Source organism: Lentzea alba (genome assembly GCF_011067745.1).
Classification (GTDB): domain Bacteria; phylum Actinomycetota; class Actinomycetes; order Mycobacteriales; family Pseudonocardiaceae; genus Lentzea; species Lentzea alba.
On record NZ_JAAMPJ010000005.1, the window covers coordinates 173,015 to 230,685 of the forward strand.

Annotated in this window: 53 protein-coding genes and 3 tRNA genes (2 of these 56 running past the window's edge); 36 read left to right on the top strand and 20 right to left on the bottom strand. The window is 68.9% G+C overall.

Annotated features, from left to right (window positions below):
• Positions 1–277 carry the 3' end of a lysine N(6)-hydroxylase/L-ornithine N(5)-oxygenase family protein gene (locus G7043_RS19715; RefSeq protein ID WP_166047406.1) on the top strand. 974 nt of this gene lie to the left of the window's left edge, so the window shows 277 of its 1,251 coding nt (coding positions 975–1,251); its start codon lies beyond the left edge, outside the window; it ends in the stop codon at positions 275–277.
• A gap of 10 nt (positions 278–287) precedes the next feature.
• On the top strand, positions 288–1,829 hold the full coding sequence (locus G7043_RS19720; protein WP_313887974.1) for an amidohydrolase: 1,542 nt from the start codon (positions 288–290) through the stop codon (positions 1,827–1,829).
• A 108-nt stretch (positions 1,830–1,937) separates the two neighbouring features.
• Here G7043_RS19720 and G7043_RS19725 read toward each other — a convergent pair whose 3' ends face one another.
• The 3 genes from G7043_RS19725 to G7043_RS19735 are packed head-to-tail and all read right to left on the bottom strand — an operon-like array spanning position 1,938 to position 3,527.
• Positions 1,938–2,249: an ArsR/SmtB family transcription factor gene (locus G7043_RS19725; protein WP_166047408.1), complete on the bottom strand. Its 312-nt coding sequence runs from the start codon at positions 2,247–2,249 to the stop codon at positions 1,938–1,940.
• On the bottom strand, positions 2,246–2,680 hold the full coding sequence (locus G7043_RS19730; protein WP_207311429.1) for an SRPBCC family protein: 435 nt from the start codon (positions 2,678–2,680) through the stop codon (positions 2,246–2,248). The genes G7043_RS19725 and G7043_RS19730 overlap by 4 nt, the downstream gene beginning before the upstream one ends.
• Before the next feature lie 37 nt (positions 2,681–2,717).
• Positions 2,718–3,527, bottom strand: a complete 810-nt coding sequence (locus G7043_RS19735; RefSeq protein WP_166047412.1) for a hypothetical protein — start codon at positions 3,525–3,527, stop codon at positions 2,718–2,720.
• Positions 3,528–3,679: 152 nt separating this feature from the next.
• Here G7043_RS19735 and G7043_RS19740 point away from each other — a divergent pair, with 152 nt between their 5' ends.
• Positions 3,680–5,152 carry a CYTH and CHAD domain-containing protein gene (locus G7043_RS19740; RefSeq protein WP_166047414.1) on the top strand — a complete coding sequence of 491 codons (1,473 nt, stop codon included), beginning with the start codon at positions 3,680–3,682 and terminating at the stop codon, positions 5,150–5,152.
• A gap of 216 nt (positions 5,153–5,368) precedes the next feature.
• Positions 5,369–6,934: a beta-N-acetylhexosaminidase gene (locus tag G7043_RS19745; RefSeq protein ID WP_166047416.1), complete on the top strand. Its 1,566-nt coding sequence runs from the start codon at positions 5,369–5,371 to the stop codon at positions 6,932–6,934.
• Positions 6,935–6,949: 15 nt separating this feature from the next.
• Here G7043_RS19745 and G7043_RS19750 read toward each other — a convergent pair whose 3' ends face one another.
• Complete coding sequence (locus tag G7043_RS19750; protein WP_166047418.1) at positions 6,950–8,287, bottom strand: aldehyde dehydrogenase family protein; 1,338 nt, start codon at positions 8,285–8,287, stop codon at positions 6,950–6,952.
• 197 nt (positions 8,288–8,484) lie between these two features.
• Here G7043_RS19750 and G7043_RS19755 point away from each other — a divergent pair, with 197 nt between their 5' ends.
• The 8 genes from G7043_RS19755 (at position 8,485) to G7043_RS19790 (ending at position 14,578) form a co-directional block, all read left to right on the top strand.
• Positions 8,485–9,840, top strand: coding sequence for a GAF domain-containing protein (locus G7043_RS19755; RefSeq protein ID WP_313887975.1), 1,356 nt, complete (start codon positions 8,485–8,487; stop codon positions 9,838–9,840).
• Between the two features lie 56 nt (positions 9,841–9,896).
• The gene (locus tag G7043_RS19760; RefSeq protein WP_166047422.1) at positions 9,897–11,186 is read left to right on the top strand and encodes an FAD-dependent oxidoreductase; all 1,290 of its coding nucleotides are present in this window, start codon (positions 9,897–9,899) and stop codon (positions 11,184–11,186) included.
• Positions 11,164–11,706, top strand: coding sequence for a DUF402 domain-containing protein (locus tag G7043_RS19765; RefSeq protein ID WP_166047424.1), 543 nt, complete (start codon positions 11,164–11,166; stop codon positions 11,704–11,706). Before G7043_RS19760 ends, G7043_RS19765 begins: the two co-directional genes overlap by 23 nt.
• Positions 11,703–12,290: a uridine kinase gene (locus G7043_RS19770; protein ID WP_166048195.1), complete on the top strand. Its 588-nt coding sequence runs from the start codon at positions 11,703–11,705 to the stop codon at positions 12,288–12,290. Before G7043_RS19765 ends, G7043_RS19770 begins: the two co-directional genes overlap by 4 nt.
• A gap of 63 nt (positions 12,291–12,353) precedes the next feature.
• Positions 12,354–12,899 (top strand): RNA polymerase sigma factor, encoded by a 546-nt coding sequence (locus G7043_RS19775; RefSeq protein ID WP_166047426.1) that lies wholly within the window; start codon positions 12,354–12,356, stop codon positions 12,897–12,899.
• The gene (locus G7043_RS19780) at positions 12,896–13,624 is read left to right on the top strand and encodes a hypothetical protein (RefSeq protein ID WP_166047428.1); all 729 of its coding nucleotides are present in this window, start codon (positions 12,896–12,898) and stop codon (positions 13,622–13,624) included. Before G7043_RS19775 ends, G7043_RS19780 begins: the two co-directional genes overlap by 4 nt.
• A gap of 10 nt (positions 13,625–13,634) precedes the next feature.
• On the top strand, positions 13,635–13,919 hold the full coding sequence (locus tag G7043_RS19785; RefSeq protein WP_166047430.1) for a DUF6412 domain-containing protein: 285 nt from the start codon (positions 13,635–13,637) through the stop codon (positions 13,917–13,919).
• 41 nt (positions 13,920–13,960) lie between these two features.
• Entirely contained in the window at positions 13,961–14,578 is a 618-nt protein-coding gene (locus G7043_RS19790; protein WP_166047432.1) for a YidC/Oxa1 family membrane protein insertase, read from the top strand.
• Here G7043_RS19790 and G7043_RS19795 read toward each other — a convergent pair.
• On the bottom strand, positions 14,560–16,068 hold the full coding sequence (locus tag G7043_RS19795; RefSeq protein WP_166047434.1) for a PucR family transcriptional regulator: 1,509 nt from the start codon (positions 16,066–16,068) through the stop codon (positions 14,560–14,562). The genes G7043_RS19790 and G7043_RS19795 overlap by 19 nt on opposite strands.
• 106 nt (positions 16,069–16,174) lie before the next feature.
• Here G7043_RS19795 and pruA point away from each other — a divergent pair, with 106 nt between their 5' ends.
• Both pruA and G7043_RS19805 read left to right on the top strand, forming a co-directional pair.
• Entirely contained in the window at positions 16,175–17,800 is a 1,626-nt protein-coding gene (pruA, locus tag G7043_RS19800; RefSeq protein WP_166047436.1) for an L-glutamate gamma-semialdehyde dehydrogenase, read from the top strand.
• Between the two features lie 87 nt (positions 17,801–17,887).
• On the top strand, positions 17,888–18,811 hold the full coding sequence (locus tag G7043_RS19805) for a proline dehydrogenase family protein (RefSeq protein ID WP_166047438.1): 924 nt from the start codon (positions 17,888–17,890) through the stop codon (positions 18,809–18,811).
• On the opposite strand, the gene G7043_RS19810 is transcribed toward G7043_RS19805, so the two are convergent.
• Entirely contained in the window at positions 18,798–21,200 is a 2,403-nt protein-coding gene (locus G7043_RS19810) for a tetratricopeptide repeat protein (RefSeq protein WP_166047440.1), read from the bottom strand. The two genes, G7043_RS19805 and G7043_RS19810, sit on opposite strands and share 14 nt — an antisense overlap.
• A gap of 175 nt (positions 21,201–21,375) precedes the next feature.
• On the opposite strand from G7043_RS19810, the gene G7043_RS19815 reads away from it, so the two are divergent.
• The 6 genes from G7043_RS19815 (at position 21,376) to G7043_RS19840 (ending at position 26,816) form a co-directional block, all read left to right on the top strand.
• Positions 21,376–23,016, top strand: a complete 1,641-nt coding sequence (locus G7043_RS19815) for a bifunctional 3'-5' exonuclease/DNA polymerase (protein WP_207311492.1) — start codon at positions 21,376–21,378, stop codon at positions 23,014–23,016.
• A 124-nt stretch (positions 23,017–23,140) separates the two neighbouring features.
• The gene (locus G7043_RS19820; protein WP_166047444.1) at positions 23,141–24,514 is read left to right on the top strand and encodes a carbohydrate-binding protein; all 1,374 of its coding nucleotides are present in this window, start codon (positions 23,141–23,143) and stop codon (positions 24,512–24,514) included.
• A 55-nt stretch (positions 24,515–24,569) separates the two neighbouring features.
• Positions 24,570–24,641, top strand: a tRNA-Val gene (locus G7043_RS19825).
• A 217-nt stretch (positions 24,642–24,858) separates the two neighbouring features.
• The gene (locus tag G7043_RS19830) at positions 24,859–25,785 is read left to right on the top strand and encodes a glycoside hydrolase family 16 protein (RefSeq protein ID WP_242642465.1); all 927 of its coding nucleotides are present in this window, start codon (positions 24,859–24,861) and stop codon (positions 25,783–25,785) included.
• Positions 25,786–26,039: 254 nt separating this feature from the next.
• Positions 26,040–26,111: transfer RNA gene (locus G7043_RS19835), tRNA-Val, on the top strand.
• A 63-nt stretch (positions 26,112–26,174) separates the two neighbouring features.
• The gene (locus G7043_RS19840) at positions 26,175–26,816 is read left to right on the top strand and encodes a helix-turn-helix domain-containing protein (protein WP_313887976.1); all 642 of its coding nucleotides are present in this window, start codon (positions 26,175–26,177) and stop codon (positions 26,814–26,816) included.
• On the opposite strand, the gene G7043_RS19845 is transcribed toward G7043_RS19840, so the two are convergent.
• Positions 26,798–27,625 (bottom strand): hypothetical protein, encoded by an 828-nt coding sequence (locus G7043_RS19845; protein WP_166047448.1) that lies wholly within the window; start codon positions 27,623–27,625, stop codon positions 26,798–26,800. The two genes, G7043_RS19840 and G7043_RS19845, sit on opposite strands and share 19 nt — an antisense overlap.
• A gap of 149 nt (positions 27,626–27,774) precedes the next feature.
• On the opposite strand from G7043_RS19845, the gene G7043_RS19850 reads away from it, so the two are divergent.
• Genes G7043_RS19850 through G7043_RS19865 form a run of 4 tightly spaced genes read left to right on the top strand, consistent with a single transcriptional unit; the run spans position 27,775 to position 30,873 of the window.
• Positions 27,775–28,191 carry a hypothetical protein gene (locus tag G7043_RS19850; RefSeq protein WP_166047450.1) on the top strand — a complete coding sequence of 139 codons (417 nt, stop codon included), beginning with the start codon at positions 27,775–27,777 and terminating at the stop codon, positions 28,189–28,191.
• A 16-nt stretch (positions 28,192–28,207) separates the two neighbouring features.
• Positions 28,208–28,780: a DUF3558 domain-containing protein gene (locus G7043_RS19855; protein WP_166047452.1), complete on the top strand. Its 573-nt coding sequence runs from the start codon at positions 28,208–28,210 to the stop codon at positions 28,778–28,780.
• Positions 28,781–28,785: 5 nt separating this feature from the next.
• Positions 28,786–30,084, top strand: a complete 1,299-nt coding sequence (locus tag G7043_RS19860) for a PPE domain-containing protein (RefSeq protein WP_166047454.1) — start codon at positions 28,786–28,788, stop codon at positions 30,082–30,084.
• A gap of 9 nt (positions 30,085–30,093) precedes the next feature.
• Positions 30,094–30,873, top strand: a complete 780-nt coding sequence (locus G7043_RS19865; protein WP_166047456.1) for an ESX secretion-associated protein EspG — start codon at positions 30,094–30,096, stop codon at positions 30,871–30,873.
• 57 nt (positions 30,874–30,930) lie between these two features.
• Here the strand turns inward: G7043_RS19865 and G7043_RS19870 are convergent, their stop codons facing one another.
• The 6 genes from G7043_RS19870 to rox all read right to left on the bottom strand — a co-directional run bounded on the left by G7043_RS19870 (position 30,931) and on the right by rox (position 37,436).
• Positions 30,931–32,091 carry a lactate 2-monooxygenase gene (locus tag G7043_RS19870; protein WP_166047458.1) on the bottom strand — a complete coding sequence of 387 codons (1,161 nt, stop codon included), beginning with the start codon at positions 32,089–32,091 and terminating at the stop codon, positions 30,931–30,933.
• A 12-nt stretch (positions 32,092–32,103) separates the two neighbouring features.
• Complete coding sequence (locus tag G7043_RS19875; RefSeq protein WP_166047460.1) at positions 32,104–32,475, bottom strand: VOC family protein; 372 nt, start codon at positions 32,473–32,475, stop codon at positions 32,104–32,106.
• Positions 32,476–32,485: 10 nt separating this feature from the next.
• Positions 32,486–34,606 carry a protein translocase subunit SecD gene (secD, locus tag G7043_RS19880; protein WP_313887977.1) on the bottom strand — a complete coding sequence of 707 codons (2,121 nt, stop codon included), beginning with the start codon at positions 34,604–34,606 and terminating at the stop codon, positions 32,486–32,488.
• 80 nt (positions 34,607–34,686) lie between these two features.
• Entirely contained in the window at positions 34,687–35,013 is a 327-nt protein-coding gene (locus G7043_RS19885) for a hypothetical protein (protein WP_166047464.1), read from the bottom strand.
• The gene (locus tag G7043_RS19890; protein WP_166047466.1) at positions 35,013–35,963 is read right to left on the bottom strand and encodes a tetratricopeptide repeat protein; all 951 of its coding nucleotides are present in this window, start codon (positions 35,961–35,963) and stop codon (positions 35,013–35,015) included. Before G7043_RS19890 ends, G7043_RS19885 begins: the two co-directional genes overlap by 1 nt.
• 45 nt (positions 35,964–36,008) lie before the next feature.
• Positions 36,009–37,436 (bottom strand): rifampin monooxygenase, encoded by a 1,428-nt coding sequence (gene rox, locus G7043_RS19895; RefSeq protein ID WP_166047468.1) that lies wholly within the window; start codon positions 37,434–37,436, stop codon positions 36,009–36,011.
• 176 nt (positions 37,437–37,612) lie between these two features.
• Here rox and G7043_RS19900 point away from each other — a divergent pair, with 176 nt between their 5' ends.
• Positions 37,613–38,722 carry an MFS transporter gene (locus tag G7043_RS19900; RefSeq protein WP_166047470.1) on the top strand — a complete coding sequence of 370 codons (1,110 nt, stop codon included), beginning with the start codon at positions 37,613–37,615 and terminating at the stop codon, positions 38,720–38,722.
• Here the strand turns inward: G7043_RS19900 and G7043_RS19905 are convergent, their stop codons facing one another.
• The 3 genes from G7043_RS19905 to G7043_RS19915 form a co-directional block, all read right to left on the bottom strand.
• Complete coding sequence (locus G7043_RS19905) at positions 38,723–40,573, bottom strand: glycoside hydrolase family 97 protein (RefSeq protein WP_166047472.1); 1,851 nt, start codon at positions 40,571–40,573, stop codon at positions 38,723–38,725.
• Between the two features lie 62 nt (positions 40,574–40,635).
• Positions 40,636–41,022 carry an NUDIX hydrolase gene (locus G7043_RS19910; RefSeq protein ID WP_166047474.1) on the bottom strand — a complete coding sequence of 129 codons (387 nt, stop codon included), beginning with the start codon at positions 41,020–41,022 and terminating at the stop codon, positions 40,636–40,638.
• A gap of 10 nt (positions 41,023–41,032) precedes the next feature.
• Positions 41,033–41,614 carry an FMN-dependent NADH-azoreductase gene (locus G7043_RS19915; protein WP_166047476.1) on the bottom strand — a complete coding sequence of 194 codons (582 nt, stop codon included), beginning with the start codon at positions 41,612–41,614 and terminating at the stop codon, positions 41,033–41,035.
• Between the two features lie 82 nt (positions 41,615–41,696).
• Between G7043_RS19915 and G7043_RS19920 the strand changes: the two genes are divergently transcribed.
• Complete coding sequence (locus G7043_RS19920; RefSeq protein WP_166047478.1) at positions 41,697–42,167, top strand: MarR family winged helix-turn-helix transcriptional regulator; 471 nt, start codon at positions 41,697–41,699, stop codon at positions 42,165–42,167.
• Here the strand turns inward: G7043_RS19920 and G7043_RS19925 are convergent.
• Positions 42,164–43,351, bottom strand: a complete 1,188-nt coding sequence (locus G7043_RS19925) for an NAD(P)/FAD-dependent oxidoreductase (RefSeq protein WP_166047480.1) — start codon at positions 43,349–43,351, stop codon at positions 42,164–42,166. The two genes, G7043_RS19920 and G7043_RS19925, sit on opposite strands and share 4 nt — an antisense overlap.
• A gap of 176 nt (positions 43,352–43,527) precedes the next feature.
• Between G7043_RS19925 and G7043_RS19930 the strand changes: the two genes are divergently transcribed.
• From G7043_RS19930 to G7043_RS47655, 3 genes are read left to right on the top strand one after another with little or no spacing between them, the layout of a single operon-like run.
• Positions 43,528–43,728, top strand: coding sequence for a hypothetical protein (locus G7043_RS19930; RefSeq protein ID WP_166047482.1), 201 nt, complete (start codon positions 43,528–43,530; stop codon positions 43,726–43,728).
• Between the two features lie 52 nt (positions 43,729–43,780).
• Positions 43,781–45,280, top strand: coding sequence for an AMP-binding protein (locus G7043_RS19935; protein ID WP_166047484.1), 1,500 nt, complete (start codon positions 43,781–43,783; stop codon positions 45,278–45,280).
• A 27-nt stretch (positions 45,281–45,307) separates the two neighbouring features.
• Complete coding sequence (locus tag G7043_RS47655) at positions 45,308–46,636, top strand: helix-turn-helix domain-containing protein (RefSeq protein ID WP_207311432.1); 1,329 nt, start codon at positions 45,308–45,310, stop codon at positions 46,634–46,636.
• A gap of 237 nt (positions 46,637–46,873) precedes the next feature.
• On the opposite strand, the gene G7043_RS19945 is transcribed toward G7043_RS47655, so the two are convergent.
• Positions 46,874–48,112 carry a helix-turn-helix domain-containing protein gene (locus G7043_RS19945; protein ID WP_166047486.1) on the bottom strand — a complete coding sequence of 413 codons (1,239 nt, stop codon included), beginning with the start codon at positions 48,110–48,112 and terminating at the stop codon, positions 46,874–46,876.
• Between the two features lie 307 nt (positions 48,113–48,419).
• Here G7043_RS19945 and G7043_RS19950 point away from each other — a divergent pair, with 307 nt between their 5' ends.
• From G7043_RS19950 to G7043_RS19960, 3 genes are read left to right on the top strand one after another with little or no spacing between them, the layout of a single operon-like run.
• Positions 48,420–48,902, top strand: coding sequence for a PH domain-containing protein (locus tag G7043_RS19950; RefSeq protein WP_449279970.1), 483 nt, complete (start codon positions 48,420–48,422; stop codon positions 48,900–48,902).
• Positions 48,899–50,422 carry a PH domain-containing protein gene (locus G7043_RS19955; protein ID WP_313887978.1) on the top strand — a complete coding sequence of 508 codons (1,524 nt, stop codon included), beginning with the start codon at positions 48,899–48,901 and terminating at the stop codon, positions 50,420–50,422. The genes G7043_RS19950 and G7043_RS19955 overlap by 4 nt, the downstream gene beginning before the upstream one ends.
• On the top strand, positions 50,419–52,743 hold the full coding sequence (locus tag G7043_RS19960; protein ID WP_166047488.1) for an AfsR/SARP family transcriptional regulator: 2,325 nt from the start codon (positions 50,419–50,421) through the stop codon (positions 52,741–52,743). Before G7043_RS19955 ends, G7043_RS19960 begins: the two co-directional genes overlap by 4 nt.
• On the opposite strand, the gene G7043_RS19965 is transcribed toward G7043_RS19960, so the two are convergent.
• On the bottom strand, positions 52,722–53,657 hold the full coding sequence (locus tag G7043_RS19965; protein WP_166047490.1) for a GlxA family transcriptional regulator: 936 nt from the start codon (positions 53,655–53,657) through the stop codon (positions 52,722–52,724). The genes G7043_RS19960 and G7043_RS19965 overlap by 22 nt on opposite strands.
• Positions 53,658–53,728: 71 nt before the next feature.
• Between G7043_RS19965 and G7043_RS19970 the strand changes: the two genes are divergently transcribed.
• Complete coding sequence (locus G7043_RS19970; protein ID WP_390827505.1) at positions 53,729–54,994, top strand: MFS transporter; 1,266 nt, start codon at positions 53,729–53,731, stop codon at positions 54,992–54,994.
• Here G7043_RS19970 and G7043_RS19975 read toward each other — a convergent pair.
• The gene (locus tag G7043_RS19975) at positions 54,926–56,440 is read right to left on the bottom strand and encodes a helicase HerA-like domain-containing protein (protein ID WP_166047492.1); all 1,515 of its coding nucleotides are present in this window, start codon (positions 56,438–56,440) and stop codon (positions 54,926–54,928) included. The genes G7043_RS19970 and G7043_RS19975 overlap by 69 nt on opposite strands.
• Before the next feature lie 72 nt (positions 56,441–56,512).
• On the opposite strand from G7043_RS19975, the gene orn reads away from it, so the two are divergent.
• From orn to G7043_RS19990, 3 genes are all read left to right on the top strand, one after another.
• Positions 56,513–57,118, top strand: a complete 606-nt coding sequence (orn, locus tag G7043_RS19980) for an oligoribonuclease (protein ID WP_166047493.1) — start codon at positions 56,513–56,515, stop codon at positions 57,116–57,118.
• A gap of 66 nt (positions 57,119–57,184) precedes the next feature.
• A tRNA-His gene (locus G7043_RS19985) sits at positions 57,185–57,257 on the top strand.
• Between the two features lie 154 nt (positions 57,258–57,411).
• Positions 57,412–57,671, top strand: partial view of an ABC-F family ATP-binding cassette domain-containing protein gene (locus G7043_RS19990; RefSeq protein WP_166047495.1) — the 5' portion only. It continues 1,366 nt past the right edge of the window; only the first 260 of its 1,626 coding nucleotides appear in the window; it begins with the start codon at positions 57,412–57,414; its stop codon lies off the right edge, out of view.

Sequence of the window (57,671 nt, forward strand, 5' to 3'; positions counted from 1 at the left end):
CACGGACCTCGTGCTGCTCGCGACCGGGTACGACGAGGCCGCGCCGATCCTCGGTTCGCTCGACGAGACCTGCGCACGTGACAATGCGGGCCGTCTGGTCGTTGGTCGTGACTACCGCGTGCAGTCCACCCTGCGCGGCGGCATCTACCTGCAGGGCGGCACCGAGCACTCGCACGGCATAACGTCGTCGCTCTTGTCCAACGTCGCGGTGCGTTCCGGTGAGATCCTCACGTCCGTGCTGACCAACACTCCTGTGCCGGTCCTCGCGACGGCGTAAGACTCATCGGGTGAAACTCGATCTCAAGCTGACGGGCTGCCGGGCCCTCACGATGGACCCGGCACGCCCCGCCGCGCACACGATCGGCATCTGGCAGGGCCGCATCGCCGGGCTGGACGAGCAGGTCGCGGACCTGCCCGCCACCGAGACCGCGGACCTCGGCAACGCCGTGGTGCTGCCCGGTTTCATCGATGCCCACACGCACCTCGCGTGGAACGGCCGTTCGCGCCGGACCATCGACGTGACGGGGCTGACCACCGCGGCCCAGGTGCGCGAACGACTGTCCGGCGCGCCGGGTGAGGACTGGATCGAGGCGTCCGGCTACGACCGGCGGATCATGGACCGCCCGCTGACGGCCGCCGACCTCGACCCGGTCACCGGCGACCGGCCGCTCTACCTCGCGGACATCTCCGGGCACGCGTGCGTGGTGAACTCCGCGGTACTGCACCAGCTCCCGGAGATCACCAGCGACGGCTGGCTGACCGAGAACGAGCAGTTGGCCGCGCGGTCGTTGCGGCTGCCGTACTCGATCGAGGAGATCACCGCCGACCTGCACCACAGCGCGCGGCAGGTGCTGGCCGAGGGCGTGACGATGTGCGCGGAGGCGGGCATCGGGGCGGGCCTGATCGCCAGCAGCCCGCTGGAGGCGGCCGCCTACCAGCGCGCTCAGCTGCCGATCCGCGTGCAGCTCATGGCTTCCGCGTACGTGCTGCACGACGTCGCCGCCGATCCGGCGGACGGGATTGCGCGGGCGATCGACCTCGGCCTGCACACCGGGTTCGGCGACGACATGCTGTCGCTGGGCGCCATGAAGCTGTGGACCGACGGCGGGATGATCGCGCGCACGGCCGCGTTGTCGGAGCCCTACGCCGGCACGGACAACTCCGGCCAGCTCGCGGAGTCCGAGGAGTTCATGCGGGCGGCGATCATCGACGGCCACCACGCGGGATGGCAGCTCGCGATCCACGCGATCGGTGACCGCGCGATCGACTTCACCCTGGACGCGGTGGCCGAAGCCCAGCGGCAACGACCGCGCGCCGACGCCAGGCACCGCATCGAGCACTGCGGTCTCGTCCGGCCCGACCAGCTCGAACGGATCGCGGCTCTCGGCCTGATCCCCGTTGTCCAGCCGACGTTCCTGTGGTCCTACGGCGACGACTACAGCGTGATCATGGGCGAGCGGCGGGCACCCTGGATGTACCGCGGGCGGTCGTTCCTGGACCACGGCATCACCGTCGCGGGCAGCTCGGACCGGCCGGTCGCGGACGGATCCCCGTTGCGCGCCATCGAGTTCATGGTGCGGCGCCGCTCCTCCGGCGGCCGGGCGGTGGGACCGGACGAGGCGATCACCGTCGAGGAGGCGATCCGTACCTACACGCTCGGCAGCGCCTACGCCTGCCGCAAGGAGCACGTGCTGGGCAGCCTCACGCCCGGCAAGCTCGCGGACCTCGTGGTGCTCGGCGACGACCCGCGCACCAGCGACGCGATCGCGGACATCCCCGTGCTGGCCACGATGGTCGGCGGCACGTTCAGGTTTCAGCGTTCCGCCTGATCGCGCCCCACCCGGCGCCTGGCCACAGCGGTCGGCGGCACGATCACGCCTCAGCGTTCCGCCTGATCGCACCCACCCAGCGCCTGACCACTGCGGTCGGCGGAGGACTCACCCCTCCGCGATCTTCTTGATCGCGGCCAGCCTCTTGTCCCACTGCGAGGCGAGCGACGCCATCCAGGTGGCGGTGGCGTCCAGCGCGTCGGACCGGACGGAGAAGTTGTTCTCCCGGCCGGCCCGAACGGATGCCACCAGCTCCGCCTTCTCCAGCACGCCCAGGTGCTTCACGATCGCCTGACGGCTCACCGGCAGCTCGGTCGCGAGCGCCGACGCCGACACCGGCCCCTTCGCCGCCACGAGATCGAGCACCCGGCGCCGCATCGGATCAGCGAGCGCGGCCAAGACATCGTCGACCTGACTCACGTCTCCAGGTACTCCCGCAGCTCGTCCAACTCGTGGCCCCACCCGCCGAAGTTGCCGGACGCGTACTTCTCCTGGCCCTCCGACGGCAGGTCGAGCCCCGTGAACCCGCTCTCCACGACCTGCAGCAAGGTGCCGCCGTCGGTGGGCGTGAGCGTGAACTCGACCAGCGTCGCGTTGCCGGGCACCGGATCCGGCCCCAACGGACCGGACCAGCGCCACGAGAAGAACGACTCGGGCTCGACCTTCTCGATGATCGCACGCCCGGTGCCGTGCTCGGCCCACGTCAGCGTGACCTCACCGCCGGGCTCGAGCGCCGACACCGTCGCCCCCGCGTCGCCGAACCACGTGCCGAGGTGCTCGGCCGAGGTCAGCGCGGCCCAGACGCGCCGCGGTGACGCGTTGATCAGCACATCGCGTTCGATCCGATCCACGCGCACCTCCTTCTGCAACCCAGCGGTTGCAGTAAGGCTACTGCAGGTGGAACGTGGCGGCCAGCGTCGTGAGCCGGTCCGTGATGTCCGCGTAGACGTTCGTGCGCCGAACCCAGTTCTCACAGCCGGACGACGCCGACGGCGGCGTGCCGAGCGGCGAGACCGCGTCCGTCACCCCGTACTCGAGCCGGTACGCGAGCACCGCGATCGCCGACTCCAGCCAGAACGACGGATCGGGCGTCGGTATCTCACCCAGCCCGACCCGGAACCACACCGGCATCCGCGCGTACTGCCCGAGCGCCACCGAGATGCGCCGCGCGGCCGCGTCCTTGATCTCCCCGCGAGCCTTGCCACCCGCCAGCACCGCCTCGGTGCGCCACTCCTCCGCCATGGCGTCCTCGTCGGCGTCCAACCGCTCGGCCGCCCGCTTGGCGCCGGCCTCGTTCGCGTTGATCAGCCACTCCATCTGGCGGACCTCGTGCGACAACGCGTCCCGCTCGAACCGCGGCACCCGTCCACCGTCCAGTTTGGACCGAGCCTCGTCCCGCCGGGCCTTGAGCCCCTCGAACTCCAGCACCTCCTGCCGCAGTTCGACACGAGCCGGGTCAGCGAGGATCTCCTTCTCCGCGTCCCACGCCTTGCGCAACGCTTCGACCAGCGGCGCGATGTCGTCGGCAACCGCGTCGAGGTCGACCAGCGGACCATCACCAGCACCGGACAGCCGCCGTTCCAGCACCGTCAGCCGAGCCGTGACGCGTTCCAACTCCGCGCTCAACTGACCGACATGACTGATCAACGTGGCGACCTGCGGCTCGACCACGTCAAGCCGTTCCTTCTCCGTGGGCACGCAACCAGCGAACCGGACACCGCAGACCCTGAAAAGCGGGTACCCGTCGAATGCACGCATTAGAGGCCACGTTCCGCCCGCCCGTGGCACCTGCCCCTCACGCACCGTCACCACACTGGGTGAACTCGGACAAAACGAGGTATTAATAGAAAATGGCGACCTCTGTTACTGAGACCGAACGCAAGTACGAGGCACCATCGGACGCGAGCCTGCCGGACCTCACAAACATCACCGGTGTGGCCACCGGCCCGGAAGTCTTCGACCTCGAAGCCACCTACTTCGACACCGACGACTACCGCCTGGCCCGCGCCGGCGTGACCCTTCGCCGCCGCGTGGGCGGCGACGACGAGGGCTGGCACCTCAAACTTCCCGCAGGCGAAGACACCCGCCAAGAGGTCCGCGCCCCACTGGGCCGCGCGGTGAAGCACCCCCCGAAGGACCTCTCCTCCCTGGTCCGCGCCCACACCCGAGGCTCCGGCCTGGCCCCGGTGGCCGAAATCCGCACCAACCGCCGCCGCTGGCAACTGACCAACAACAACGGCCAACTCCTGGCAGAAGTGGTCGACGACGTGGTCACCGCCCAAACCATGGGCTCCTCGACGACCACCACCTCGTGGCGCGAGATCGAAGTAGAACTGGGCGAAGGCGGCGACCGCAAACTCCTCGACACCGTCGAACAACACCTGGGCGAGGCAGGCATCACCCCGTCTTCCTCAAAATCCAAACTCTCCCAGGTGATCGGCGTGAAACGAGACGCCATCCCCACCATCACCAAGAAGTCCACCGCAGGCGAGGTAGTCCTCGCCTACCTCCACGAACAACGCGCGGCCCTGCAAAACCAGGACCCCCGAGTCCGCCGCAACGAAGACGACGCCGTCCACCAAATGCGAGTGGCCACCCGCCGCATGCGCTCGGCCCTCCAAGCCTTCGGCAGAATCGTCGACCGCGAAGCCACCCGCGCCCTCACCGACGAACTGAAGTGGCTGGCCTCAGTCCTGGGCACCTCCCGCGACCTGGAAGTACTCCGCATGCGCTTCGAGGACGCCCTGCACGCCCTCCCACCCGAGTTGGTCCTGGGCGACGTGGCCGCCCGCATGACCCGCCACTTCGCCCCGCTGGAAGCCAAGGCCCACAAGGACTCCGTAGCCGCCCTGGACGACAAGCGTTATTTCGCCCTCCTCAACGCCATCGACACCCTCCTGACCTCTCCCCCGCTGACCAAACTGGCCTCCGGCAAGGCCAAAGACGTCCTCCCCCGCCTGGTGGAAAAAGCCCGCCACCGCCTGGACGTCCGCGTAGAAACCGCCCTGGCCACCTCCAACAGCGACGAACCGCTGCACGAGGCCCGCAAAGCAGCCAAACGCCTCCGCTACAGCGCCGAGGTGGCCGAACCAGCCCTGGGCAAGCACGCCACCCACCTACGCAAACGCGCGAAGGACGTGCAAACCCTCCTGGGCGAACACCAGGACTCGGTGGTAGCCCGCCCCGTCCTCCTGGACTTGGGCCGAGGCGACGAGAACGGCTTCACCTTCGGCCTGCTGTACGGCAAAGAGGTAGAGCTGGCACACAAAACAGAGGCGGAACTCCCCACCCTGTGGCGCAAGCTGACCAAGGAACACCTCTAGCCCCCAGCGGCTTTTAGCGACGGCGGAGGCGAGCTGCCTGAACCGCAAGGTTCCGATGGGGTGGTCCCGTCACGACTCGCGACGGGACCACCCCACCCACTCGCGTCTCGCAAGGTGACCACCCCAATTGGTCTAAACCTTGACAGCCAAACCCGCCGCCTGAAACCGTGACCCTTCGCCGCCACCACAAGGTCCCCCCTTGCCCTGGAGGATGGCGTGACATCAAAAAGACTGCGGGCCGCACTAACGGCTCTGCTGCTCGCCGGATCAGGAGTACTGGTGACCGGAATCGCCGCAGAGGCCGCAACCCCTCTAAACGAACTGGTCCCCCAACCAGTCCAGCTCCAGCCCCACCCGGACATCACCTTCACCCTCACCGCATCAGCAAAAATCCAGCTGGGCCCGGAAACCGCCCGCAAGCCCGCGGAACTACTGGCCGGCATCCTCCGCCCCTCAACCGGATTCGCACTCCCGATCACAGACGGGGTAACCGGCGAAGGCATCGTCCTGCTCAACAACGCCGACCCGAAAACAGGCCCAGAGGGCTACCAACTGGACGTCACGCCCAAACAGGTGGTCATCCGAGCGAACACGACAGCCGGCCACTTCAACGGCATCTCCACCCTGCGCCAACTCCTGCCGCCAAAGGCAGAAGCCAAGACCAAGCAACCAGGCCCGTGGACCGTCCCCGGCGCGAGCATCCTCGACCACCCGAGGTACCAGCACCGCGGCGCCATGCTCGACGTGTCCAGGCACTTCTTCACCCCCGACCAGGTGAAGCGCTACATCGACCAGATCGCCACGTTCAAAATCAACTACTTCCACCTCCACCTGAGCGACGACCAGGGCTGGCGACTGGAGATCAACAGCTGGCCCGAACTCACCAAGATCGGCGGCAGCACGGAGGTCGGCGGCCGCAAGGGCAAGCTGTTCTACACCCAGGACCAGTACAAGGACCTCGTGCAATACGCACAGAACCGGGGCATCACCGTCATCCCCGAGTTCGACATGCCAGGCCACACCAACGCAGCCCAGGCGAGCTACGCCGAACTGAACTGCGACAACAAGAAGCGCCCGCTCTACACCGGCACCGAAGTGGGCTTCTCCTCCCTCTGCATCAGCAAGGAGATCACCTACAAGTTCATCGAGGACGTGGTCAGGGAGGTCTCCGCGATCACCCCGGGCCCGTACTTCCACATCGGCGGCGACGAGGCCCTGAGCACCCCTGACGCGGACTACGTCAAGTTCATGACCAGGGTCCTGCCGATCGTCAAGAAGTACAACAAGACCACCGTCGGCTGGCACGAGTTCATCAAGACCACCAAGGACACCTCGCTGGTCCCGCAGTTCTGGGGCACCACGACGTCAGACGCCAACGTCGCTGCGGCGGCCCAGCGCGGCAACAAGGTCCTGATGTCGCCGGCCAACCGCATCTACCTCGACATGAAGTACAACAAGAACACCAAGCTCGGTCTCGACTGGGCCGGTCTCGTCGAGGTCAAGGACGCCTACAGCTGGAACCCCGGCGCCTACCTCAACGGCGTGACAGAGGCCGGCGTCCGCGGCGTCGAAGCTCCACTGTGGACGGAGACCATCAGGACCTCCGCCGACATCGAGTACATGGCGTTCCCGCGCCTCGCCGTGGCCGCCGAGCTCGGCTGGGCACCGGCGAGCGTCCACAACTGGGACAGGTTCGCCCCGAGGCTCGGCGCGCAGGCACCCCGCTGGAAGGTCCAGGGCATCAACTTCTACGCGAGCACTCAGGTGCCCTGGAAGAAGTAACCCTCCAAGCAGCCCCTAGAAGTAGCCCTGCGCGCGGTCCGAGTAGCTGACCAGCAGGTGCTTCACGCGGCGGTAGTCGGCGAGCACGGCGGTGTTCGCCGGGTACGCGTAGTAGTTGTTGACCCACACCCGCTCGGCGCGCAGTTCGTGGCCGACGTTGTGCGCCCGCGCGACGTCGCGGCTCCAGATGCCGGCGCCGAGCTGGGCGGTGGCCTCGTTCGCGATCTTCAGCGCGTCGTCGCGGTCGTCGAACCTGGTCACCGAGACGATCGGGCCCAGCACGGCGTCGGCGAACACGGCGGAGCGGTGATCACCCTCGAAGATCGTGGGCTGGACGTAGTGGCCGGAGGCCTCGCCGCCGGTCACCAGGCGTGCGCCCTCGGCCTTGCCGCGTTCGACGTACGCAAGAACTCGATCGCGCTGCGCAAGACTGACGACAGCGCCGACCATGGTGTCGGTGTCGAGCGGGTCGCCCATCCGGAGCTGCTGGGTGCGAACGGTGGCCAGGTTCAGCAGTTCCTCGTAGGCGGCGGTCTGGATCAGCGCGCGCGAGGGGGCCGTGGTGATCTGGCCCTGGTTGGCCGCGAACATCGCGAAACCCTCCAGCGCCTTGTCCAGGAAGCCGTCGCGGCGCGCGATGACGTCGGAGAAGAAGATGTTCGGGCAGCGGCCGGACACGACCGGGTGGTCGTCGGACCCGGTGACCACGTTCACCACACCGGGCGGCAGCAGGTCCGCGATCACACCGAGCAGCACGTGGATCGACGCCGGCGTCTGCAGGGCGGGTTCCAGGACCACGGCGTTGCCCGCGGCGAGCGCGGGGGCGAGCACGCGGCCGGCGTTCATCAGCGGGAACGTCCACGGCAGGCGCTCGTGCACCACGCCGAGCGGCTGGAACGAGCGGTAGTCGCAGGTGTCGCGGCCGATCTGCTCGACCTCGCCCACCTCGGTGCGGATGATCGCGGCGACCTGGCGGAACTGCTCGATCAGCATCGGCACGTCGGCGACCAGGGCCTCGCGCAACGGCTTGCCGTTGTCCCACGTCTCAGCCACGGCGAGCTCGGTCGCGTGCTCCTCCACCCGGTCCGCGATCTCGCCCAGGACGGTGGCGCGCTCCCGTGGCGTGGTGCTCCCCCACGCCCGCGCGGCGCCACTGGCCGCGTGCAGTGCGCGGGCCCGGTCGGCGTCGGTACCGCGCGCGACCTCCGTGAAGACGTCACCGGTCACCGGCGTGACGTTCTCGACGTACTCACCGGACACGGGCGGCACGTAGTCGCCGCCGATGAAGTGGTCGTACCTCGGCCGGTACGCGACCACGCTGCCGGGCTGACCCGGTGCCGCGTACTGCGTCATTCTCGACTCCTGTGGATGAACGGCCCGCTGACTGGCATGAGTAGGGGAAATGCGAAAATAGGCAGCAGAACGTTGCATGCTCGTTGCAAGCCGTGGATGGATCAGTGGCCCACGAACCCGGGCAACACGCACTGTTGCTGAGTCGAGTCAGAGATGCCGTGTTGAGTGGTACTCGCACGGTGAATTCGCCACGCTCAGTGATTTCCGCGTCGTGGCAACGGTCACTCGCCGCCAACGTGGATCCCGACCTGCACACCGCGCCCACGGTCTTCGCCGCCGACGAACTTCCCGATCTGCGCGAACGGCATCCGCTGCACCCCAGCCTGCCGGTGCTGCGCGAGACCCTGCTCGGCTTCGCGGAAGAAGCGAAGCACATCATGATCGTCGCGGACGCGCAGGGCCACATCCTGTGGTGCGAGGGCTCCCACGACACCCGCGGCAGTGCCGAGGACGTCGGCCTCGCGGCAGGAACCCTCTGGTCGGAGGACGCGGCGGGCACGAACGGGATGGGCACGGCGCTGGCGGTGAACTCCGCCGTCACGGTGCACTCGGCCGAGCACCTCGTGCGGACCTACCACCACTGGACGTGCGCGGCGAGCCCGATCCACGACCCCGACAGCGGCTCCACGATCGGAGTCGTCGACCTGAGCGGCCCGATCGAGACCGTCCATCCCTCGATGGTGGCATTGGTGTCGGCGTCGGCCCGGCTCGCCGAGTCGGAGATGCTCGCGCGGATGCACACGCAGGACGAAGAGCTGCGCGCACGCAACATGCGGCACCTGATGGCGCTGCGCGGCGAGCCCGGCGCCCTGCTCAGCCCGACCGGCCGGGTCGTCGCGGTCGAGCCGTACGGGCTGCTGCCGTCCCGCGTCGACGTCACCAGCGACCGCGTCCAGCTCCCGGACGGCCGCGAGGCGGTGCTGGAACCACTCGCCCAGGGCTACCTGCTGCGCGTGCCCCGGCAACGCCACGTCCGGCGGAGCGTGCTCTCGCTGTCGTTCCTGCTCCCCGAACCCAAGGTCGTCCTGGACGGCCGCGAGGTGCCCATCTCCTTGCGGCACGCGGAGATCCTGAGCGCGCTGACGTTGGACGGCAGGCTGTCCGCCGACCAGCTCGCACTCCGCCTCTACGGCGAGCGCGGCAACCCGACGACCGTGCGCGCCGAGCTGCACCGGCTGCGCGCCCAGCTGGGCACCGACGTGCTGTCGACCAGGCCGTACCGGCTCACCGCCGACGTCGAGGCGGACTTCCTGGCGGTGCGGGCCGCACTCAAGGACTGCGACGTGCCGCTGGCCGCCTCCCGGTACCGAGGTTCCCTGCTGCGCCGCTCCGAAGCCCCGGTCGTCCGGGACGAACGGGACAACCTCGCGACCAGCGTGCGGAAGGCCGTCCTGGCCCGCGGAGACGCGAACGCGCTGTGGACGTTCACCCAGACCGACTCCGGCGAACACGACGTCGAGGCACTGGAACAGCTGGTCAGGCTGCTTCCGGCGAACGACGTGCGGCTCGCCATCGCCACCGCGCGCCTGAGGAGACTCAGTCAGGACGATTGACAAGAGTCTCACCAACTGAATATCTTTCCCCCTAAGAGACTTAGTAGGGGGTCATAATGCGCGTACTCATCATCGGAGCGGGGACCGGTGGCCTGTGTCTGGCGCACGGGCTGAAGAAGGCCGGCGTGGACGTGGCGCTGTTCGAACGCGACCGCACGCCGCGCAGCATGCTGATCGGCTACCGGGTCGGGATCAGCCCGGACGGCAGCAGGGCGCTGCACAGCTGCTTACCTCCGGACGTGTTCGCGGAGTTCGTCCGCACCACCGCGAGGCCTGCCGTCCGGATCAACATGCGGACCGAGAAGTACAAGGAACTGCTGGTCGCCGAGCTTCCCCGGAGCGCGGACCGGGCCCACAACGAGAACTCGGTCAGCCGCATCGCGATGCGCACGGCCCTGCTCAACGGCCTGGAGGACGTCGTCCGGTTCGACAAGACGTTCACGCACTTCAGCCGCAACGACGACGGCTCGGTCACCGCGTTCTTCGACGACGGCACGTCCGAGACCGGTGACGTGCTGGTCGGCGCGGACGGCGCGCAGTCCAAGGTGCGCAAGCAGTACCTGCCGCACGCGAAGATCGTGGACACCGGCATCACCACCATCGCGGCCAAACTGCCGTTCACGCCGGAGAACGCGGCGCTGCTGCCACCGCAGGCCGACGGCGGCGTCACGCTGCTCTACGGCCCGAAGGGCATGTTCGTGATCATCCACGTGATGCGCTTCGATCGCCAAGAAAAAGGTGACAGTGGTGTCGAGGACGACTACATCATGTGGGGCTACGCGGCCTCGCACGACAAGTTCCCGGACATGACGGGCATGACCCAGGAACAGCTCAGGCAGGTCGTGCTGGACATGACGCCGAAGGTCCACCCGAACCTGCGCGAGCTCTTCCGCCGCGGCGACCCCGAGACGCTGTTCCAGATCAAGGTCCGCACGTCCGAGCCGCTGCCGCCGTGGAAGGCGAGCAACGTCACGATGATCGGCGACTCGGTGCACCTGATGACACCCGGCCGCGGCATCGGCGCGAACACCGCGCTGCGGGACGCGGAACTGCTCACCCGCAAGCTGACCGAAGCCCACCACGGCAAGGAGATCGTGCAGGCGATCTCCGAGTACGAACGGGAGATGGTCGAGTACGGGTTCGAGGCCGTGCTGGCCTCGCGCGAGCAGATGGACGGCAACGGCGTGATCCACAAGCCCGTGATCGGCAGGATCGCGCTGGCGTTCATGAGGACGTTCCTGCGCGTCACCAACGCCGTGCCCGCGCTCAAGCGCAGGATGATGGCCCAGGACGCCGCCCGCCGTGATCACGTAAATTCGGCGCATGAGGTTGTTCACGCCGGGTGAGGTGGTCGTGCGGCGTGAGGTGCTGCACGGCAAGGTCTGGTCGGAGATGCCGACCAGGGTGATCGTCGACGAGCCGGGGCTGCTCGCGGTGTTCGTGGAACCGGGCACCCGGCTCACCTACCCCGACCATCACCACCCGCACCCGTGGGACAAGCCGGAACGAGGCTTCTGGCGCGGTCACGGCAAGCTCATGCTGCACCGCCCGCAGGACGCCTACTCCGTCGACCTGTTCTGGAAGGGCGACGACCGGGTGTTCGGCAACTACTACCTGAACCTGCAGGCGCCCTACCGCCGCGTCGAGGACGGCTTCGAGACCCTCGACCACGCGCTCGACTACACGCTGGCGCCGGACGGCACCTGGGCACAGCGCGACCTCGACGAGTTCGAGGAGCAGGTCGCGTCGGGCAAGTACACGGCGGAGGAAGCCGAGTCGATCAGGGCAGAGGGCCTCAAGATCGAGAAGATGCTGGCCTCGGGCGAGATCTGGTGGGACACGGCCTGGGCGGACTGGAAGCCTTGAAAGTACGTCCGCTCACGTTCGACGCGCTCGTCGCCGAGATCGTCACCCGCATCAGCGCGATGGACGGCCGCACGCGGGTGCTGATCGACGGCGCACCCGCGTCCGAGCCGGGCAGGCTCGCGGACGCCGTCGTCGAACCGTTACGCACCTTGGGCCGCGCGGTGCAGCGGGTGTCCACTGAGGACTTCCTGCGCCCGGCGTCGGTGCGGCTGGAACACGGCCGCACCGACCCGTACTCCTACCGGCACGACTGGTTCGACCTGGGCGGCCTGCAACGCGAGGTCCTCGATCCCGCCCTGGACGGCAAGGTGCTGCCGTCGCTCTGGAACGCGGCCACCGACCGCGCCAGCCGCGCGGAGTACGTCTCCCTGCCGGAGAACGGCGTCGTGATCGTGGACGGCACGCTGTTGCTCGACCGCTGGCTGCCGGCCGAGCTGACCGTGCACCTGTGGCTCTCCCCCGGCGCTTTGAAACGCAAAACCACCGAGCAGTGGACGCTGCCCGCCTTCGAGGACTACGAACCGGTGGCAGACCTCTTCGTCCGCTACGACCACCCGGAACGGCCAGGCCTGGTCGAGTCGTGAACCCCTGCCTCGAATGAACCGCGGTTCCCCCTGCGGACATAGACGGGGCAGAGAGGAGGGTCCGTGACCGACGAAGAACTCTGGGGGCAGGTCCGGGCCGGTGACGGCGAGGCGTTCGGGCAGCTGTTCGAACGCCACGCCCAAGCCGTGTTCGCCTACTGCCTGCGCCGCACCGGCGCGTGGTCGGTTGCCGAGGACCTGTTGTCCGTGGTGTTCCTGGAAACCTGGCGCAAACGCGCCTCAGTGGTGGTCGAGGGGTCGTTGCTGCCGTGGTTGTACACAGTCGCGCTCGGAGTGACGCGAAACCACCAACGCGCTCGCACGCGGTACGAGGCCGCGCTTGGCAGGGTTCCGCCGCACGACGCGGACGACGACCACGCCGATGACGTGGCACGGCGGGTGGACGCGGAAACCAGGACCAGGGCGGTGATCGCCGAACTGGAGAAGCTGTCTGCCGGGGATCGGGAAGTGCTGGAGATGTCCGCGTGGTCGGACCTGAGCCAGGCGCAGATCGCCCAGGTGCTCGGCATCCCGGTCGGCACGGTGAAGTCCCGACTCGCTCGCGCCCAGCACACCGTGCGCGGCGCATTCGTCGAGGAGGCACTGTGAGCAACACTCCTGGGGTCACGCCCGAAATCCCGCAGCTGGACCCGATGCGCGTGCAGGTCCGCAAGCACGCGATGCTCAACGCGATCGAGGAAGAGCCGCGCCGGCGGTGGTGGCGGATCGCCGTACCCGCGAGCGTGCTGGCCGCGGCCGTCGTCGCCACGACCGTGCTGTGGACGCCGACCAATCCGTCCGCCTATGCGTCCTGGACCGCCGAGCCACGTGCTCCCGGCCCTGGTGCGGATTCGGTGGTCGAGAAGTGCCGCAAGCTGATCGCCGAGTCCCCCACCGCCGACATGCCGGACTGGCCGGAGACGCCGACCGACCTGACGATCGTGGACCAGCGCGGCGACCTCACGATGGTGCTGTTCACCGGCCCGGAGAGCGAGCAGTCCTGTCTGGGCTCGCCGAAGGGCATCGAGATGGCCGGAGGCGGTGGCAGTCCCAACGGCCGGCCACCGCTCGGTTCCGCCCGGTTCCGCATGGGAAGTCTGGGCACGAGCGATCCCGATCCCGGCCAGGGCGAGCCACGCCGGACGCTGGTCGCGGAGGTCGGCGCCGAGGTGGCCAAGGCTCGCGTCAGCACCGACGACGGCAAGCAGGTGACCGCGACGGTCGACAACGGGTGGATGGTCGCGTGGTGGCCGACCAAGGCGAAGGCGATCTCGGTCACGCTGTACAACAGTGCGGGCGAAGTGATCGGGACGGAAAGCGCCGAAATCAAGTAACCTCGGCGACATGTGGCGGCCGGAGACCAGGAACCGAGCGATGCTGGTGCTCGCGGTCTTCCTGCCTGCCCTCTACGCCTTCACGTTGTTCTCCTCGCCGACCGAGGTCGTCGCGGCCGTGACCGCGCTCGCCCTGGCGTTGATCGTGGTCGTCGCGCTGGTGCCGCGGACAGCAGCACCAGCGCGATCGCTGTCGATCCGCGAACGCGCCCAACGCACAGCCCAACTACGGCTGCGCAACCCAGATGCCGCTGGTCGGCCCCGTCCTCGAGCACCGGGATGCCGGACGTTCTGACACGTCCGCGAAATCCCCAACTCGATACGGAGAACCAACCCTTGTTCGCTGACCTGGGCGCTGCCCTGGCGAGCTTCGGCATGCCCGCGCTCGCCATCATCGTGTTCACCATGGCGGTGCGGCTGATGCTGCACCCGCTGGCCCGCGCCGCCGTGCGCGGCGAGAAGGCCAAGGCCAAGCTCGCCCCGGAAATCCAGAAGCTGCAGAAGAAGTACGGCAAGGACCTCGTCCGGTTCTCGGAGGAGTCGCAGAAGGTCTACAAGCGCAACGGCGTGTCGATGTTCGCGGGCATGCTGCCGATGCTCGCCACCGCACCGTTCTTCATGGTCATGTACCAGGTCGTCACCACCCCCAACCCCCTGTTGGCGGGGACGATTTTCGGGGTTCCGCTAAGTGCTCATTTCCTGAGCACTTTCAGCTGGGCGTTCTTCGTGCTGTTCGCCCTGCTCGCGGTGGTGGCCTACGTGACCGTGAAGTGGCAGCAGTCGCGGATGACCACCACGCCTCAGCCGGGGTTCATGACCGGGTTGATCAAGGTGCTGCCGTTCGGCACGATCCTGGTGGCCGCGTACCTGCCGCTGGCCGCCGGTCTGTACCTGCTCACCACGACGACGTGGACGATCGCGGAACGCGCGCTGCTCTACCGCATCCTGAGCTGAAGCTGCGCGATGAGCCGGACGAGCGGGTCGTCGAGGTCCAGGTCGATCCGCTTCAACCGGTACCGCAACGTGTTCGGGTGGACGTGCAGCCGTTCCGCGGCGGCCCGCACGTCACCCAGCGCGTCGAGGTACGCCAGCAACGACTTCGCGAGCTCCGGGTCGAGCGCCTCGATCCGGGGATCGCGGATGCGCGGATTGTCCTGCAACAAAGCCAGGATCTCGCTCACCAGCACCTGTGACCGGACGTCGGCGAGCGTCGCCACCTCGGCGTCGAGGTCGCGGGCCATCGCGTCCAGCACGCGTTCGGCTTCCTGCCGGGAGATCCGCACCTCGTCCAAAGTGGACACGGTGGAGCCGACCGCGGCCTGCACGGACGTGTGCAGGTGTCGCCGAGCCGTGGTGACGATCTCCCGCGTCAGGTTCAGCAACTGGGCGTGAGGGGCCAGGTCCGGCAACAACACGTAGGTGCGGCCACCGGACTCGCTGACCAGGGCGCTGCGCCGGTACGCGGCGGCGTGCACGGAGATCAGGCCGGTCATCTCGGCGCGGCGGAGTTCGTGTTCGCTGCGGTCGCCTTCGCCGCCGCGCAACGCGAAGACCACGACCGCGGCGGGTTTGCCGGGGTCGGCGCCGATCTGACCGGCGACCGTCGTGGCGTCCATCCGACCGGTCAGCAGCGCGGCGAGGAGGTTCTCGCGGAACCTCGACGTGGGCTGGTTGCGCTGCTGGATCAGGTGCGGGGCGGTGACGCGGGCGGCACCGAGCAGCGCCCGTTCCGCCTGCTCGGTCAGCGGCTGGTCGCCCTCCTGCACCCAGATCGTGCCGAGCGGCTGGGCGCCGGCGTGGATGCCGACGGCGATGCGGCGGCGGATGCCGAGCTCCGGGCGTTCGTCGATCCGCACCACTTCTTCCGAAGAGCGGAGCAGGTTGTAGACGCCCCACTCGCGCAGCATCTTCAGGTACGGCTCGGGGCCCTGGCGGCCGAGGATGGAGAGCCGGCGCAGTTCGTCGACCTCGTCGGACGACCGGGAGTAGGCGAGCACGCGGCTCGCGGTGTCCTCGATGCTGACGATGCCGCCGGTCAGGGTCGCAATCGTTTGCGCGAGCGCGAACAGGTCGCCGAGGACCTCGCCGTCGTCGGTCGTGGTCGTCAGCACGCCCTTGGCCAGCGACTCCAGGTGTCCCCAGCGCACCTCGGGCCGGACCTCCAGCAACGCCACCCCGGCGTCGACCGCGGCCTGTTCGAGAGCCTGCGACGACTCCTTGACCGCGACGGCGGCTGCTTTCGCCCGTCCGGCGGCCCTGACCAGCGGCAATGCGGCTCGGCCACGTGCCCCGATCAGCAACGCCAGATCTCCGGCGGCGACGTCCGGCGGGTCGTCCGGATCCATGATCACGACATCGCGCACGTCGACCTCCAGGCCGTTGGGGGCGACCTGCAGTTCGACGAGTGGATCGCCGAGCGCGATCAGGATGTGCCGGAGGCTCATAACTGTCCGATCGTACATCCGGAGAGGTGAATCTTGGCCTGTTGCACAACGGGCGGTGACCTGCGCGGACTTACGGTTCAGGCACCGATCAGAAGAGGAGTTGCGAGTGGACGCGGTCACCCAGGTTCCCGCCCCGGTCAACGAGCCGGTCCTGCAGTACGCCCCCGGCACCCCGGAGCGCGCTGAGCTGCAGGCCAAGCTGGCCGAGCTGCAGAAGGAGCCGCTCGAGCTGACGTTGACCATCGGTGGCGAACAGCGCATGGGTGGCGGTGAGCGTTTCGACGTCGTCCAGCCGCACAACCACCGCTCGGTCCTCGGCACCCTGGCCGGCGCGACCCAGCAGGACGCTCACGACGCCCTGCGCGCGGCCCGCGAGGCCGCCCCGGCGTGGCGCGCGATGTCGTTCGACGACCGCGCGGCGATCCTCCTGCGGGCCGCCGACCTCCTCGCCGGACCGTGGCGGCAGACGCTCAACGCCGCGACCATGCTCGGCCAGTCGAAGACGGCGATCCAGGCCGAGATCGACTCCGCGTGCGAGCTGATCGACTTCTGGCGCTTCAACGTGCAGTTCGCCCGCAACCTGCTGGCCGAGCAGCCGATCTCCTCCCCCGGCGTGTGGAACCGCACGGACCACCGTCCGCTCGAGGGCTTCGTCTACGCGATCACGCCGTTCAACTTCACCGCGATCGCCGGCAACCTGCCGACCGCACCCGCGCTGATGGGCAACGTGGTGCTGTGGAAGCCGTCGCCGACGCAGTCGTTCGCGGCGCACCTCACCATGCGGCTGCTCGAAGAAGCAGGCATGCCGCCCGGCGTGATCAACCTGCTGCCCGGTGACGGCCTGGCCGTGTCCGAGGTGGCGCTGAACTCCCCGGACCTCGCGGGCATCCACTTCACCGGTTCCACCGCGACGTTCCAGAAGCTGTGGGCACAGGTCGGCGCGAACATCGCGAACTACCGCTCGTACCCGCGGATCGTCGGTGAGACCGGTGGCAAGGACTTCATCCTGGCGCACCCGTCGGCGGACCCGGACGTGCTGCGCGTCGCCATGATCCGCGGTGCGTTCGAGTACCAGGGCCAGAAGTGCTCCGCCGCGTCGCGCGCGTACGTGCCGCGCTCGGTGTGGAACAAGATCTCCGACCAGTTCCTGGCCGAGGTCGAGGCGCTGATCTACGGCGACGTCACCGACTTCTCGAACTTCGGCGGCGCGGTGATCGACCGCCGTTCGTTCGACAAGCTCTCGGGCGTGCTGCAGTCCGCGCGGGCCGACTCCACGCTGGAGATCGCCGCCGGTGGCACCGCGGACGACTCGGACGGTTTCTTCGTGCGGCCGACCGTGCTCGTCGGCTCGGACCCGACGAACTCCGTGTTCACCACCGAGTTCTTCGGCCCGGTGCTCGCCGTCCACGTGTTCGAGGACGCCGACTACCTGACCGTGCTCAAGCAGATGGAGAGCGCGGCGCCGTACGGCCTGACCGGCTCGATCATCGCCCGTGACCGCACCGCCGTGGCGCACGCGCAGGAAGAGCTGCGGTTCGCCGCCGGCAACTTCTACGTCAACGACAAGCCCACCGGTGCCGTCGTGGGCCAGCAGCCGTTCGGCGGCGGCCGCGCGTCCGGCACGAACGACAAGGCGGGGTCGGTCCACAACCTGCTCCGCTGGGTCAGCCCGCGCTCCATCAAGGAGACCTTCGCGGCGCCCACCAACCACCTCCACCCGCACCAGGGCTGACCCAGCCCTCAAAAACCATGGGGGGCACATTCATGGACCACAAGTCCATGAATGTGCCCCCCATGGTCCTCACCCGAGGAAGTGATCTTGATGCGTAGTGTGCTGCTCGCTGCGTCCCGGAGTGCGGGGGCGCGGAAGTTCGTCGAGTCGACGCCGCTGACCCGGCCCGTGGTTGAGCGGTTCGTGGCCGGGGATGATGTCGACGCGGCGATTCGGGCTACCGCTGAGGTGCTGGGTGACGGTCGGCTGGTCACGCTGGACCACCTCGGTGAGGACACCTTCGAGGAGTCGCAGGCCAGCTACACCGTCGAGGCCTACCTGACGTTGCTGGCGCGGCTGGAGGCGCACGGGCTCACGAACGGCGCCGAGGTGTCGGTCAAGCTGTCTGCGGTCGGCCAGTCGTTGGCCATCGACGGCGAGAAGATCGCGCTGGAGAACGCACGGCGGATCTGTGCCGCAGCCGCAGTCGTCGGCACGACCGTAACGCTGGACATGGAGGACCACACCACCACGGACTCCACGCTGGGCATCCTGCGTGAGCTGCGGGTGGACTTCCCGTGGGTCGGCGCGGTGCTCCAGGCGTATCTCAAGCGCACCGAACAGGACTGCCGCGACCTCGCGTACTCCGGTTCCCGGGTGCGGCTGTGCAAGGGCGCTTACCAGGAGCCTGCTTCCGTTGCGTACCAGGACAAGCACGACGTCGACCTGTCGTACGTGCGGTGCCTGAAGGTGCTGATGGAGGGTCAGGGCTACCCGATGGTCGCCTCGCACGACCCGCGCCTGATCGCGATCGCCGCCGACCTGGCGTCCGCGCGCTCGAAGGACTCCTACGAGTTCCAGATGCTGTACGGCATCCGGCCCGAGGAGCAGCGCCGCATCGCCGCCGAGGGCAACCGCATGCGCGTGTACGTCCCGTACGGCGACGAGTGGTACGGCTACTTCATGCGCCGCCTCGCCGAGCGTCCGGCCAACGTCGCGTTCTTCGTGCGGTCGCTGCTCACGACGAGCTGAGCTCCTCGGCCGTTTCCAGGGCGAACTCCAGCTTCACCGGCTCACCCGCCTCGCGCAGGATCTCGACCGCGCGGCGGGTGAGCCGAAGTGCTTTGCCCATCTCGTGGTTCGTCTCCGCGCAGAGCCGTGCGTAGATCGTGAGCGCGTCGGCGTACCCGGCCTGCCGATCGAGGTCCAGCCCGGTCATGTGCCACAACACAACGGCCGTGTGCGCGGTGTTCCTCGCCTCCTCCTTCCGTTCCGCGCCGCGGAGTCTGCACGCGTGCTGCTGCACGGCCGCGAGGTAGGTCGTCGGCGGGGTCCTCGGTATCAGCGCACGACAGACCTCGACCGTGAACTCGGACATCCGCAGCGCCCGGACGTGATGGTCCGATTCGGACAGTGCCCGAGCGGCGGACTCCAGCGCCGGGGCCAGTTTCGCGCCGAAGAACTCCACGAGCTGTGACGGCAGGCGACCGCACAGCTCGAGGCACTCGTCGGCGATGCGCAGCGCTTGGTCGTCCAGATCGTGCCGGAGTTGCTGCTCGACCAGCGCCGCCAGGGCGATCACGAGGTCGACCTGGTTCCAGACGGCGTCCTGCGCGACCAGATCCCGGTACACCTCGACGGCTTCCTCGACCGCGCCGAGATCGCGGGCGAGCCGGGAGACGTTGAGCAGGGCGACGCCCAGGCCCTTGCTGTCCCCCGTTTCCCGCCACGCCATCACGGCCTCTCGCGCGGTGAGCTCCGCGTCCAGGCCATCGCCGAGCGCCTGGCTGTACCGCATCAACGCGTCGGCGAGTTCGCCGCGGAACGTGTCGGGGTTGACGATCGCGAGCCGGCGGAAGAGGTCGACGGCTTCCTTCAGCGTGTCGCTCGCGGCTTCGGCCCTGCCCAGGTCGACGAGCATCGTGCCCGCCATGACGAGGTTGCGGGCGAGTTCCGGTTCGAAGCGCGGGTCCTCCTGGGCAAGCACCCGCCAGTTCGCGATGGAGAGCTGCATCGAGTCGGCCGCGTGCTGCTTCTCGCCCTCGACGTGGAAGCGGCGGGCCATGGCGGCGGCGACGCGGGCGAAGTCGACGCGGAACAACGCGGGATGGTTCTTCGAGAGCTCCTGGAAGAGCAGGGTGGCCCGGCTCAGCGCGGTCATCGCCGCCTCGTCCTGGCCGAGCGCCTGGTAGCGGTAGCTGATCTGTTCGAGGGCGGAGGCGAGCTGCGGGGTGGTCTCCGGGTCGTCGAGCGCGATCTCGTGCCAGAGCGCGATCGCCTCCTCGGAGACCGCGAGGACCTCGTCGCGCCGCTGGGCGTTGATGAGCCGCAGTCCCAGGTCTCCCAGCGCGTCGGCGAGCAACGGCCGGTTCTCCGGGTCCTGTCGCACGAGCTCGCGGTAGCACTCGACCTCCTGCCGGGAGGCCTCGACGGACTCCTGGCGCAGGCCGCACAACATCGTGCGCGCGCTGAGCATCCCGTACATCTCGGCGCGTTCGAGGACGTCCTGGGCGCGGTCGATCAGCCGGAGCGTGAGCATGGACCCAATGGCGTCGACGGCGAAGCGCTCGTCGCGGAACACCTGCCGGGCGAGGTGCTCGGCCGTCGCGCACGAACCGATCTCGGCGGCGATGCGGAGGCTGTCGCGGGCCATGTCGCCCGCGATCCCGGGGTTGTCCGCGATGAGCTGGTCGAGGCCCGGCCGCAGGTTCGGCCACCGCAGCGCCGCGCGGGCGAGCAGGTCCGGGTCCGGGGCCTCCGGGGTGGCGACGGCGAGGTAGTCCTCGGCGATGCGGCCGCTGCGGGGACCGTCGTCGCGCTGGAGGAGACGGCGGACGAGCTGGGTGCGGTTCACGTCGCACGGGTCGCCGTGCACCGTGGTGAGCGCGGCCATGTGCAGGTCGAGGACCGTCTCGCCGGCGATGTTCGGCGGCGGTTCGTCCGGTGCGGTGACGTTGAGCTGCTTGGCGAAGTGCTGGCAGGCCAGCGTGAACGACCCGGCGCGGTCCTCCAGCGTCGGGGCGAGCGCCAGGTCGGTGACCTCGTGGTCGAAGTCCGCGATGCGCTGGCGGGTCGAGGACCACCACCAGCCCGTGGTCCTCGCCGCCAGCAGCACCCGCGTGCGCGCCGGCCCGTGCCGGAGCGTGTCCTGCAGCCGCGCGAAGACGTCCGGCCAGCCGAGCCGGTCGGCGTCGTCGATCAGCAGGAGCCTGCCGTGGACGTCGTCGTCCCACTGCTCCTGGAAGTGCTGGAGCAGCCTGGTCTTGCCCGCGCCCGCCGGAGCGTGCAGCAGCAGCGACGCCTGTGGCGCTGGGCTGTCGCGCCAGAGCGTGAGGGCGTGCACTTCGGATTCTCTGCCGTGAAAGGGGACCACCTGATGGGTGGGGTCCAGCAGTGCGGCGACGCTGAGTGCTCGGTCCACAGCCTCATAGTCGGCTGGTGGTCAGGCCAGGGGTAGGAAGACCACACCATCGTGGTCTTTTCCCGTTTTTCCTTCACTCCATTGCTGTCTGGCTTGGAGAAGCTCCAACGAGTAGCCGCCATGTCTTCAGCCCGCACTGAAACTGTCAGACCTCCGCTGCACAATCTGAGGTGTGCTGGTTGCCCTCGTCCTCGAAGCGGGCGGCGCCGGGCGATGGCAGAAGCTGCACGACGACGGGACGCCGGCCGGTCCCGCGATGTCGGCCTCTTCCGTCGCCTCGGCCGTCGCGTCGCTGGAGCGTGCCCACAGACCGCGGTGGGTGTGGGCGGACACCTCGGAGATCTATCCGCTGCTGCTGGCGGCGGGCGTGCGGGTCGACCGGTGCTGGGACCTGCACCTGACCGAGGCGTTGCTGCTGGGCGCCGAGGGCAGGCACCGGGAGCCGCGCGAGCTGCCGGCGGCGCTGGCGCGGGTGCTGGGCTTGCCGGCACCGGCCGATCTGGGCCACCGCAAGAAGGACGTCGAGCTGACGTTGTTCGAGCCGGAGGCGGTGGTGCTGCCGGGCGACACGGACGAGCTGGCCGCGTTGTCGCTGGTTTTCCGGGCCCAGCAACGGAATCCGGCGCTGGGGCTGCTGATCGCGGCGGAGTCGGCGTCGGCGTTGGTGGCGGCGGAGATGACGCACCACGGGTTGCCGTGGCGGGCGGACGTGCACAACAGGCTCCTGGAGGAGGTGCTCGGCCCGCGACCGGCGCCAGGTGCGCGGCCGAAGCTGTTGCAGGCGCTGGCGGACCAGATCCAGCAGGCGTTCGACGGCAGGGAGATCAACCCGGACGCCCCGGCCAGCATCGTGCGGGCCTTCGGGCGGGCGGGCATCGAGGTGCCGTCCGCGCGGCGGTGGGTGTTGAAGAACGTCGACCATCCCGCAGTGGAACCGTTGCTGGACTACAAAGAGCGCGCACGGCTGTGGGTGGCGCACGGCTGGACGTGGCTCGACGCGTGGGTGCAGGACGGGCGGTTCCGGCCCGACTACGTGGTCGGCGGCGTGGTGTCGGGGCGGTGGGCGTCGCGGGGTGGTGCGGCGTTGCAGATTCCGAAGCTGATGCGGCAGGCCGTGATCGCGGACGACGGCTGGTGCCTGGTGGCGGCCGACGCGTCCCAGCTCGAACCGCGGATTCTGGCCGCGCTGTCCGGAGATCAGCGGTTGATCGAGGTGTGCACGGACGACGACCTGTACTCGGCGCTGGCCGCGGACTCGTTCAAGGGCGAGCGGCCCCGCGCGAAGATCGCGATGTTGTCGGCGATGTACGGCGGCACCTCCGGTGAGGCCGGACCGCTGCTCGCCGTGCTGCGCAAGAGGTTTCCGGAGGCCGTCGGGTACGTGGAGGCCGCCGCGCAGGCCGGAGAACAAGGCCGGATGGTGCGCACACGACTCGGGCGCACGTCCCCCCAACCGTCGGACGCGTGGCGCGAACTGACCGGTGGCGCCGACGATTCGGGCGAGGTGTCGCGCTCGTCGCGCCAGGCGGCGCGCAACTGGGGGCGGTTCACCCGCAACTTCGTGGTGCAGGGTAGCGCGGCGGACTGGACGGCGGCGTTGCTGGGCGTACTGCGCAATCGCTTGCCCGCTGAGGCGCACTTGGTGTTCTTCCAGCACGACGAGGTGCTCGTGCACTGCCCGCGCGCGGACGCCGACGCGGTGATCGAGGCGATCGCCGAGGCCGGCCGAGAGGCGACGCGCCTGCTGTTCGGTGACACGGCGGTGCGGTTCCCGATGCACGCGGTGCCGGTGACCTGCTACGCGGACGCGAAATAAGTCCAAACAAGACGTAGTACAACCAGCAGTTTTCGCGGGCGTTACTCCGATCGGCCGCTTGTCCGCCGGCTGTGAGAGCGCTCTCATAGGTGGACTGCACCCGTGACAAGGAGGTCACTCGCGCATGAGGCCACGCCGCCGCACCCTTGCGGCTACGACAGCTCTTATTGCCGCGGTACCCCTGGCGATCGTCGCCATGTCCGCCAACGCTTCAATCCCTCCCCCTGCAGCGGGATGGACGCAGGTGTGGGGTGACGACTTCAACGGTCCGAACGGATCTTTGCCGTCCAGCTCCAACTGGATCTTCGACCTCGGTCACGCCTACCCCGGCGGCCCCGACAACTGGGGCACGGGCGAGATCCAGAACTACACGAACAGCACGAACAACATCAAACTCGACGGCTCCGGCAACCTGCGGATCACTGCACTCAAGGACGGCGCGGGCAACTGGACGTCCTCACGCATCGAGACCCAGCGCGCGAACTTCAAACCGGCTCCCGGCGGCAAACTCGCCATCGAGGGCCGCATCCAGATGCCGAACGTCACCGGCGAGGCCGCGCTGGGCTACTGGCCGGCGTTCTGGACGCTGGGTTCGCCGTTCCGCGGCAACTACTGGAACTGGCCGGGTATCGGCGAGTTCGACATCATGGAGAACGTCAACGGCATCAACTCCGTCTGGGGAGTGCTGCACTGCGACGTCGCTCCCGGTGGCGCCTGCGGCGAGTTCACCGGCATCGGCAACTCGCGGACCTGCCCCGGCGCGTCCTGCCAGTCCGCCTTCCACACCTACCGCTTCGAGTGGGACGACGCCGCGAAGACCTTCACCTGGTTCGTCGACGGCCAGTCGTTCCACCAGGTCACCGAGGCCCGAGTCGGTTCGAGCGTGTGGAACCAGATGACGTCGCACGCGGGGTACTTCATCCTGCTGAACCTCGCGATGGGCGGCGCGTTCCCGAACGCGCTCAACAACAACCAGCCGACCCCTGTCGCGGCCACTCAGTCCGGGCACTCCATGGTCGTGGACTACGTGGCCGTCTACTCGGCTGGCGGCACTCCCCCGACCACCACCACGACGACCAGCCCGCCGGGTGGCGGCGGGTCCGCGTACAGCGAAATGCAGGCCGAAAGCGCGGCCGAGCGTTCAGGCGGTTCGGTGGCACCGGGTGACGGCGGCTCGGGCGTGCACCAGATCGCGAACGGTGGCTATCTGAAGTTCTCCGGCGTCGACTTCGGCACGGGTCCGGCGCGGCAGTTCTACGCCCGTGTCGCCTCGGGTGCCGGTGGCGGGGTGAGCGGCCTGGTCGAGGTGCGGCTCGGCTCGCGGACGGCGGCTCCGGTCGGTTCGTTCGCGGTCGGCAACACCGGTGGCTGGGACGCGTGGAGAACCATTCCCGCCAACATCTCCAACATCAGCGGGGTGCACGACGTGTACGTGACCTTCACGTCCGGTCAGCCGGCGCCGTACGTCAGCGTGAACTGGGTGAAGTTCGGCACCTGACCCCTGAGTGAGCGTCCAGGTGGGTTCGTCCGCTACGGTGTCATCCGCACGACATGGATGATTAGCTCAGCGGGAGAGCACTACCTTGACACGGTAGGGGTCACTGGTTCAATCCCAGTATCGTCCACTCCACTCGGGGCGAGTTGCGTTCGCGGAAAGCGCGAACCGGCTCGCCCCGTTGTGTTTTCGGGGTGCCCATGTCGGCATCCTGTCACCCACACTGGCATCTCAATACGCCCAGTGAACTGGGGATTTTCGGTCCATTACTCCATCTGGGCGCTTGTCGATCATCTGTGAGAGCGCTCTCATAACTGGACTACACCCGTGATATGGAGGTTACAAACATGACGCCACGCAGCCGCATCGTCGCGGCCAGCACAGGTCTCCTGGCGGCGACCGCCCTGGCGATCGCCGCTCTGTCGGCCAACGCCTCGATCCCCCCTCCCGCGGCCGGCTGGACGCAGGTGTGGGGTGACGACTTCGACGGCCAGAGCGGAACGCTGCCGTCGAGCTCAAACTGGATCTTCAGCCTGGGCCACAACTACCCGGGAGGCCCCGCCAACTGGGGCACCGGGGAGATCCAGAACTACACGAACAGCACAAACAACATCAAACTCGACGGTTCCGGCAACCTGGTCATCACCGCGTTGAAGGACAGCGCGGGCAACTGGACCTCGTCGCGCATCGAAACCCAGCGCACGGACTTCAAGCCAGCACCGGGCGGCAAGCTCGCCATCGAGGGCCGCCTCCAGCTGCCGAACGTCACCGGCGACGCGGCCTTGGGCTACTGGCCCGCGTTCTGGACGCTGGGCTCGCCGTTCCGCGGCAACTACCAGAACTGGCCGGGCATCGGCGAGTTCGACATCATGGAGAACTCGAACGGCTTGAACACCGTGCTGGGCACGCTGCACTGCGACGTCACCCCCGGTGGTGTCTGCAACGAGAACAACGGCATCGGCAGCTCGCGGACGTGTCCCGGCCTGGCCTGCCAGATCGCCTTCCACACGTTCCGCTTCGAGTGGGACGACGCCGCGAAGACGTTCACGTGGTTCGTCGACGGCCAGCGCTACCACCAGGTGAACCGCGACCGCGTCGGCGCGCAGGTGTGGGACCAGATCACCTCGCACGCGGGCCACTTCATCCTGCTGAACCTCGCGATCGGCGGCGCGTTGCCGAACGCTCTCAACAACAACCAGCCGACCCCTGTCGAGGCCACCGAGTCCGGGCATTCGCTGGTCGTGGACTACGTGGCCGTCTACTCGGCTCCCTGACGATCACTCCTCCGCCCCGGTGGCGGAGAGTTCCACGCCCGCTTGGCGCGAGCGGGTTTCATCAAAGGCACGGCCCGATGAGCACGCAGTGGCTCCGGTGGCGGGGAACGTGAGGAGAGCCGTTCCCGCCCCAATTCCCGACATCAGCGAGGCGCACGACGTCCACTTGACGCGACAGCCCGCACCGTGGTTTCGCCAGCTCTGACCCGGATGAGCGTGTTGGTGCTGCCCTCCGCTAGAATTTCGTCCTGCACGGACGATTAGCTCAGCGGGAGAGCACTACCTTGACACGGTAGGGGTCACTGGTTCAATCCCAGTATCGTCCACTCCACGAAGGGCCCGTCTGCCGACGGGCCCTTCGTGCTGTTCCGGTCTGGGACAATGGGTGCGTGTACGCCGAACGTCCTGCTCCCGCAGGCCTGGCATGCCTGTGGACGCGCACGGTGTCCGAGGCGACTGTGCAGCGCGTCGTGCCGGACGGGTGCACCGATCTGATGTGGACACCGGCCACCGATTCGTTGTTCGTGGCCGGTCCGGACACCGCCGCCCAGCTCGCCGTGGTGGCGCCGGGGACGTTGTACGGGGTGCGGTTGCCGCCGGGCGCGTTCCCGTCGGTGTTCGGGGTGCCGGCGCACGCGGTGCGGGACCAGCGGGTGCCGTTGGCGGAGCTGGTGCCTTCCGCGCGGCTGTCGTCGTTCTCGGACATGGTGGCGTTCTGCGCTTCGCGCGTCGTCGTGGATCCGGTGTTGAGCGGCACCGCTTCGTTGCTGCGGACCAGTGACGTGCGCTCGGCGGCGTGGGAGATCGGGCTGAGCTCGCGCCAGTTGCGGCGCCGGTGCCTCGACGCGTTCGGCTATCCACCCAAGGTGCTGCAGCGGGTGCTGCGGTTCGACGCCGCGCTGCACCTGGCGTGGAACGGCGTGCCGTTCGCTTCGGTCGCCGTCGAAGCCGGCTACGCGGACCAGGCGCACCTGGCCCGCGAGGTCCGTGCTCTGGCCGGTGTGCCGTTGGGTCAGTTGATCCGGCCGTAGCGCTTGAGCGTCAGCAGCGCTTCGATCGTGGCGATCGGTCGCCATTCGTAGTGGGTCACCGGAGTGAAGGCGGGAAAGCCGAAGTTCCAGCCGCCGTCTTCCTGCTGGCCGTTCTGGAGCTCGTCGAGGTCCTTGCTGATTTCGTCGTCGGTGAACCAGTTCCGGGCGAGGCTGGTGGGTTTCTGCGCGTACTCGTGCGGCGCCAGACCTTCACCGTCGGCATAACCCTCGGTGCTCGGCTTGAGGTGCTTGAGCTTCTCGGCGGCGAGTTCGGCGCGGGCGCGGTCGGGGACCTCGTCCAGGAACATCGTCACGCCGCGCAGCTCGTACGGGTGAGTTTTCTGGAGCTTGTCGATCTCCTGCCAGCAGTGGCCGGTGGCCCGGTCGAGCCACGGGCTGGTGACGTTCATCGCATGCAGCGCGGCGGCGATCTGGGAGGTCAGGAGAAGTCCGCCCTGGTCGTCGGTGGCGACCCAGGGCGCCTTGGGGTGGTCCTTCGAGGTGGACATGCCGAACGGGACACTGCCGTCCGGGCAGGTGTTCTCGAGCCAGGTCAGAATCGATTCGGCGTGCTCGGGGGCGTTGACCGCGCCGAACATCTGGAGGGCGCGCAGGGCGTGCAGCGGCTGGCTGGTGGGGCCGCGGTGGTCGGGTTCGAGCGCGTACCCGTATCCGCCGTCGTCGTTGCGGTAGGCCAGCACGGCCTGGACCACGTGTTCTGCCCCACCACCGGAGAAGGCGTGCTCGAACCAGCGCTGTTCCAGCGTGCGGGCGTTGTGCCAGATGAAGTTCCTCGCTTGTTCGATCATGTCTCGAACGTAGGCGCCTCGCCGCGGCGGGTCTTGCACGAAACGGCCATGTGACCTGGTCGGGGTCACTCGTTTCACCCGCGCTTGGAACCGGACCTATGCGAATATCCTCTAACAGGGGTGTGGAGTTCTGAGGGGAGCTGGCTGAGATGCTGATGTTCGACGCGATCGTGCCGGCGGTCAGCGCCGCGGCGGGGGCCGTTGCGGGTGCGGCCGCAGCCGCGGGGGCCAAGGCCGGAGCGGCTGGAGCTGGGACCGCGAGGTTCAGCGTCGACCCTGACCAGGCCCAAAAGATGATCGACGGCCTGCAGGACGCGATCACCAAGTTGACCGAGCTCAGCAGGAAGGGCGACGAGCTGACGCAGTCAGGCGCCCCGGGCCCGGACCCCTACAGCGGCTGGGCGACCTTGCAGATGCGGAAGTCCGCGGGACCGCAGGCCGGCGGTTACATGTGGGCCAACGACGCCGCGATCAAGGCGCTTGAGAAGACGATCGAGAACATCAAGAAGGCCTTGGCCGAGTACCGGGGTACCGACGACGCCGCCAAGACCGCGATGAAGGGCTGACACGATCTTGAAGCGCATGACCGCTCTGTTGACCGCCGTCCTCGCCGTCGGTGCCCTGGCCGGGTGCTCGGAGAAGACCGGGGGGAACCCCAACACGACGGCCCCGACCGGTGCAGAGCAGACCAGCACCACACCCACGAGCGACGGCTCGTCTTCGGGACTCAGCATCGCCAAGTTCGTCAGCAAGCCGTGCGACATCCTCACCTCGGCCCAGGTGGCCAAGCTCGGGGGCGTGGGCTCGCCGAAGCCCGGTACCAGCACTCTCGGCCCCACGTGCGAGTGGGCGGGCAAGGTCGCCACGGAGAACTCCACGTACATGGTCTACGTGACTGAGGACAAAGACGTGGAAAGCATGGTCAGCAACGTCAAGAGCAGCCCGATCTTCACCGACAAGAAGATCGGCGACGTGCGCGTGATCGTCAACGACTCCACTGACGGAACCCTGCACTGCAGGGCGATCATCGAGGTCAGCAAGACCGACTCCGTCACGGTGGACGCCCGGATCGCAGCCGCCGAACGAGCTGCCAAGCCCGCCTGCACCGAGGTCGAATCGGTCGCGACGATGGCCATCGAGACACTGAAGGGATAGCGGACATGGCTGGGGATGAGCCGAACATCACTGGTTTCGCGGTGCTTCCCTTCGCGGGCGGTGAAACGGTTTACAAGTGGTTCGAGAACGGCAAGGGGCCGAGTCAGAGCACGGCGCCGTCCGCGCAAGCCTGGCGTGACCTGTCGACCGGCCACACCGACGTCTCGAGGCTGATCGAAAAGGCCGTCAAGGACTCCGGTGCCTCGTGGGAAGGCGCAGCGGGTGACGCTGCCCGCAGCAACACCTCCCCGCTTGCCACCTGGGCGGACGTCACCGGGCAGTCCGCGACCTCTGCGGCGACGACTTCGGACTCCGTGGGACAGGCGTACGCGAACGCCAAGAACGCGATGTCGAAGCCTCCGACCGTTCCGGACAAGCCGTTCCTGAACGACCTGGCCTTCTGGGAAACCGACTACGACGAAGCGGTCGAGAAGAACCAGCAGGTCAGCGAAGCGAACATGCGGGCGTTCACGCAGTACGGGGACGCGGTGACAACTAGCACGAGCTCCATGCCGACATTCATCTCGCCGAACGCCGATGACGCCAACATGGAACAGCAGGGCGGCAGCGGCGAGAAGAAGATCAGCGAGGTCAACCAGAAGCAGACGCCGACACCGAACATCGGTACCGGCACCGGCGGCGGCGACCGGAGCGGCTCCCAGGACCAGACCAACCAGTCCGGGTGGAAGCCGCCCACGGACAGCACGAACCCGTCGTGGCTCGAGCCTGGTGCCCCGCAGACGCAGTTCCCGCCCGGCGACCCGAACGACCCGCGCAACCGGCCTCCCGGTGGCGACCCCAGCATCCCGCCCGGCGGACGGTTCGACCCGAACGACCCGCGCAACCGCGGCCGGTTCGACCCCAACGACCCGCGCAACCGGCCCAACGGCCCCAACGCTGGTGGACGTGGGCTCGGCGGCGGGCCCGGCGGTGGCGGCGGTACCGGTGGTGGTCGTGGTGGCGGCGGTGGCGGCGGCGGTGGGCTTGGTGGTGCCGCGGCGGCTCGTGGGGCCGGTGGCCTCGGTGGGCCTGGTGCCATGGGCAGCGGTAGCGGGTTCGGTGGCGCTGCAGGTGTGGCCGGTGAAGGGCGTGGCGGTGCCGGTGGCTTCGGGCCGGCCGGTTCCGGGGCGGCCGGGGCTGGTGGCCGGGGCGGTGCGGGCATGGGTGCCGGCGGTATGGGTGCCGGTGCCGGTCGCGGTGAGGGCGAGGAGGACAAGGAGCACAAGTCCGCGTCCTACTTGCAGGAGACCGAGGACATCTTCGGTGACGGAACGATGGTGGCTCCGCCGGTCATCGGCGGCTAAGGAGAGAACGTGCTGAGAAGCAGGGTCGCCATCCCTGTCACGGCGCTTTACCAGGCGTGGCAGGCCGCGGGTCTGCCGTCGCTGCACCGTGCGCTGCTCACCCAGGTCGACTTCGACGAGGATCTCCTCGAGTCGGGCGACGTGAGCGAGCTCGAACGGCTGCAGCGCTCGGCCTGGGCGCACCTCGAGCAGTACGGGCTCGCGCGCGGCAACCAGGTCCACCCGGACCTGGCCAACGCGCTGCGGCTCGTGGTCGAGGCGGGTGTGGAGTACTGGGCGTTCTTCAGCTTGAAGGACGGCCCGCAACAGAGCGTGCTGGTCGTGACGAACGGCCAGGACGCGCTGCGGATCGTGCTGACGCCGGACCAGCAGTTCGTGCTCGAACCGGTCCGTCCGGACGAGGCACCGCAGGCACTGGTCGGCGCGCTGCCCCCGGTACCGGCGGGCAAGGGCAGCCCGATCACGCTGCCCGAGGACGCGATGAAGCCCAAACCGCGGCAGTCGTACGAGGACACCGGCTCGTTCATGCAGCAGAGCCGTCCGACCAGCACGCCGAACGACCACCTGGTCGCGCAGCTCAAGGAGATCATGGGGCAGCCGCGCACGGGCGGCGGCCAGGTCTACTCGGCCAAGCGCGACCACCTGGGGCGCAAGCAGCGTTGCGTCGCACCGCTCACGTTCATCGACACGCCGAACGGGCGGTACATCGCGGCCAAGAGCGAAGGCTGGCTGCGGGTGCAGCCAGCCGACTTCGGCACGTTGGCGCGGATGACCGCGACCATGCCGTAAGGACAGTCAGGAGAACGCCACTTCGGCCGGGTCGCAGCTGTGGCCCGGCCGAAGTCGTCAGGAGAACCGCAGCGCGTCGGGGCCCAGCTCGGCCGGGCTGCGGTGACCCGACAGCCCGAGCGTCAGGTCGAAGTCCGCGAGCAGACTGCGCAACACGTGCCGCACCCCGACCTGACCGCCGTGCGCCAACCCGTAGGCGAACGGCCGTCCGACCATCACGGCCTTGGCCCCCAGGGCCAGCGCCTTCACGATGTCCGCACCGGTCCGGATGCCTGAGTCGAACAACACGTCGACCTGCTCCCCCACGGCTTCGACGATCGACGGCAACGCGTCCAGCGACCCCACCGCGCCGTCGACCTGGCGCCCGCCGTGGTTGGACACGACGACACCGTCCATTCCGAACTCGACGGCCTTGCGCGCGTCGTCCGCGTGCTGGATTCCTTTCAGGACGATCGGCCCGTCCCAGTGCTCGCGCAGGAACGCCAGCTGGTCCCACGACTTGTCGGTACCGGTGAACAGCTGCACCCACCGCAGGATGGCCATCGGCAGGTCCTCCTCGGGCGACTTCTGCAGCCCAGCGCGGAAAACCGGGTCGCTGAACGGAATCGCCGTGCCCACGCCACGCAGGAACGGCAGGTACGCCTGGTCCAGGTCGTGCGGCCGCCACGCCAGTGTCCACGTGTCGAGCGTGACGACCAACGCGGTGTAGCCGGCCTTACGCGCGCGCTCCAGCAGTGACGCGCACACGTCCGGGTCGTTCGGCCAGTACAGCTGGAACCAGCGCGGCCCGTCGCCGGACGCCTCCGCGACTTCCTCGATGGTGTGCGAGGAGGCCGTCGACAACACCATCGGCACACCGAGCTCGGCCGCCGCTCGCGCGGTCGCCAGCTCACCGTCCGGATGCAGAATCGACTGCACACCAACGGGTGCGAGCATCACCGGCGCCGGCAGCTCGGTGCCCAGCACCGAAACACCGAGATGCCGCTCGGTGGCGTTGGTCAGCATCCGCGGCACGATCTGCACGCGCTCGAACGCGGCGCGGTTCGCCTTCACGGTGGCGCCCGAGCCCGCACCTCCCGCCACGTACCAGAACGGCCCCGGCCCCAGCCTGTCGCGCGCGGACTGCTCCAGCGCGTTCGGATCGGTGGTGAACGGCGGCACCGCGCCGCCGAGCCCCTGCAGGTAGATCTCGTTCTGGTACGCGGCGAATGAGGTCATGCGCCTAGCTTGCTACGAAACCGGCTGCACCAGGAAGAACTCGTTGCCGAACGGGTCGGAGAACCACGTCGCGCGGTCACCCCACGGCATGGTCTCCGGCGCCGCCTTGACCCGCACCCCCTTCAGCTCGAACGAAGCGACGTCCCCGTCGATGTCGTCGGTGATCAGCGAGATGCCGCAGCCCATCGAGAAGGACACGTTGGGCGTGTCGTTCACCGACAGCGCGAAGGCGGTCTGGGCACCGGGAGGAGCGACGGTCAGCCAGCGCATGCCCGCCTCGTCGCTGTCCTGCCGCTTCTCCCAGCCCAGCACGCCCACGTAGAACGACACCGCTTCGTCCAGAGAGCGGACGTTGACGGTCACCGAGTGCGCATGAGTAATCATGCGAAGGACGCTAGGCGCGCACCCCCGCCGGGCGCTTCTTCGAAACTGCTCGTCGTGGCCAGCGGGACTCGAGCCACAACGCCACCGGAGCCGCGGTGACCACTGTGGACGCAGTGCCCGCGATCAGGCCGATCAGCAACGCCGTCGCGAAGTCGGCCAGGGAGCCGTCGCCCAGCACCAGCAGCGCGGCGAGCACGAAGAGCACGCCGATGCCGGTGTTCACGGTGCGTGGCACGGTCTGGACGACCGCGTCGGACACCACGTCCGGATACGGAGCCTTCAGACGGGACCCGCGCAGTTCGCGCAGGCGGTCGAACACGACCACGGAGTCGTTCACCGAGTAGCCGATCACGGTCAGCAGGGCCGCGAGGAACACGCCGTCGGCGGTCTTGCCCATCCACGCGAACACCCCGACCAGCACCAGCACGTCGCTGAGCAGGGCGGCGACGGTGGCGAGGCCGAGGCGCCAGTCGAAGCGCACGGCCAGGTAGCCGAGCTGGGCGAGCACGGCGATGGCCAGGCCGATCACGGCGTTGCGGCGCAGTTCGGACGACAGCGACGGGCCGATCAGCTCGTTGCTGGACTGGCGGGCGCCGCCGTCGACGGCCGAGGACACGACCTGACCGATTTTCGACGACTGGGCGTCGTCGATCGGGCCGGTGCGCAGCGAGACCTCGTTGCCGGAGGAGGACACGACCACGTCGGAGAAACCCGCGTCGGACAACGCGCCGCGGACCCGGCCGGCGTCGATCGGGCCGCCCGCGGTGAAGTCGAGCATGCGGCCGCCGGTGAACTCGACGCCCAGGTTCAGGCCGCGCACGAACAGGCCGGCGAACGCCACGAGCACCAGCACGCCGGCGCTGATCAGCCACCGCGACGGGCGCCGGTACAGCACGATCGACAGCCGCTGCCGGACCCAGCCGAGCGTGTGCAGGCCGCTCAGCCGAGGACGCTTCGACACGAACCGCGTACCGAGCACCCACACGACCAGCACGCGCGACAGCACCAGAGCGCTGAACATCGACGCCAGCACACCGATGGTCAAGGTGACGCCGAAGCCCCGGACCGGGCCCGTGGCCAGCCAGAACAGCAACCCGGCTGCCAGCAGCGTCGTCACGTTCGAGTCGGCGATCGCGCTCAACGCACCACGGAAACCACCCTCCGCGGCACGGCGCAGGTTCGGTTTTCGGGCGTACTCCTCGCGCGCTCGTTCGAAGATCAGGACGTTCGCGTCGACCGCCATGCCGATCGCCAGCACGAAACCGGCCAGCCCTGGCAACGTCAAGGTCGCGCCCACCGCCAAGAGCCCGGCATAGGCCACGCCCGCGTAACCGACCAGCGCCACCACCGCCAGGAACCCGGCCAGCCGGTACGCGAAGATGAGGAACACGGAGGTCAGCGCGATGCCGATGATCGCGGCCTGGGCACTGGCCTCGATCGCGTCCGCGCCCAGGGTCGCCCCGACGGTGCGCTGTTCGATCACCTCGACCGGCACGGGCAGCGCGCCGGAACGGATGACCAGGGCCAGCTCCTTGGCCTCGTCGGCGGCGAACCGGCCGGTGATCGTGGTGGCACCGCCTGCCTGACCTGCGCCGCAGGGCGTGTCGAGGCTGACTTCAGGCGACGAGATGGGCTTGCCGTCCAGCACGAACGCGATCTGCCGGCCGGGAGTGCCGGACGGTTCGCAGGCCGCCTCGCCGGTGACCTTCTGCCACTTCGCCGGCGCGTCGCCCTGGAACTGGATGTTGACCACGAAACCCGCGCCCTGCGGGTTGCGGACGGCTTGAGCGTCCGAGATGCCCTCGCCGGTCATGACGGTCTGGCCGTCCCGCTGGACCACCAGTTGCGCGGTGCGGCCGAGGACCTTCACGGCCTCTTCCGGGTCCTGGACGCCGGGCAGTTCGACGACGATGCGGTTCTCGCCGGAGCGGGCGATCACCGGTTCGGCGACACCCAGTGCGTCGACGCGGCGGCGCAGGACCTCCAGAGAACGGTCGGCGGCGTCGGAGTCCCCTTTGGCTTCGAGGACGATCTGGGTTCCGCCCCGCAGGTCGAGGCCGAGGCGCGGATCTGTGGTGAGCAGCAGAAAAGCGGATGCGACGAGGACCCCGAGCGCTGTGAGACCGCGCACGAGCAGCCCTCGTCGCGCGTTGTCGCGCGACATGGGTGAGTGAGCCTTCCGGGATGAAAGTGGTTGCTGAGAAACGGGTTTCAGCGACCGGAAGGCGGTGAACGGTCCCGCTGCGGGGTCCAGTGGACGCCGTGCGGCAGGTGGTGCACGTGCCGGGTGTAGGCGACGACGAACCGCTTGGGCAGCGCGGGCTTCGCGACCGGCGGCACGTCCATCGGCAGCTGGGCCTGCGGCACCTGGGCTGCCTGGAGGTTGTGCGGCTTCGGCGCGGTGACCGGCAGGTTCGCGAAGTCGTGGCCGTGCCGGATGACCGAGCCGTCGGCGAGCGCCGGTTCGGCGGGCGCGGCGATGATGAACAGCTGGCCGAGGAACAGCAGGAACGCGAGCGCGACCGCGTTGCGACGCATCACCGCTTCCTGCCTCCCCCGACGTACACGAGCGCGCCACCGACGACAGCGCACAACCAGGAAAGCACAAGCGGCTGCATCGTGGTGGCGCCGAAGAGCAACGCGACCGTCCAGCCGGTCAGGATCACCGCGGACGCGGCGAGCAGCGACACCGTCACCACGAGCTTGCGCAGGCCGAACAACACCGTGAACGGACGCAGCCGCAGGCCCACGACGACGCAGCACAAGACCAGTGCGCCGGTGAAGAACCCCAGGTAGGGCGTCGGCCGCGGCATGCCCGCGATCAACGCCAGTAAACCGCCGCCGACGAGCAGCAACGAGAGCGTCCGCAGTGCCCGCCACACCTGCGGCTTGTTCAACTGCGGCGGCGCGGGCCTGGCGGACCGCCGCCGTTGCACGGTCGCGAGGTTCGCCTTGGAGTCGGCGTCGGACGGGTCGAGCTTGATCGCCGCGCGGTACGCGTGCTCCGCGGTGCCCCAGTCACGCATGCGCAGCGCCGCGTCGCCGAGCACCTGGAACGCCCGCGGCTCGGTGGACGCGAGCTGGGAGGCGTGCAGCGCCGCGTCGAACGCCTCCACGGCGCCGTCCGGGGAGTTCGCGAGGACCTCGGCCAGCACGACGTAGCAACGCCAGTCGCCCGGCTTGCGGCGCACGGACTCGCGCGCAGCGACGGCGGCCTCGGCAGGACGGCCGAGGTCGCTCAACGCCAGCGCGGCCAGCCGCTGCGGCCACGCGGGCTCGCCGTCGAGGATCATCGCGCGCTTGGCCGAGTCGAGCGCCTGGTCCGCCTCACCGAGATCGAGGTGGGCGGCCGCGAGCCGGCACCACGCCTCGGCGTGCCGAGGGTTCGCCGCCACGAGGGGACGCAGCAGGTCGATCGCCTGCTGCGGCAACCCCTCGGCGGTCAACTCGGCTGCACGCAGCAGCACGGCGGTCGTCGGCTCGGACACGCCGCACAGTGTGACAAAGCGCGTCCGAGCCTCGAACGGGTGACCTCAGCGAGCGGTGCCGAACCAGCGGGTCAGCTCGGCGTCGAGGCTCTGCTGGTCGTCGCCGGCCCACGCCACGTGCCCGTCCGGACGGATCAGCAGCGCGGGCGCGTCCAGCTCCTCGCTGACGTCGACGAGGTGGTCGACCCGATCCGCCCAGCCGCCCACCGACAGCGCACCGGTCTGGTCGAGCAGAATCCCGCGACCGGCGTGCATCTGGGCGTAAAGCCCGCCCCGCTTCAGCGCGAGGTCCCCGATCCGCCGCCCGACCAGGTCGTTCGGGGAGCCGAAGTCGTACCGGATCGCGACCGCGATGATCTTCTCGACCAGGTACTTGTTCACCTGCTCGAACGACACCAGCTCGGTGAGCAGCCGCCGCACCGCCTGCGGTCCCGGCTCGACCTTCATCAGCTCGATCTGCGCTCGGGTGTTGTTCAGCACCTCCTCGGCCACCGGCTGCCGTTCGGCCTCGTAGCTGTCCAGCAGGTCCGCGGGCGCCCAGCCGTGCACGGCCGCGGCGAGCTTCCAGCCCAGGTTGAACGAGTCCTGCACGCCCAGGTTGAGGCCCTGCCCACCGGTCGGCGGATGAATGTGCGCCGCGTCGCCCGCGAGGAACACCCGGCCGGACCGGTAACGCTCGGCCAGCCGGGTGGCGTCACCGAAGCGGGACATCCAGCGCGGATCGTGCACGCCGAAGTCGGTGCCCGCGATCTGGACCAGCTGCCGCTTGAAGTCGTCGAGGGTCGGCATGATCGCGCGGTCCTCGCTCACGCCCTCGGCGGGCACGATGACCCGGTAGGTCCCGGTGCCGCCGATCGGGCCGATGCCGAACCGCTTGTGCGTCTTGCGGATCTCCAGCATCAACGGCATGGCCTCCTCCCAGGGCATGCCGATCTCCATCTCGCCCAGCAGCGTCTCCACCCGCGAGGGTTCGCCGGGGAAGTCGATGCCGGCGAGCTTGCGCACGGTGCTGCGGCCGCCGTCGCAGCCGACCAGGTACCGCGCCCGCAACGACGTGCCGTCGGCCAGCTCGACGGTCACGCTCTCGTCGTCCTGCGACAACCCGGTCACCTCGGCGCCGCGCCGGATCTCGGCCCCGACCGCGGTGGCGTGCTCGGCCAGCACGCGCTCGATGACCGGCTGCGGCAGGCCGAGGACGTGCGGGTACTTGGTGTCGAGCCGTTCCGGCGCGGGCTTGTCGAGGCCGGCGAAGAACCCGGCGAGCGGGTGCGTCGTGCCGGGCTCCAGCACCAGGTGCGCGAGGCCGCGCTGGTCCAGGATCTCGATGCTGCGGGCGTGCAGGCCGAGTGCCCTGACCACCTTCGTCGGCTCCGGGTCCCGTTCCAGCAGAACCACGTTCACGCCGTGCAACCGCAGTTCGCCAGCCAGCATCATGCCGGTCGGTCCACCGCCGGCGATGATGACGTCGATCATGGAGTCTTCCCCATTTCCCCAGGTAGATGACGTTGGCCGGGAAATGATGAAGCACAGGTGGGGTCTTGTGGCAAGGCCCCCGGTGCGCTATATGTTGAAGTGGGAGGAGAGCCGGGCTCGCCTCCTTTCGTCGTATCTGGGGGTGCGACCTGGTTCGCTGGTACTTCGCCGGCCTCGTGCTGTCGTTCTTCGGGACGAGCGCGATGATGCTGGTCGCGGGGATCTGGATGAAGTCGCTGACCGGCAGCGACGCCCTCGCCACGCTCGCACTTCTGTGCCTCTACGCGCCGGGTGTGCTCTCGCCGTGGATCGGCCGGGTCGCCGACTCGTATCGCAGCAAGCCGCTGCTGATCTGGACGGATCTCGCGATCGTCCCGGCGCTGGCCGTGCTGTTCTTCACCGACGAGCCGTGGGTGATCTTCGCGGTCCTGCTGCTCTACGGCACGAAGTCGGTGCTGGTCAGCGCGGCGGAACCGGCGTTGCTCGTGGCGATGCTCCCCCAGGACCAGCTCGCCAGGGCCAACGGCCTGCGCATGTCGTTGCAGGAGGGCATGAAGCTCGTGGCACCGCTTGCGGGTGCCGCGCTGTTCGCGGCGTACGGCGCGTGGCCGGTGGTGGCGATCGACGCGCTGTCGTTCCTGCTCGCGGCGGCGGCGACCAGCATGATCAGGGTCGACGAACCACCGCCCGCGCCGCGCGAGTCCCCGAGCTGGCCCCACCTGAAGGCGCTGACCTGGCCGATCGCCGGCGCGGCGACGGCGTTGTTCGCGAGTTCGCTCAACACCGCCGCCGCGTTCCCGCTCGTGGAGAAGGGCCTGCACCACGGACCGGAGTTGCTCGGCGTGCTGGCCGCCGCCCAGGGCGCGGGCTCCGTCCTCGCCGGGCTGACCGGGAAGCGCGCCGACGTGCGGATCGGTCTCCTGCTCATGGCCGTGGCCGCGCTGGCCAGGACGATCGCGTGGCTGCCGATGGTGCTCGTCTCGGGGTTCGTGGCCGGCATCGGCCTCGCCTGGACCGTGATCGCGGTGGCCACACTGGTGCAGCGGAACACCCCACCCGCGGTGATGGGCCGGGTCAGCGCGACCGCGATGAGCCTCGTGTTCGGCGCCGTGCCGCTGGGACTCGCGGCGGGCGCCGCTCTCGTGGCGCACCTCAGCTTCGCGGCGATCTACGTGATCATCGCCGTGCTCACCGCGGCGGCGGCGATCTGGACACGCGGGGGCCGGGCGCGCCGCTTCACTGCGCACCAGACCCCCGCGCGGCGGGCGACCGACCAGGTGGAGTGATCAGTCGCAGGTGGTGGCGGTCGGCGGCACCTGGCAGAGCCGGGCCGCGAAGCCACCGTTGCGAGCCACGGGCACCGTCAGGGAATCTCCCGCCGCGACACGTCTGGTGTCGAACGCGATCTTGCCCGTCGGGCTGTCGTGGTACAGCTCGACCAACCACGAGCCGGCGCCGAGGAATCCCGTTCCGACCGATTGGTCACGCGGATCACCCGCCACCCCGGCACCGAGGAACCAGGTCGTGCCGGAACGGCGGGCCAGCACCGCGAGCCTGCCCGGATCACCGGCGACCAGCCTGGTCTCGTCCCACGCGGCCGGCACGGTCCGCAGGAACTGCTCGGCCACCGGGTACGCGGCGTAGCTGGAGATCTTGTCCGCGAAGTGCTGGACGCCGGACTCGTACAGCACACCCAGCGCTAGCTCCGCCGCGTCCGAGTTGGGTCGCACACCGGAGAACGTCACCGGCGTGAAGTCCATCGGGCCGGTCAGGTTCCTGGTGAACGGCAACGTCAGGTAGTGCTCGATCGGGAACGGCTCTCGGCCAGGACGCGGTTTGGTGCCCTCCGCGCCCTTCACCGCCTCGACGGACAGCACGTGCGGCCAGGTGCGTTCGACGCCGCGCGGAATCGGAGCGCCGTGGAAGTTCAGCATCAGCCGGTACTTCGCGGCCGCCGCGTACACGGCGTCGTACCAGCGCATGCGGTCCTGTCCGTCGGACTCCACGAAGTCGATCTTCAGTCCGGCCGCGCCCCACGAGCGGTACAGGGCGAAGAGCCGCTCCCGTTCGCTGTCGGTGTCGATGGTCTGCCACCGCACCCACAGCCAGGTCTCCACGCCTCGTGCCTTCGAGTACGAGATCAGCTCGGGGATCCAGTCGGCGCTCCACCCGGAGTCGACGAGGTTGTACCGGTAGCCCTGACGAGCCGCGTAGTCGGCGTACTGCTTCTGCAGAGCCAAGTTCCCCGTGCCGTCGCCCCACCACGACCACACCGCGGTACCGGGCTTGATCCACGAGGTGTCGGCGATCTTCGACGGCGACGCCAGTGACGTGATCAGCGAGCTTTCCGTCAACGAGGCCAACGACCCGACGCCGAGCACGCGCCAGGGCGTGGCCAGTGGACCAGCCGAGGTCTCGGCCGGATCAGGCAACACGAGCCGATAACGCGACCCGTCGTAGGTGACGCGCGAACCGCCGTAACGGCCGTCGAGATCAGATTCCGCGAGCAGCAGCCACGAGTCGCCAACGCGGAACAGCGCCGGATAGCCGTACTCGACGCCCTTCTCGGCAACGCGAACGTGCGCGGACTCGTAGTCACCCCGCCCGTTGTCGTACGGCAGAAGGAACTTGTCAGCCGTTGACGGCACCACGAACTCGGACGCCTCACCGAGCACAGTCGCCCACTTGTCCGACGGCAGCACGTACTTGTACGCCACGCCGTCTGCGGACGTGCGCACCACGACGTCCAACCGCGTAGCCAACCGTTGGAGGTGGAACGTCGTCTCAGTGCCGACGTAGGTGTGCTGACGCTTCTTACCGGAAACGGTCGTGTACGAGTCCTGGACGAGCCGTGACGACGACCCGATGAACTTCAAACCCGAGGTCAGGTCGGCGTCAGCGGTGCGAATGCCCAGCGCGGACGGCTCCAGCACCGTGGAGCCGCCGCGCCGGACCGAAAGGCTCAACCTCCCCTTGTCGAGCCGGACGAATGCTTCTGGTGCAACGGATTGAGAACCAACAGGCGCGGTTACGCGCCACTCACCGGATTCCGCGATGGCGGGAGTCGTTCCGACCAGCGCGCCGGCGGCGGTCGCACACACTGCCGCCAGCACGACCGATCTGTTGCGAGACCCCATGCTTGTCACTCCCTACAGCGTGGCGGCGGTAGGTGGACAGGGTTGGGAAAGCGCTTACCAGACTAGGCCAGCAGCCCGCTCGACTCCAGATGACTGAAGATGACTCGCGTGACCGGCGAAACCCGGTCCGCATCGGCGGTGGTGAACCACGCCAGCTCGGCGATCTCGCTCGCCGGCTTTAACTCTCCGGCGAAAGTCGCCGTGTAGCAGGTCATCCGCACGGTCTCCCCCTCGGCACGACCGTGCGCCTGAGCCTCGAACACGCCGATCAGCTCAGGCCCGGACACGTCGACGGACAGCTCCTCGCGGATCTCGCGCACGAGCGTCTCGACGTCGGACTCCCCCGGCTCGCGTTTGCCGCCGGGCACGTAGAAGGTGTCCTTGCCGTGCGAACGGGCGACGAGCACCCGGCCGTCCACGACGTGCACCCACGCCACCTTGTCGATCACATGCCCGACCTTAGGCCGAGGCGAGTTCCTTCACCACGCGCTGCGCGTCGGCCCGCGACTCGACCGCCAGCTCGCGGAACTCGTGCATCTGCGGCACCACGTCCGCCAGCGTCAACTCGGCGTGCACGAACTGCAGGTCGTGGTCGAGCCCGACCATCGACAGCACGGCGCGCAGGTACGGCTCCTGGAAGTCGAAGCCCTCGCGCGGCGTGCCCTGCTTGTACGAGCCACCACGAGCCGTGACGACGACAACGCGCTTGCCGCCCCACTCGAACGTGCCGTCCTCACGGGCGAAGTGCGCGGAGGTCGCGATCTGGTCGATCCAGGCCTTCAGGGTCGACGGGATCGAGAAGTTGTACATCGGCGCGCCGATGAGGATCACGTCGGCGGCGTCGACCTCGGCGATCAGACCGGCCTCGATGCCCTGGTCCGTGCCGTCCTTGTGCGGGATCGGCGACGCGTGCAGGTCGCGGTAGGTGTAGCCACCGCCGGGGTTCACGGTCCGCCAGACGTCGGCGAACTGACCTGAGATCTCCCTGGTCACGGACCCCTCGTAGCGAATGCTCGTGTCGATGTGCAGCAGATTGGTCATACCAAGAACATACGAGCGAAGAACTTCCGAGTCAAGATGTTCTGAGTCCAGAACATCTGCGCCGGGATGTAGGATGGACCACATGGAGGACCAGCAGCTGATTTCCGCTTGCGTGGAGAAGTGGGACTTCAACTGGCTGCTGCACCGCGCCACCCAGCGGGTCGGGGCCGCCTTCGCCGACGAGATCACGAAGTTCGGCATCACGTTGCGCGGCCAGCTGATCCTGCAGGCGCTCGCGAACGAGGAGCTGCAGCGCACCCAGCTCAAGCTCGGGGCGATGCTCGGCCTGGACAAGACCACGCTGACCAGCGAGCTCGACAAGCTGGAGCGACTCGGCCTGATCACGCGGGTGCCCGACCCGAAGGATCGCAGGGTGCGCACGCCGGTGATCACCGACGAAGGCCTGGAGCTGCAGAAGCAGGCGGGAGCAGCGCTCGCCGAGGTCGAACGCGGCTTCCGCGCCCGCTTCTCCGATCAGGAAATGGCGATCATCCACAAGGCCCTGAGCGACCTCGCCCGCGGCGAGGGCCCGATGCACGGTTCCTGCATCTAGGCCAGCGAGCCCAGATCCGCCTCTCGCAGCTGAGTCGGCGTCACGGTCGCCTGCGCGTCCACCAACGCGCTCAGGGCCGTGCCGTCGTCCCAGACGTTGACGTTCATGGCCGCCCGCAGCCGCCCTTCGCGCAGCCAGAACGCGATGAACTGCCGTGACGCCAGATCGCCGCGCACGACCAGTTCGTCGGAAGGGTCCGCCAGGCCCCGGTACTCCATGCCCAGGTCGTACTGGTCGGTGAAGAAGTACGGCGACTTCTGGTACGGCTCGTCCAGCCCGATCAGCGACCCCGCCACGTGCGTGCCCTGGTCCTTCGCGTTCGCCCAGTGCTCGACCCGGACCCGGTGGGTGTGGCGCGGGTGGGCGTGCGCCGCGATGTCGCCGGCCGCGAACACGTCGGGCACGGACGTGCGCAACGCGGCGTCGACGGCCACGCCGCCGTCCGCGAGCTCCAGACCGGCGGCCTCGGCGAGTTCGAGTCGCGGGGTCGCGCCGACGGCCAGCACCGTCACGTCCGGGATCAGCTCGGTGCCGTCGTCCAGCCGCACGCCGGACGGCGAGAAGCCCGCCACGCCGGTGCCGAGTTTGAACTCGACGCCGTGTTCCTCGTGCAGGCCGCGGAACATCACGCCCATCTCGGTGCCCAGGACGCGGACCAGCGGTTCCGCCAGCGGGTCGACCACGGTGACGCGGCAACCGTGCGTGCGGGCCGCAGAGGCCACCTCGCAGCCGATCCAGCCCGCGCCGACGATCACGACGTGCCTGCCCTCGCGCAGTTCCGACTTCAACGTCAGCGAGTCGGTCAGCGTGCGCAGCACATGTCCTTGCGCGCCAGGCAGAACACGGGGGCGCGATCCCGTCGCGAGCAAGAGCCGATCGTAGGAACGCACTGCTCCGTTGGAGTCAACTATCGAGTGATCGCCGGGCCGCACCTCCAGCACCGACACGCCGAGTTCGAGGTCGATCTCGTTGTCCGCGTAGAAACTCGCCTCGTGCACCCACGCGGGTTCGTTGGTCTTGCCCAGCAAGATGTCCTTGGACAGCGCGGGAAGCTCGTACGGGCGACGGTTCTCGGTGCCGAACATGGTGATCTTGCCACCGTAGCCGCGGTCTCGGAGCGCGCTCGCCGCGGAGGCGCCGGCGAGGCCAGTCCCGACGATCACGATGCGTTGCGGTTCCGCCATTTTCACCCCTCCAGGTGACCAAGTCTCGTCCCACGTGCGACGCTATCCGCAGCTCGGCACGGTCGCCCGATGGAGAACGCCAAACCGTCGTCATGACCGCCGGTGACACACGTCTCTACTAGGTGAGCACCGGGACCGCCGGGCCGGTGCGCTGAGCGAGCTGGAGGAAGAAACCCGTGGGAGCCAAAGAGGAGTGGCAGGTGAGCTGCCGCGACATCGCTTCGCGCCGACGGGACTTGACGGTGTTCGTCAGCCAGGGGCACATCGTGATCAACGTGCCGCCGGGTGAAGCCGCCGTGCTGACGCCGCTGGAAGTCGGTCGTTTGCGGGCAGCGCTGAGGGAAGCCGTCGTCGCCGCGTCCGACACCAACGTGTGACCGCCGTCACAGCGTTACCTACTCGCAAGTAGGTAGATGGCAGAGTGGGCCCATGCTGACCCGCGTGCTGCTGACCCTGGCCAAAGCCGGAGTGATCCGGCCGTTGGGCCCGCGAGGGCTCTCCGGCACCGTGCGCGGATATCTGCACTGGAACATCACGCTCGCGTGGGGTTACCAGACCGGCGCCGGACGGCACCCGGACCGCGCGGCGATCATCGACGACGACGGCGTGCTGACCTACGCCGAGGTGAACGAGCGCACCAGCCGGCTCGCGCACGCCTTCCGCACCGGGGAGCGCATCGGCCTGCTGTGCCGAAACCACCGCGGTTTCATCGAGACCATGACGGCGTGCACGAAGATCGGCGCCGACGCCGTCCTGCTCAACACCGGCCTGAGCAAAGGACAACTGGCGCAGGTCGCGCAGGACCAGAAGATCGACCGGATCGTCGCCGACCGCGAGTTCGCCGACCTGCTGCCCGACGTCCCCACCTACTTCAGCGACGAACTCGAGTCGCTGATCGCCAACGGACCGACGACGCCGCTGCCCCGCCGGCCCCCGCGTGGCCGGCTGATCATCCTCACCTCCGGCACCACCGGCACCCCGAAGGGCGCGCGCAGGCCGGAACCCGCGAGCCTCGCGCCCGCCGCCGCGTTGCTGTCCCGGATCCCGCTCAAGCACGGCGACGTCATCTCGATCACCTCCCCGCTGTTCCACGCCTGGGGCCTCGCCGCGTTCCAGCTGGGTCTCGTGCTCGGCGCCACCCTGGTGCTGCGCCGGAAGTTCGACCCGGAGCAGACGCTGAAGGACGCCGAGAAGTGCACGGCGATGTTCGTGGTTCCCGTGATGCTGCAACGCATGCTGGAGACCCCGCACCGGCCGAAGCTGCGGATCATCGCGTCCAGCGGCTCGTCGCTGCCGCCGCGCGTCGCCGCCCGCACGCTCGAAGAGTTCGGCCCGGTGCTCTACAACCTCTACGGCTCAACGGAAGTGAGCTGGGCCAGCATCGCGACGCCCGAGGAGATGCTCAGGGAACCCGGCACGGCGGGACAACCACCGCTCGGCACCCGGCTGGCCATTGTGGACGATCGAGGCGAGCCGGTGGCACCCGGTGAGACCGGGCGGATCTTCGTCGGCAACGAGATGCTGTTCGACGGTTACACCAACGGCACCAGCAAGGAGTCGTTGAACGGCCTGATGTCCACCGGCGATCTCGGCTACGTCCGCAACGGCCTGCTGTTCGTGGCCGGCCGTGACGACGAGATGATCGTCTCCGGCGGTGAGAACGTCTACCCGCGCGAGGTCGAGGACCTGCTCTCGAACCTGGACGGCGTCACCGAGGTCGCGGTGCTCGGCGTGGAGGACGACGAGTTCGGCCAGCGGCTCGTCGCGTTCGTTGTCGGCGCAAAAACCCTGACGGCGGAACACGTGCGTGAACACGTGAAGGCGAACCTCGCGCGGTTCTCCGTTCCGCGGGATGTTTTCTTCGTCAACGAGTTGCCGCGCAACGCGGCCGGAAAAGTGTTGAAACGTCAATTGCGCGAACAGCGCTAGGCTCAGCCCCGTAGAGGGGGCTCGACCATGACGGTTCCCGGCCGGACCACCGATCCTCGGTCCAACGCCGTGCACAACCTGCGCGAGGCACGTATCGCTCTGGACGAAGGCAGACCAGGCGAAGCTCTGGAGTACGCCGAGAAAGCCGTTGCCGCGTTCGCCTGGCTGGACGACGTCGAGGGCGTGGCGGAGGGCGTGCTGGCGCAGTCCGTGGCACTTGGCAAGCGCGGACTGTGGCCCAGCGCGCTCGACACCATCGACCGCGTGCAGGAGATCGCGGCGGCGAACCGCCACATCGGACTGCAGGCAAGATGCAGCTTTTCCCGTGCGGTGGTGGAACTGCGGCTCGACTCGCGGGAACGCAGCTTCAACTCGTTCGCCAGGGCGCTCGGACTCGCCGAGCTCACCGGGGACAGCGAGCTGATCGGCTCGGTGCTGTTCGAACAGGCACGAGTGATGCGCATGCAGTACCACGAGCACTGCATGATCCGCACCGCGGAGAACCGCTGCAGCCTCGACGGCGAACCGTGCGTGCGCAAGCTCCGGCGCGCGGAAGCCTTGTGCGCGCAGGTGCGCGACCGGTGGAAGCAGGTCGGCGACCCGGTGCGGATGGCGATGGTCAACGTACTGCTGACACACGTGCGCATCGATCTGGGTGAACTTGACCGCGCGCACCGCAGCTGGCAGCGCGCTGACCAGTTGCTTGCCGGAAGGAACCGGCCGGTGGCCAGGGCCGAGGCGCTGATGGCGCGCGCCAGGCTGAGCGGGGCGCGGGGGCGCTACCCGGACCAGATCAGCCAGCTGACCCAGGCCGCCGAGCTCGCCATGAGCTGCCTGGCACGGGAAGTGGCCGTGCACGCCCATCAGCAGTTGAGCGAGGCGTACGAACGATCCAGGGACCTCGAACGGGCGTTGCGGCACGCGCGGCTCCAGTTGGAGCAGTACCGCTTGTGGGAGCTGCAAGAGGGGCGCGATCTGCTGCGCATGCGCGAGCACGACCTGTCGTCACGACTCGTGGAACAGTTGGCGCACAGGCGTTTCGAGCCCAAGCGCGAGGACGCCGTGGTGCGTGTCCCGCACACCGGTGAGTTGCACGAAACCGGCACGGCGGAGCACACGAACACCCGGATCGCCCGCGCGTTGCGGGCGGGGCTCACCAAGCGCGGCATCGAGGTGCTGCGGCTCGTGGCCGCCGGAGCGAGCACGGCGATGATCGCGGAAACGCTCGGGTTGTCCCCCAAGACCGTGCAGAACCACCTCCAGCGGATCTACACCACGCTTGACGTCAACGGGCGTGCCGGAGCCATCGTGTGGTGGATGAGCTTGACCAACTCCGAGTCATCTATTGTCAACTAATTGACAACTGGTCCGAGCAGACCGGTGTTCCATCGCCCGTTCGGCCGCTTGCCGTCGACGGGGTACTGCCGGTTCTTGGGTGTTTTACCCACCTCGGCGAAGTGGAATTGGGTGATGTGACGGGTAACTGGTCTGTGTCATGCTCCGTTAACAAGGTGTCCAGTTAACGAGCGAGGGGCGGTCATGACCGGGCAACGTCGCCCAGCGCCCGCCGCTGCGCGCCCCGCACCCGCACGCTCAGTGCTTGCGCAGCGCGATGCGGGCCACGTCGCGCCACAGGAGTGGATCAACACCCTCGGGATTGATGTGCTCCAGCAGCGCGGCCAGCGCGGTGCGCGCGCTGACGCTGCCGTCCGGGTCGACCTCGTCCGCCGCCCGCACGAGCAGCAGGTGGCACCGCAGCTGCTGCTCGGCGTCCAGCCGCCCGGTCGCGAGCGCGCTCTCCGCGAGCTCCCGCGCCCGGTCGACTTCCCCGTCCCGCAAAGCGAGTTCCGCTCGCAACGCGCGGGCGTGCGCGAGGAGACCGTCCTGCCGGCGCATCGCCGCGACCGTCGTCTCCACCTTGTCCAGCAACGAAACGACGTAGTCGAGGTTCGCGCCGGGCGTGCGCAGCGTGATCGCCGCCCCGGCGAGGCGGACGCGGCAGCGGTACTCGGGATCGCCGTCGAAGTCGTCGAGCATGTCGACGGCCTCACGGATGCAGTGCGCCGCTTCGGTCCGGTCGCCCAGGCGATCCGCGACCTTGGCCCGCGCCCACCAGGTGGAGATGGCGAGCCGGTCGCGGCCGAGTTCGGGCAGCCGCAGGGAAAGCTGGTCCACGACCTGTTCGGCGTCGGCCAGGCGGCCCGCCGCAGTCAGCTCCGCGCACAACGAGATGAGCGCGCGCGTGTTGACGCGACGCACCCGTTCGCCGTCACCGGTGGCCAGCTCGACGGCCTCACTCGCGGCCTTCACGGATTCGGCCGTCCGGCCGAGGCGCCGCAACGAGGAAGCGCGCAGGATCTCCACGAGCGCGTCCACCGCCGGACCGGGAGACCACGACTTGCGCAGCTTCGCCGCCGCCATCAGCAGACCCTCGTGGTCCTGCTGCCGCGCGAGCATCACCAGGCGCGTCCAGCGCACGCACCAGCCGAACATCTCCTCGTCCGACCGCTTTCCCAGCGTTTCCAGCAGGTCGACGGCCATCACCAGGTCACCGTCGTGGTAGGCGAGCAGCGCCTCGCACCACGCCAGCGCCTCGTCCTGCATCGCGGTGCGGTCCTCGTCGACCATCAGCTCGGACGGGTCGACACCGAGCACCTCGGCGAGCCTGCGCACGACGGTGGGCGACGGCACCCGTTCGCCGGACTCGAGCCGCGACACGTAGCTCATGGAGACGCCGGGGCACGCGAGGTCCTTTTGCGACAAACCGCGTTGCAGCCGGACCGCCCGCAGGCGCGCACCGAACCTCGTCAACGACTTCCTGCCCTCATCCACGGCCGCCACCTATCGAAGGAGCCCCTTAATGAAGTTGAACACTATCGCTCGAACCGTCGCAGCAGTGATCCTCAGTTTGGGCGCTGTGGCGATCGCGGTGGCACCGGCGTCGGCCGGTGAGCGCGACGGCAGCCCGATGCCGTTCACCCCGCCGTACGTGGCTCCCTGCAACAACGGGCGCTGATCGTTTTGACCGGTTGAGGTGGTCTTGCCTCCCTCGCAAGCGAGACCACCTCACCACCGGGACACCAATTGGCACACCTGGGCACACACCCGGTTGCCCGTGAGGCACCCTTGAGGGGTGACTCTGCAACTGCGCACGCCTCGTCACCAGGTGAGTCCCAAGTCGGTCCTGCTGTGGACGATGCAGGCCGCGGTGTTCTGGCTCGTGCTCTTCGTGCCCCAGCTCATCGTGTTCCTGCTGGTGGACGAGCCGCCCACGTGGGAGCTCGCCCTCCTGATCGCCACGCTCGTCGTCGGCGTCGTGCACACCGCGGTCGAGCCGAGCTGGCGCTACCGCGTGCACCGCTGGGAGACCACGCCGGACGCGGTGTACACCCTCTCGGGCTGGCTGAACCAGGAGTGGCGGGTCGCCCCGGTGTCGCGGATCCAGACGATCGACACCAAGCGCGGGCCGTTCCAGCAGTTGCTCGGGCTCGCGACGGTCACGGTGACGACCGCGTCGGCCGCCGGCCCGGTGGAGATCGAGGGGCTGGACCACGAGGTGGCGCAGCAGCTCGTGGTCGAGCTGACCAACACCACGCAGGCCACGCCGGGTGATGCCACGTGACCACGCCCGCCGGGGTGCCGGCCGGACTGCCCGCCGCACCGGAGTTCACCGAGCCGCTGGCGGAGTGGCACCGCCTGCACGTGCGCATGCTGATCGTGCGGCCGCTCAACGAGAGCATCGCGATGCTGGTGCCGATCCTCGTGCTGCTGTTCACCGGCAACGGCGAGAAGTGGCGCCTCATCGCGAGCGGCGCCACGGTCGCGGCGATCCTCGCGTTCAGCTATCTCATCTGGCGCACCACGAAGTACCGCATCACCGACGACCAGGTCGAGCTGCACACCGGTCTGCTGACCCGCAAGCAGCTCGCGGTGCCGCGTGATCGCATCAGGACGGTCGACCTCACCTCGAAGCCGGGTCACCGGATCTTCGGGTTGTCGGCGGTGCGGATCGGCACCGGCCAGCAGGACGTCCCCGGCACCGACGGCCTCACGCTCGACGCGGTGACGTCGCAGGAGGCCGAACGGCTGCGGTTGTTGTTGCTGCAGAAGACAGTCGCGCCGAAGCCGGTCTCGCCGGACGAACCGCACGCGGAGCCCGTGGTCGCGGAGTCCGAGGTCATCTCGCAGCTCGACCTGAAGTGGCTGAAGTTCGCGCCGCTCTCGCTGTCGGGTCTGGTCGCGATCGGTGCCGTGTTCGGGGTGCTGTCCAACTACGCGGACGACCTCGGCCTGCACCCGGTCCAGGACCTGTGGGAGTGGCTGTTCGAGCACCCGAGCTTCACGCTGATCGGCGCGGCCGCCGTCGCCCTGATCGTGGTCGGGCTGGTCCTCTCGATCCCGCTCTACATCCTCCAGTTCTGGAACTACCGGCTGACCCGTGAGCCGGACGGAACCCTGCGCGTGCAACGGGGTCTGCTCACCACCCGGTCGGTCTCGGTGGAGGAGCAACGGCTGCGCGGCGTCGACATCCAGGAACCGCTGCTGGTGCGGGCCGGCAAGGGCGCGAAGCTGGCCGCGGTGACGACGGGCCTGGGCTCGAAGGGCGAGAGCAACCTGCTGCTGCCGCCCGCGCCGTTGTCCGTGGCGCACCAGGTCTCGCAGGACGTGCTGAAGGTGCACGACGACCCGACCCTGCGCAAGCTCCGCAAGCACCCGTTCGCCGCGTTGCGCCGCAGCGTGATCCGGCACGTGGTGCCGTGGGTCGTGATCGCCGTCGGCCTCGCGATCTGGGCGCCGGCGTGGGCGTGGCCGATCCCGGTCGCGATCATCCCGTTCGCCGCGCTGGTCGGCTGGGACAACTACCGTTCGCTCGGCAACGCGCTCGACGACCGCTATCTGGTCACCCGCAACAACTCCCTGGTCCGCAGCACGGTCGCGTTGCAGCGCACCGGCATCATCGGCTGGCGCATCCGGCGGTCGTTCTTCCAGCGCCGCAGCGGGTTGATGACGATCGGCGCGACCACCGCGGCGGGCGCGGGCGTCTACCACGTGACGGACGTCGGCGAGTCCGACGGCCTGGCGCTCGCCGACGAGGCCGTGCCGGACCTGCTGCGCCCGTTCCTGCTCCGAGAAGGCGAATGACGGCTGAGTTCCGGGTGCTCGGCACCCTGGAGGTGACGGCACGGGGGCAGGCGATCGGGCTCCCGGCCGGCCAGGTTCACGCCGTTCTCGCCGGGTTGTTGTTGCACGCCAACGAGAGCGTGTCCGTCGAGCAGATCGCTCGCTGGTTGTGGGACGGCTCCCCGCCGAGCCCCGGTCGCGCGGCCCAGGCCGTTCACCTGGTCGTCGCGCGGCTGCGCAAGGCGTTGGGTGAGGCGAACGTGGTGGCGACAGCGGCCAACGGGTACGTGGCACTGGTCCGGCCGGACCAGCTCGACCTGCTGCGGTTCCGCGAGCTCGTCGCTTCGGGCGCGCTCGCCGAGGCCTTGTCGTTGTGGCGCGGGCCGCTGCTGCCCGACGTCGTGTCGGACTCGTTGCACCGCGAGGAGATCGCTCGGCTCGCCGCAGAACACCGGCGGCTCACCGCTTCGGTGCCGCATCAACTGCCCGCCGCCAACCCGCACTTCGTCGGCCGCGAGCCGGAACTGGCCGCGCTCAGCGCCGCGGGCCCGGTCGTGGTCGTCACCGGCACGGCGGGCGTCGGCAAGACCACCCTGGCGGTGCGCTGGTGCCAGGCCGTCGCCGATCTCTTCCCGGGCGGTCAGCTGCACGTGAACCTGCGCGGCTTCGACCCGCGCGGCGAACCGGCCAGGCCCGAGGACGTGCTGCGCGGGTTCCTGGACGCGCTCGGCGTGCCCGCCGGCCAGCTTCCCTCCACTGTGGACGAACGAGCCGCGCTGTTCCGCAGCCTGCTCGCGGGCCGCAAGATGCTGGTGCTGCTGGACAACGCCCGAGATGCGGACCAGGTCCGCCCGCTGTTGCCGGAGAGTCCCGACTGCCTGGTGGTCGTGACGAGTCGCGACCAGCTCACCGGGCTGGGCCACCCGATCACGCTGACGACGCTGACCCCCGACCAGTCGGTGGCGGTGCTCGCCCGCCATCTCGGCCACGACCGGGTCCAGGCCGAGGCGGGTGCGGTGCACGACGTCGTGGCCAGGTGTGCGGGACTGCCGCTCGCCCTCGCCGTGGTCGCCGCCCGTGCCGCGACGACGTCCTTCCCGTTGCGGGAGCTGGCGGACGAACTGGCCGACGCCCGGCTGGACGTGCTCAGCGAGGACGACTCGACGACGAACGTGCGGGCGGTCTTCTCGTGGTCCTACCGGCAGCTCTCCCCCGCCGCGGCGCGTCTGTTCCGGCTGCTCGGCGGCCGGGTCGTCGACGTGCACTCCGCGGCGGCGCTGGCCGGGGCGGACGTCCGGGACGCCTTGGCGGAACTGGAGCGGGCACAGCTCGTCAGCGAGACCGCAGGCCGGTTCGGGTGCCACGACCTGCTGTCGGCCTACGCGGCCGAACTGCCGGAACCCGGACGGGAAGCCGCGCTCGACCGGTTGCTGGACTACTACCTGCACTGCGCGGACATCGCCGACGGCCTGATGCCGTTGCCCCGCGCCGACACCGACTTCCAGCTGCGGCACCGGCCCGCCGAGACACCGCCCCTGGACACACCGGAAGACGCGATGGCGTGGTTCGACGCCGAACTGACGAACATCGTCACCGCCGTCGACACCGCGCCCACCCACGCACATCAGCTCGCGCAGACGTTGTCGCGGTACCTCTGGCTGCGCGCGGACTGGCTGACCTGGCTGCGCGTCTGCACAGTGGCGTTGCCCTCGACGGAGGGTCTGCCCGAACCCCGGCTGCGCACGCTCTTCAACATCAGCGCCGCACATCACCGCATGGGCGACTTCGACGAGGCATTGCGCTGGATCGAGCGCGCACTTCCCGTGAGCACCGAGGTGAGCCCGAACGCCCATGCGCTCGCCCTCTCCTCGATGGGCCACGCGCTGCTGGAGCAGCAGCGGTACGACGAGGCCGAGCAGTGCTACCGGGAAGCCGCGCTGGAGGCCGACCAGCCCGGCACCGAAGCGGTGATCCGGCACAACCTCGCCATCCTGTTGGGTCGCGTCGGCCGGTTCGAGGAGGCGGAACGCGAGTTCAGCGAGGCGTTCCCGTTGTACGAGAAGGCGGACCACCACATCGGGGTGATCGACTGCCACTGCAACGTGGCCGAGATGCAGCTCAGCAGGGGTGAGCTCGCCGAGGCGCTCGACAGCGCCCGCATCGCGCTGGACCTGGCGCGGGCGCACGGCAGCCGCAAGCTCGAAGCGACGTCGCTGGAGCTGATCGGCGACGCGCTCGGGTCCACCGCGCACTGGGAGCAGGCGCTCACGATCTACGAGGAGCTGCAGGAGCCCGAGGCGGACCGGGTGCGAGCCAAGGTTCAGGCCGAACGAAAAGTCTGACGGTAGGCGCTCGGCGACACCCCGATCGACGCCGCGAGCTGCTGCCTCAGCGCCGCGCCCGTCCCGAACCCGGCGTGCCGTGCGACCTGGTCGATCGGCAGGTCCGTGGACTCCAGCAGGTGCCGGGCGCGGTCGACGCGCTGCTGCGTCAGCCACTGGCCCGGTGACATGCCGGTCTCGGCGCGGAACCGGCGGGTGAACGTGCGCACGCTCATCCGCACCTGACCGGCCATCGCGGCGAGGTCGAGCGGTTCTTGGAGCCGCTCCAAGGCCCATTCGCGGGCGAGCGCGGTGGAGGTGTCCGGGTACGTCGGCACCGGGCGGTCGACGAACTGGGACTGGCCGCCCTGCCGCCACGCCGGGACGACGCAGTAGCGGGCGACCCAGTTCGCCACCTCGCTGCCGTGGTCGGACCTGATGACGTGCAGGCACAGGTCGATGCCGGCGGCGACCCCTGCGGAGGTGAGGATGTCGCCGTCGTCGATGAACAGCACGTCCGGGTTGAGGAGCACCTTCGGGTACAGCGCGCGGAACTGGTCGGTGATTTCCCAGTGCGTGGTCGCGGGCCTGCCGTCGAGCAGTCCGGCGGCGGCGAGCACGAACGCACCCGTGCAGATCGACATGATCCGCGACGCGTTCGTCGTCGTCAGCGCCTCCAGGACGGCCGGTTCGAGCCGGCCTTCCCGCGCCGGCGGGTAGCGGGTGCCCGGCACGAGCACCGTGTCCGCGTCTTGGAGCGCCTCCAAGCCGTGCTCGGGCGCGATGGTGAAGCCGCCGGTGGTCGGGATCGGCCGGCGGTCCGGCGAGCAGACGACCACCTCGTAGCGGTCCGCGAGCCGGGCGAACATGTGCGTCGACGTGCCGATGTCGAACGCGACGGACTTCTCGAGCGCGAGCACGACGATCCGGTGCATGGCCTGATTCTTTCACATGTTGGCCAGCGGGCCACTGGTCGTCGGATCGGCGTTCACCGAACCTTGTCTCCGTGAGACTGCATTGGGCCTGGGTTGTCGCTGGGGTGTCCTTCATCGCCTTGGTGGGTGCCGCGTCGTTCCGCGCGGCGCCTGGTGCGTTGATCGAGCCGTTGCGGGCGGAGTTCGGCTGGACGACCGGCACGATCTCGCTCGCCATCTCGATCAACCTGTTGCTGTACGGGTTGACCGCGCCGTTCGCGGCCGCGCTGATGGACAAGTTCGGCGTGCGGGTCGTGGTGACGTACGCGTTGACGATGGTCGCCATCGGCAGCGGGCTGACGGTGTTCATGACGGCGTCGTGGCAGCTGGTGCTGCTGTGGGGTGTCGTGGTCGGTCTCGGCACGGGCTCGATGGCGCTGGCGTTCGTCGCCACGATCACCGGCCGGTGGTTCGTGAAGCACCGCGGCCTGGTCACGGGCGTGCTGACGGCGGGTGGCGCGGCCGGTCAGCTGGTGTTCCTGCCGACGGTGGCGTGGCTGTCCGAGAGCTACGGCTGGCGGCTCGCGTCGCTGGTCATCTGCATCGCCGCGCTGGCCGTGGTGCCGTTGGCGGCGTTCTTCCTGCGCGAGTACCCGCGTGACGTCGGGCTGTTGCCGCTCGGCGCCACCGAGGACACTCCCCCGCCGCCGTCCGGTGGTGCGGCTCGTCGAGCTCTGACGGCGTTGGAGTCGGCTGCTCGCACACGGCCGTTCTGGTTGCTGGCCGGTGGGTTCGCCATCTGCGGTGCGTCCACGAACGGTCTGGTGGGCACGCACTTCATCCCCGCCGCGCACGACCACGGCATGCCCACGACGACCGCTGCCGGGCTGCTGGCGTTGGTCGGCGTGTTCGACATCGTGGGCACGATCGTGTCCGGCTGGCTGACCGACAAAGTCGACTCGCGGCTGCTGTTGGCGGCGTACTACGCGTTGCGCGGCCTCTCGCTGATGCTGCTGCCTCAGCTGTTCGGTGCGTCGGCACACCCGTCGATGCTGGTGTTCATCATCTTCTACGGCCTGGACTGGGTCGCGACCGTGCCGCCCACCGTGGCGTTGTGCCGTCAGTACTTCGGCATGTCTGGACCGGTCGTGTTCGGCTGGGTGTTCGCCTCGCACCAGCTCGGGGCGGCCCTCGCGGCGTCCGCGGCCGGGCTCACCCGCGACCACCTGGGCAGCTACGACCTGGCCTGGTACGTCGCGGGAGGCCTGTGCATCGGCGCGGCCGTGCTGTCAGCGTCGCTTGCGCGACGTCCCGAAGATGCCCCGCGTGATCTCGCGCGCCAGGGCGCTGCCGGCTGACCGCAGGAACGACTTCACGGCGCTGTTGCCGAGCACCTTCTCGACGAGCCCCGGTTCCTCCTTCTCTTGCCTGGGAGGCTCCGGGGCTTGTTGTTCTTGTTGTGGTGGCGCGACTTTCCGCATCAACTGCTCGTAGGCAGACTCGCGGTCGACGGTCTCCGCGTACTTGCCGTGGAGATCGCTCTGGCCCGCCGCCTGCTTGATAGCGTCGTTGCCGATGGTGTCCATCAACGACCGCGGCGCCCGGAGCCTGGTCCACGCGACCGGTGTCGGCGCGCCCTTCTCGCTCAGCACGGTGATGATCGCCTCGCCGATGCCGAGCGACGTGAGCGCCTTCTCCAGGTCGTAGTGCGGCGTGTTCGGGTACGTCTTCACCGTGCGGGACAACGCCTTCTGGTCGTCCGGGGTGAACGCGCGCAGTGCGTGCTGGACGCGCGCGCCGAGCTGCGACAGCACGTCGTTCGGGATGTCGGTCGGCAGCTGCGTGCAGAAGAAGACGCCGATTCCCTTGGACCGGATGAGTTTCATGGTCTGGGTGATCTGGTCGAGGAACGCCTTGGACGCGTTCGCGAACAGCAGATGCGCCTCGTCGAAGAAGAAGACGAGTTTGGGCTTCTCGACGTCACCTTCCTCGGGCAACGTCTCGAACAGTTCCGCGAGCAGCCACATCAGGAACGTGGAGAACAACGCGGGATTGCTCTGCAGCTCCGCGAGTTCGAGCAGGCTGATGACGCCCTTGCCGTTCTGCTGGCGCATCAGGTCGGCCGGGTCGAGCTCGGGTTCGCCGAAGAACCTGTCGCCGCCCTGCGCCTCCAGGTTCACCAGGGCCCGCAGGATCACGCCGGCCGTCGAGCTGGAGACGCCGCCGATGCCCTTGAGGTCCTCCTTGCCCTCGTCGCTCGTGAGGTGCTGGATGACGCTGCGCAGGTCCTTGGTGTCGAGCAGCGGCAGACCTTTCGAGTCCGCCCAGTGGAAGATCAGGCCGAGCGTCGACTCCTGGGTGTCGTTCAGGCCCAGCACCTTCGACAGCAGGATCGGCCCGAAGCTGGTGACGGTCGCCCGCAGCGGCACCCCGATGCCGCCGGTGCCGATCGAGAGGAACTGCGTCGGGTAGGCCTGCGGCTGCCAGTCGTCGCCGGTGTCCACGGCCCGGGCTTTGGTCCTGTCGCTGTCCTGACCTTGCTGCGACAGACCGGACAGGTCGCCCTTCACGTCCGCCATCAGCACCGGCACGCCGTTGTTCGACAGCTGTTCGGCGAGCAGCTGCAGCGTCTTCGTCTTGCCGGTTCCCGTTGCTCCCGCGACAAGTCCGTGCCGGTTGACCATGGACAACGGGATGCGGACGTGTGCGGTCGACTCCACGGCTCCGTCGACCAGCACGGACCCGAGTTCGATGGCCGCGCTCTCGGACGCGTACCCGGCGGCGATCTCAGCTTGAGCCGTCATGCACGAGGAGCGTAACCAGGTTGCTGCACGCCGCCACTCGAAGTTGAGGCATCGCGCAGTAATGTTCGGGGCGTGATGGATCGTCTGGTGTGGATCGACTGCGAGATGACCGGACTCGACTTGGGCAAGGACGCTCTGATCGAGATCGCGGCACTGGTCACGGACGCCGAGCTCAACGTGCTCGGCGAGGGTGTGGACATAGTGATCCACGCCTCCGACGACGTGCTCGCCTCGATGCCGGAGGTCGTCATGGAGATGCACGCCAAGTCGGGCCTGACCGAGGAGGTGCGCGCCTCCGCGGTGTCGCTGGAAGAGGCCGAGGCCGCCGTGCTGGCCTACATCAAGGAGTGGGTCCCGGATCCCCGGACCGCGCCCCTGGCGGGCAACTCCATCGCCACCGACCGCGGGTTCATCGCCCGCGACATGCCGGCGTTGGACGCGCACCTGCACTACCGCATGGTCGACGTGTCGTCGATCAAGGAGCTGTGCCGGCGCTGGTACCCGCGCATCTACTACGCGCAGCCGGGCAAGGGGCTCGCGCACCGGGCGCTCGCGGACATCGTCGAGTCGATCCGGGAGCTCGCGTACTACCGGCGCACCGCGTTCGTGCCGCAGCCAGGTCCGTCCACGGAACAGGCCCAGGCCGTGGCCGCTGAGCTGCTGAAGAACGTCGACTGACCCCCTGATTTCAATATCAGTGGATGACGTTGCTATGCTTTCCTCGCCGGTCACGGACCGGTGATGGTGGGTGTAGCTCAGCTGGCAGAGCACTGGGTTGTGATCCCAGGTGTCGCGGGTTCAAGTCCCGTCACTCACCCTGGACAGCCGGATTGTGTCTGCAAAAAGCGCAGACATAATCCGGCTTCGTCTATTTTCTGGGGGCCGAGCCCCCAGACCCCAGCCGGGGGACGACCCCCGGACCCCCGATCTGATCCACCACGGCCCATGCCTGCCTGCCGGAGTGAGTGTTCATGACCACGCTCGTCGCCAAGGATCTCGCCGCAGGTCACGGTGATCGCGTCCTGTTCTCCGGGCTCGATCTCGTGGTCGCACCGGGTGACGTCATCGGGCTCGTCGGCGTGAACGGGGCCGGCAAGTCGACGCTGTTGAAGACGCTGGCCGGCCTGATCCCGCCCGAGTCGGGCCGCGTCTCGCTGAACCCGCCGTCCGCCAACGTCGGCCACCTCGCGCAGGAGCCGGAACGTCTCGAAGGCGAGACCGTGCGGGACTT

Coding starts and splice junctions, on each gene's coding strand:
- G7043_RS19920 (WP_166047478.1), top strand. CDS start 41,697: ATGGAGGACCAGCAGCTGATTTCCGCTTGCGTGGAGAAGTGGGACTTC.
- G7043_RS19830 (WP_242642465.1), top strand. CDS start 24,859: ATGACGCCACGCAGCCGCATCGTCGCGGCCAGCACAGGTCTCCTGGCG.
- G7043_RS19740 (WP_166047414.1), top strand. CDS start 3,680: ATGGCGACCTCTGTTACTGAGACCGAACGCAAGTACGAGGCACCATCG.
- G7043_RS19820 (WP_166047444.1), top strand. CDS start 23,141: ATGAGGCCACGCCGCCGCACCCTTGCGGCTACGACAGCTCTTATTGCC.
- G7043_RS19850 (WP_166047450.1), top strand. CDS start 27,775: ATGCTGATGTTCGACGCGATCGTGCCGGCGGTCAGCGCCGCGGCGGGG.
- G7043_RS19860 (WP_166047454.1), top strand. CDS start 28,786: ATGGCTGGGGATGAGCCGAACATCACTGGTTTCGCGGTGCTTCCCTTC.
- G7043_RS19870 (WP_166047458.1), bottom strand. CDS start 32,091: ATGACCTCATTCGCCGCGTACCAGAACGAGATCTACCTGCAGGGGCTC.
- G7043_RS47655 (WP_207311432.1), top strand. CDS start 45,308: ATGACGGTTCCCGGCCGGACCACCGATCCTCGGTCCAACGCCGTGCAC.
- G7043_RS19885 (WP_166047464.1), bottom strand. CDS start 35,013: ATGCGTCGCAACGCGGTCGCGCTCGCGTTCCTGCTGTTCCTCGGCCAG.
- G7043_RS19965 (WP_166047490.1), bottom strand. CDS start 53,657: ATGCACCGGATCGTCGTGCTCGCGCTCGAGAAGTCCGTCGCGTTCGAC.
- G7043_RS19925 (WP_166047480.1), bottom strand. CDS start 43,351: ATGGCGGAACCGCAACGCATCGTGATCGTCGGGACTGGCCTCGCCGGC.
- G7043_RS19795 (WP_166047434.1), bottom strand. CDS start 16,068: ATGAGCCTCCGGCACATCCTGATCGCGCTCGGCGATCCACTCGTCGAA.
- G7043_RS19875 (WP_166047460.1), bottom strand. CDS start 32,475: ATGATTACTCATGCGCACTCGGTGACCGTCAACGTCCGCTCTCTGGAC.
- G7043_RS19960 (WP_166047488.1), top strand. CDS start 50,419: ATGACGGCTGAGTTCCGGGTGCTCGGCACCCTGGAGGTGACGGCACGG.
- G7043_RS19975 (WP_166047492.1), bottom strand. CDS start 56,440: ATGACGGCTCAAGCTGAGATCGCCGCCGGGTACGCGTCCGAGAGCGCG.
- G7043_RS19905 (WP_166047472.1), bottom strand. CDS start 40,573: ATGGGGTCTCGCAACAGATCGGTCGTGCTGGCGGCAGTGTGTGCGACC.
- rox (WP_166047468.1), bottom strand. CDS start 37,436: ATGATCGACGTCATCATCGCCGGCGGTGGACCGACCGGCATGATGCTG.
- G7043_RS19760 (WP_166047422.1), top strand. CDS start 9,897: ATGCGCGTACTCATCATCGGAGCGGGGACCGGTGGCCTGTGTCTGGCG.
- G7043_RS19935 (WP_166047484.1), top strand. CDS start 43,781: ATGCTGACCCGCGTGCTGCTGACCCTGGCCAAAGCCGGAGTGATCCGG.
- G7043_RS19845 (WP_166047448.1), bottom strand. CDS start 27,625: ATGATCGAACAAGCGAGGAACTTCATCTGGCACAACGCCCGCACGCTG.
- G7043_RS19785 (WP_166047430.1), top strand. CDS start 13,635: ATGTGGCGGCCGGAGACCAGGAACCGAGCGATGCTGGTGCTCGCGGTC.
- G7043_RS19855 (WP_166047452.1), top strand. CDS start 28,208: ATGACCGCTCTGTTGACCGCCGTCCTCGCCGTCGGTGCCCTGGCCGGG.
- G7043_RS19915 (WP_166047476.1), bottom strand. CDS start 41,614: ATGACCAATCTGCTGCACATCGACACGAGCATTCGCTACGAGGGGTCC.
- G7043_RS19765 (WP_166047424.1), top strand. CDS start 11,164: ATGAGGTTGTTCACGCCGGGTGAGGTGGTCGTGCGGCGTGAGGTGCTG.
- G7043_RS19750 (WP_166047418.1), bottom strand. CDS start 8,287: ATGACGCAGTACGCGGCACCGGGTCAGCCCGGCAGCGTGGTCGCGTAC.